At 64.9% G+C, this 57,131-nt stretch carries 51 protein-coding genes and 1 pseudogene (1 of these 52 running past the window's edge); 31 read left to right on the forward strand and 21 right to left on the reverse strand.

The window, feature by feature from the left end; genetic code table 11:
- Window positions 1-241 (reverse strand): annotated as a pseudogene (locus Q358_RS16910) (IS481 family transposase); the annotation flags it as partial.
- A 178-nt stretch (window positions 242-419) separates the two neighbouring features.
- Here Q358_RS16910 and Q358_RS17940 point away from each other — a divergent pair.
- The 5 genes from Q358_RS17940 to Q358_RS16920 are packed head-to-tail and all read left to right on the forward strand — an operon-like array spanning window position 420 to window position 4,145.
- Window positions 420-1,037 carry an IS110 family transposase gene (locus tag Q358_RS17940; protein WP_051530263.1) on the forward strand — a complete coding sequence of 206 codons (618 nt, stop codon included), beginning with the start codon at window positions 420-422 and terminating at the stop codon, window positions 1,035-1,037.
- 27 nt (window positions 1,038-1,064) lie between these two features.
- Window positions 1,065-1,334, forward strand: a complete 270-nt coding sequence (locus Q358_RS18545) for a transposase (protein WP_156940874.1) — start codon at window positions 1,065-1,067, stop codon at window positions 1,332-1,334.
- A 42-nt stretch (window positions 1,335-1,376) separates the two neighbouring features.
- The gene (locus Q358_RS0108535) at window positions 1,377-2,426 is read left to right on the forward strand and encodes an ISL3 family transposase (RefSeq protein WP_027961665.1); all 1,050 of its coding nucleotides are present in this window, start codon (window positions 1,377-1,379) and stop codon (window positions 2,424-2,426) included.
- Between the two features lie 45 nt (window positions 2,427-2,471).
- Window positions 2,472-3,488, forward strand: coding sequence for a low-specificity L-threonine aldolase (gene ltaE / locus Q358_RS0108540; RefSeq protein ID WP_027961666.1), 1,017 nt, complete (start codon window positions 2,472-2,474; stop codon window positions 3,486-3,488).
- Between the two features lie 48 nt (window positions 3,489-3,536).
- Window positions 3,537-4,145 carry a GNAT family N-acetyltransferase gene (locus Q358_RS16920; protein WP_051530264.1) on the forward strand — a complete coding sequence of 203 codons (609 nt, stop codon included), beginning with the start codon at window positions 3,537-3,539 and terminating at the stop codon, window positions 4,143-4,145.
- 61 nt (window positions 4,146-4,206) lie between these two features.
- Here Q358_RS16920 and Q358_RS0108550 read toward each other — a convergent pair whose 3' ends face one another.
- On the reverse strand, window positions 4,207-5,076 hold the full coding sequence (locus tag Q358_RS0108550; RefSeq protein ID WP_027961667.1) for a LysR substrate-binding domain-containing protein: 870 nt from the start codon (window positions 5,074-5,076) through the stop codon (window positions 4,207-4,209).
- 109 nt (window positions 5,077-5,185) lie between these two features.
- On the opposite strand from Q358_RS0108550, the gene Q358_RS0108555 reads away from it, so the two are divergent.
- The 3 genes from Q358_RS0108555 to Q358_RS0108565 all read left to right on the forward strand — a co-directional run bounded on the left by Q358_RS0108555 (window position 5,186) and on the right by Q358_RS0108565 (window position 8,102).
- Window positions 5,186-6,352 (forward strand): TauD/TfdA family dioxygenase, encoded by a 1,167-nt coding sequence (locus Q358_RS0108555; RefSeq protein WP_043487931.1) that lies wholly within the window; start codon window positions 5,186-5,188, stop codon window positions 6,350-6,352.
- Window positions 6,353-6,429: 77 nt separating this feature from the next.
- Window positions 6,430-7,347: an ABC transporter substrate-binding protein gene (locus Q358_RS0108560; protein WP_027961669.1), complete on the forward strand. Its 918-nt coding sequence runs from the start codon at window positions 6,430-6,432 to the stop codon at window positions 7,345-7,347.
- An 83-nt stretch (window positions 7,348-7,430) separates the two neighbouring features.
- On the forward strand, window positions 7,431-8,102 hold the full coding sequence (locus Q358_RS0108565; protein ID WP_027961670.1) for a TVP38/TMEM64 family protein: 672 nt from the start codon (window positions 7,431-7,433) through the stop codon (window positions 8,100-8,102).
- Window positions 8,103-8,109: 7 nt separating this feature from the next.
- On the opposite strand, the gene Q358_RS0108570 is transcribed toward Q358_RS0108565, so the two are convergent.
- Complete coding sequence (locus tag Q358_RS0108570; RefSeq protein WP_027961671.1) at window positions 8,110-9,414, reverse strand: glycosyltransferase; 1,305 nt, start codon at window positions 9,412-9,414, stop codon at window positions 8,110-8,112.
- 83 nt (window positions 9,415-9,497) lie between these two features.
- Between Q358_RS0108570 and Q358_RS0108575 the strand changes: the two genes are divergently transcribed.
- Together Q358_RS0108575 and Q358_RS0108580 are read left to right on the forward strand one after the other, a co-directional pair.
- Complete coding sequence (locus tag Q358_RS0108575) at window positions 9,498-10,574, forward strand: tartrate dehydrogenase (protein WP_027961672.1); 1,077 nt, start codon at window positions 9,498-9,500, stop codon at window positions 10,572-10,574.
- Between the two features lie 98 nt (window positions 10,575-10,672).
- A complete protein-coding gene (locus Q358_RS0108580; protein WP_156940875.1) occupies window positions 10,673-12,058 on the forward strand; it encodes an SH3 domain-containing protein in 1,386 nt (461 codons plus the stop codon).
- A 49-nt stretch (window positions 12,059-12,107) separates the two neighbouring features.
- On the opposite strand, the gene Q358_RS16925 is transcribed toward Q358_RS0108580, so the two are convergent.
- Complete coding sequence (locus Q358_RS16925; RefSeq protein WP_043487933.1) at window positions 12,108-12,968, reverse strand: class I SAM-dependent methyltransferase; 861 nt, start codon at window positions 12,966-12,968, stop codon at window positions 12,108-12,110.
- Window positions 12,969-13,088: 120 nt separating this feature from the next.
- On the opposite strand from Q358_RS16925, the gene Q358_RS0108590 reads away from it, so the two are divergent.
- The 7 genes from Q358_RS0108590 to Q358_RS0108620 all read left to right on the forward strand — a co-directional run bounded on the left by Q358_RS0108590 (window position 13,089) and on the right by Q358_RS0108620 (window position 18,957).
- Window positions 13,089-13,640 (forward strand): lipocalin family protein, encoded by a 552-nt coding sequence (locus Q358_RS0108590; RefSeq protein ID WP_043487935.1) that lies wholly within the window; start codon window positions 13,089-13,091, stop codon window positions 13,638-13,640.
- Window positions 13,641-13,644: 4 nt separating this feature from the next.
- Window positions 13,645-14,631, forward strand: coding sequence for a succinylglutamate desuccinylase (locus Q358_RS0108595; RefSeq protein ID WP_027961675.1), 987 nt, complete (start codon window positions 13,645-13,647; stop codon window positions 14,629-14,631).
- A 166-nt stretch (window positions 14,632-14,797) separates the two neighbouring features.
- Window positions 14,798-15,568, forward strand: a complete 771-nt coding sequence (locus Q358_RS0108600; protein WP_027961676.1) for an ABC transporter ATP-binding protein — start codon at window positions 14,798-14,800, stop codon at window positions 15,566-15,568.
- Between the two features lie 22 nt (window positions 15,569-15,590).
- Window positions 15,591-16,295 carry an ABC transporter permease gene (locus tag Q358_RS0108605; RefSeq protein ID WP_027961677.1) on the forward strand — a complete coding sequence of 235 codons (705 nt, stop codon included), beginning with the start codon at window positions 15,591-15,593 and terminating at the stop codon, window positions 16,293-16,295.
- A complete protein-coding gene (locus Q358_RS0108610) occupies window positions 16,295-17,026 on the forward strand; it encodes an ABC transporter permease (protein WP_027961678.1) in 732 nt (243 codons plus the stop codon). Before Q358_RS0108605 ends, Q358_RS0108610 begins: the two co-directional genes overlap by 1 nt.
- A 134-nt stretch (window positions 17,027-17,160) precedes the next feature.
- On the forward strand, window positions 17,161-17,928 hold the full coding sequence (locus Q358_RS0108615) for a transporter substrate-binding domain-containing protein (protein WP_425402545.1): 768 nt from the start codon (window positions 17,161-17,163) through the stop codon (window positions 17,926-17,928).
- Window positions 17,929-18,174: 246 nt separating this feature from the next.
- Entirely contained in the window at window positions 18,175-18,957 is a 783-nt protein-coding gene (locus tag Q358_RS0108620) for a transporter substrate-binding domain-containing protein (RefSeq protein WP_027961680.1), read from the forward strand.
- Window positions 18,958-18,990: 33 nt separating this feature from the next.
- On the opposite strand, the gene Q358_RS0108625 is transcribed toward Q358_RS0108620, so the two are convergent.
- Window positions 18,991-19,890 (reverse strand): LysR substrate-binding domain-containing protein, encoded by a 900-nt coding sequence (locus Q358_RS0108625; RefSeq protein WP_027961681.1) that lies wholly within the window; start codon window positions 19,888-19,890, stop codon window positions 18,991-18,993.
- Between the two features lie 100 nt (window positions 19,891-19,990).
- Between Q358_RS0108625 and Q358_RS0108630 the strand changes: the two genes are divergently transcribed.
- Window positions 19,991-20,986, forward strand: a complete 996-nt coding sequence (locus tag Q358_RS0108630; protein ID WP_027961682.1) for a YeiH family protein — start codon at window positions 19,991-19,993, stop codon at window positions 20,984-20,986.
- 4 nt (window positions 20,987-20,990) lie between these two features.
- On the opposite strand, the gene Q358_RS0108635 is transcribed toward Q358_RS0108630, so the two are convergent.
- From Q358_RS0108635 to purE, 3 genes are all read right to left on the reverse strand, one after another.
- Window positions 20,991-21,893, reverse strand: coding sequence for a prenyltransferase (locus Q358_RS0108635; protein WP_245598296.1), 903 nt, complete (start codon window positions 21,891-21,893; stop codon window positions 20,991-20,993).
- Between the two features lie 6 nt (window positions 21,894-21,899).
- Entirely contained in the window at window positions 21,900-23,012 is a 1,113-nt protein-coding gene (locus Q358_RS0108640; RefSeq protein ID WP_027961684.1) for a 5-(carboxyamino)imidazole ribonucleotide synthase, read from the reverse strand.
- Between the two features lie 68 nt (window positions 23,013-23,080).
- Entirely contained in the window at window positions 23,081-23,623 is a 543-nt protein-coding gene (purE, locus tag Q358_RS0108645; RefSeq protein WP_245598297.1) for a 5-(carboxyamino)imidazole ribonucleotide mutase, read from the reverse strand.
- A 202-nt stretch (window positions 23,624-23,825) separates the two neighbouring features.
- Here purE and Q358_RS17945 point away from each other — a divergent pair, with 202 nt between their 5' ends.
- A complete protein-coding gene (locus tag Q358_RS17945) occupies window positions 23,826-24,590 on the forward strand; it encodes a hypothetical protein (RefSeq protein ID WP_051530265.1) in 765 nt (254 codons plus the stop codon).
- Between the two features lie 96 nt (window positions 24,591-24,686).
- Here Q358_RS17945 and Q358_RS0108655 read toward each other — a convergent pair whose 3' ends face one another.
- The 7 genes from Q358_RS0108655 to Q358_RS0108685 all read right to left on the reverse strand — a co-directional run bounded on the left by Q358_RS0108655 (window position 24,687) and on the right by Q358_RS0108685 (window position 33,614).
- Window positions 24,687-26,678 carry a TRAP transporter permease gene (locus Q358_RS0108655; RefSeq protein ID WP_027961686.1) on the reverse strand — a complete coding sequence of 664 codons (1,992 nt, stop codon included), beginning with the start codon at window positions 26,676-26,678 and terminating at the stop codon, window positions 24,687-24,689.
- Between the two features lie 41 nt (window positions 26,679-26,719).
- Entirely contained in the window at window positions 26,720-27,214 is a 495-nt protein-coding gene (locus tag Q358_RS16935) for a DUF1850 domain-containing protein (protein ID WP_051530266.1), read from the reverse strand.
- Window positions 27,215-27,218: 4 nt separating this feature from the next.
- A complete protein-coding gene (locus Q358_RS0108665; RefSeq protein WP_051530267.1) occupies window positions 27,219-28,190 on the reverse strand; it encodes a TAXI family TRAP transporter solute-binding subunit in 972 nt (323 codons plus the stop codon).
- Between the two features lie 154 nt (window positions 28,191-28,344).
- Window positions 28,345-29,541: an L-2-hydroxyglutarate oxidase gene (gene lhgO / locus Q358_RS0108670; RefSeq protein ID WP_027961688.1), complete on the reverse strand. Its 1,197-nt coding sequence runs from the start codon at window positions 29,539-29,541 to the stop codon at window positions 28,345-28,347.
- A gap of 84 nt (window positions 29,542-29,625) precedes the next feature.
- Window positions 29,626-30,606, reverse strand: a complete 981-nt coding sequence (gene glaH, locus Q358_RS0108675) for a glutarate dioxygenase GlaH (protein ID WP_027961689.1) — start codon at window positions 30,604-30,606, stop codon at window positions 29,626-29,628.
- Between the two features lie 210 nt (window positions 30,607-30,816).
- Window positions 30,817-32,103: a 4-aminobutyrate--2-oxoglutarate transaminase gene (gene gabT, locus Q358_RS0108680; protein WP_043487939.1), complete on the reverse strand. Its 1,287-nt coding sequence runs from the start codon at window positions 32,101-32,103 to the stop codon at window positions 30,817-30,819.
- A gap of 56 nt (window positions 32,104-32,159) precedes the next feature.
- Window positions 32,160-33,614 (reverse strand): NAD-dependent succinate-semialdehyde dehydrogenase, encoded by a 1,455-nt coding sequence (locus tag Q358_RS0108685; protein ID WP_027961691.1) that lies wholly within the window; start codon window positions 33,612-33,614, stop codon window positions 32,160-32,162.
- Between the two features lie 144 nt (window positions 33,615-33,758).
- Between Q358_RS0108685 and Q358_RS0108690 the strand changes: the two genes are divergently transcribed.
- From Q358_RS0108690 to Q358_RS0108745, 12 genes are all read left to right on the forward strand, one after another.
- Window positions 33,759-35,195 (forward strand): aminotransferase-like domain-containing protein, encoded by a 1,437-nt coding sequence (locus Q358_RS0108690; protein ID WP_027961692.1) that lies wholly within the window; start codon window positions 33,759-33,761, stop codon window positions 35,193-35,195.
- 313 nt (window positions 35,196-35,508) lie between these two features.
- The gene (gene dctP / locus Q358_RS0108695; protein ID WP_027961693.1) at window positions 35,509-36,528 is read left to right on the forward strand and encodes a TRAP transporter substrate-binding protein DctP; all 1,020 of its coding nucleotides are present in this window, start codon (window positions 35,509-35,511) and stop codon (window positions 36,526-36,528) included.
- A complete protein-coding gene (locus Q358_RS0108700; protein ID WP_027961694.1) occupies window positions 36,521-37,066 on the forward strand; it encodes a TRAP transporter small permease subunit in 546 nt (181 codons plus the stop codon). Before dctP ends, Q358_RS0108700 begins: the two co-directional genes overlap by 8 nt.
- A gap of 67 nt (window positions 37,067-37,133) precedes the next feature.
- Window positions 37,134-38,453, forward strand: coding sequence for a TRAP transporter large permease (locus Q358_RS0108705; protein ID WP_027961695.1), 1,320 nt, complete (start codon window positions 37,134-37,136; stop codon window positions 38,451-38,453).
- 147 nt (window positions 38,454-38,600) lie between these two features.
- On the forward strand, window positions 38,601-38,879 hold the full coding sequence (locus Q358_RS0108710; protein WP_027961696.1) for an XRE family transcriptional regulator: 279 nt from the start codon (window positions 38,601-38,603) through the stop codon (window positions 38,877-38,879).
- Window positions 38,880-39,145: 266 nt separating this feature from the next.
- Window positions 39,146-39,922 carry a sulfate reduction electron transfer complex DsrMKJOP subunit DsrO gene (gene dsrO / locus Q358_RS0108715; RefSeq protein ID WP_027961697.1) on the forward strand — a complete coding sequence of 259 codons (777 nt, stop codon included), beginning with the start codon at window positions 39,146-39,148 and terminating at the stop codon, window positions 39,920-39,922.
- Window positions 39,906-41,087, forward strand: a complete 1,182-nt coding sequence (nrfD, locus tag Q358_RS16940; RefSeq protein ID WP_051530268.1) for an NrfD/PsrC family molybdoenzyme membrane anchor subunit — start codon at window positions 39,906-39,908, stop codon at window positions 41,085-41,087. The genes dsrO and nrfD overlap by 17 nt, the downstream gene beginning before the upstream one ends.
- On the forward strand, window positions 41,080-44,172 hold the full coding sequence (locus Q358_RS0108725; protein ID WP_027961698.1) for a molybdopterin dinucleotide binding domain-containing protein: 3,093 nt from the start codon (window positions 41,080-41,082) through the stop codon (window positions 44,170-44,172). The genes nrfD and Q358_RS0108725 overlap by 8 nt, the downstream gene beginning before the upstream one ends.
- A gap of 107 nt (window positions 44,173-44,279) precedes the next feature.
- Window positions 44,280-46,571 carry a selenide, water dikinase SelD gene (selD, locus tag Q358_RS0108730; RefSeq protein WP_027961699.1) on the forward strand — a complete coding sequence of 764 codons (2,292 nt, stop codon included), beginning with the start codon at window positions 44,280-44,282 and terminating at the stop codon, window positions 46,569-46,571.
- A gap of 123 nt (window positions 46,572-46,694) precedes the next feature.
- Window positions 46,695-47,561, forward strand: coding sequence for a putative selenate ABC transporter substrate-binding protein (locus Q358_RS0108735; protein ID WP_027961700.1), 867 nt, complete (start codon window positions 46,695-46,697; stop codon window positions 47,559-47,561).
- Window positions 47,561-48,214, forward strand: a complete 654-nt coding sequence (locus Q358_RS0108740; protein WP_027961701.1) for an ATP-binding cassette domain-containing protein — start codon at window positions 47,561-47,563, stop codon at window positions 48,212-48,214. Before Q358_RS0108735 ends, Q358_RS0108740 begins: the two co-directional genes overlap by 1 nt.
- A gap of 2 nt (window positions 48,215-48,216) precedes the next feature.
- Window positions 48,217-49,704, forward strand: a complete 1,488-nt coding sequence (locus tag Q358_RS0108745) for a PhnE/PtxC family ABC transporter permease (protein WP_027961702.1) — start codon at window positions 48,217-48,219, stop codon at window positions 49,702-49,704.
- A gap of 10 nt (window positions 49,705-49,714) precedes the next feature.
- Here the strand turns inward: Q358_RS0108745 and ilvD are convergent, their stop codons facing one another.
- From ilvD to Q358_RS0108775, 6 genes are all read right to left on the reverse strand, one after another.
- Window positions 49,715-51,403, reverse strand: a complete 1,689-nt coding sequence (ilvD, locus tag Q358_RS0108750; protein ID WP_027961703.1) for a dihydroxy-acid dehydratase — start codon at window positions 51,401-51,403, stop codon at window positions 49,715-49,717.
- A gap of 245 nt (window positions 51,404-51,648) precedes the next feature.
- Window positions 51,649-52,308, reverse strand: coding sequence for a DsbA family oxidoreductase (locus tag Q358_RS0108755; RefSeq protein WP_027961704.1), 660 nt, complete (start codon window positions 52,306-52,308; stop codon window positions 51,649-51,651).
- Window positions 52,305-52,703 carry an OsmC family protein gene (locus Q358_RS0108760; RefSeq protein ID WP_211248320.1) on the reverse strand — a complete coding sequence of 133 codons (399 nt, stop codon included), beginning with the start codon at window positions 52,701-52,703 and terminating at the stop codon, window positions 52,305-52,307. The genes Q358_RS0108755 and Q358_RS0108760 overlap by 4 nt, the downstream gene beginning before the upstream one ends.
- A 199-nt stretch (window positions 52,704-52,902) precedes the next feature.
- On the reverse strand, window positions 52,903-53,490 hold the full coding sequence (locus Q358_RS0108765; protein ID WP_027961706.1) for a peroxidase-related enzyme: 588 nt from the start codon (window positions 53,488-53,490) through the stop codon (window positions 52,903-52,905).
- A 110-nt stretch (window positions 53,491-53,600) separates the two neighbouring features.
- Window positions 53,601-56,717: a DEAD/DEAH box helicase gene (locus Q358_RS0108770; protein WP_027961707.1), complete on the reverse strand. Its 3,117-nt coding sequence runs from the start codon at window positions 56,715-56,717 to the stop codon at window positions 53,601-53,603.
- A 179-nt stretch (window positions 56,718-56,896) separates the two neighbouring features.
- Window positions 56,897-57,131: the 3' end of a CoA-acylating methylmalonate-semialdehyde dehydrogenase gene (locus tag Q358_RS0108775; RefSeq protein WP_027961708.1), read on the reverse strand. Its footprint extends 1,265 nt past the window's final position; the window shows 235 of its 1,500 coding nt (coding positions 1,266-1,500); its start codon lies beyond the right edge, outside the window; the stop codon is at window positions 56,897-56,899.

Consider the following 57,131-nt stretch of genomic DNA (forward strand, 5'->3'; position numbering starts at 1 on the left):
GCAGGAACTCACGAGCCGTGATCAGCACTTCCTCCTGCTCGGACGTGAGCGTCGCCAGGAGGTTGTGTCGCGTGTGAGATCGATCATAGACATTATCACGGTAACGCCAGCGCCGGATGGTCGCGGTGGCGACGCCATACTGACGGGCCAGCTCGCTATCCGTGATACTGGAGGGTGCTGCCTGAATCTCGGCACGGATCTTCGGTGTCGTCGTCGCTTGTTTATGCAGTTTGATGTCCATGAACCTGCTCCCGGATGAATTGCTGAAGAAGCTCCCTCGCGGCTAGCAGAGGATAACTCCTATAGGCGATTTGATCATCCGGTACCCCACACCTAATAGGAGCCTTGTTCTGCACCGTGAGTGTCCTGTCCTTCGGCATGTTTGGCAGCACATATTGGCTGAGCATGAGGAAGTGGCAATGGCACAGGTAGAAGAGCTGATCGAGGTGGTATTGGGGGTCGACACGCACCTGGACGTTCATGTCGGTGTCGTCATCGATCCAGTGGGGCGTGTGCTCGGCACCCGCTCAATTAAAACCTGTACCGACGGCTATCAGAAACTCCTTGAATGGGCATGTTCATTCGGCTCCCTCGTGCGTGCCGGGGTTGAAGGCACCGGAACATATGGCGCGGGACTTGCCCGTTATCTCCAAGAGGCAGGCATTGAAGTGCTCGAAGTCAATCGGCCGGATCGCTCTCGCCGCCGCCGCAAAGATAAAAATGATCCCACCGACGCCGAGAACGCTGCCCGTGCTGTGCTCTCTGGCGAGGCCTGTGCACTTCCGAAGGCCCAGTCCGGCGCCGTCGAGGCAATGCGCACCATAAATGTCGCCCGCCGCAGTGCGGTGAAGGCGAGAACGCAAGCGCTCAACCAACTGCGCAGTCTGCTGGTGAGCGCTCCGCAGGCACTGCACGAGCAACTGCTTAAGCCAAAAGCAGCGGCGTGTGTAGCCGCCTGCCTGGAGCTGGAGACAGAAGATGACTCGATACTGCTCCAGACTTTGAAATCGACCCTGCAGCTACTCGCCCGGCGCTAGCGGGCGCTGACCGAGGAGCTTCGCGAGATGGATATCGCATTGGAGCGGCTCACTCGTCAAGCCGCCCCGAGCCTGATCGCTCGCTTCGGTGTCGGTGCACAGACAGCGGCGACACTACTGGTGACGGCAGGAGACAATCCCACACGTCTTCGCAACGATGCAGCCCTTGCCGCACTCTGTGGTGTGAGCCCGCTTGAAGCTTCGTCAGGCAAGGTCATCCGGCACCGGCTCAACCGCGGCGGTGATCGCCAGGCAAATAATGGCTCTTCGACGCTGGGTGTGGAATTCGCCCCCTGAGCTGGGTCAGGATATGACCTCCACGACGACAGGAGGTATGGCATGGATGGCACCCAGATTCTGACCCTCGGCCTGGGCCTGGAAGCGCCCTGGGTTCTCAAGGATCAGCACCTGGATACCTCCGTATCGCCCCACCGGCTGGATCTCTACGTGGAGGCCGAGCGCGGCAGCCTCTACCCCTGTCCTGAGTGCAGTGAAGCTTGTCCGGCTCATGACTTTGCCGCCAAGACGTGGCGGCATCTGAATTTCTTCCAGCATCACTGCTACCTGCATGCTCGCGTGCCACGTACCAAGTGCCCGGAACATGGCGTCAAGTGTATCGAGGTACCTTGGGCGCGACCGGGCAGCGACTTCACCCTGTTGTTCGAGCAAGTCGCCATGTCACTGGTCAAGGAGATGCCGGTGTTGGCCGTCTCCCGGCAGCTGGAAATCTCCGATAAACGGCTGTGGCGCATCGTGCACCATTACGTCGGTCGGTTGCTGGGGGAGCTGGATCTAAGCAGCGTGACTACCGTCGGTGTTAATGAAACCGCCTCTCGACGCGGCCAGCGCTATGTGACGGTGTTCCTCGATATGCACCGCAAGCAGGAGCCGGTGATCTTCGCCGTTCCCGGCCACGGAGAGAACGCCATCGAGGCCTTCAGCGCCTTCCTGACGGCCCATGGTGGTGATTCGGACAACGTGGTCGAGGTCGTCTGCGACATGTCACAAGCCTTCCTCAGCGGCGTTGCCGAGCACCTTCCCAAGGCCGAGATCACGGTCGACTGGTTCCATATCTTGCAGGCCTTCACCAAGCGGCTAGACGAGGTACGCAAGAAGAAGCGCCGCGAGCAGGGACACCCCAAGTCGCTGCGCTGGGCACTGCTGAAGCCGATGGGAAAAGCCCTGGCGACATTGGAGCGCCACGCCGATGCGGTGGTCAAGCGCTGGATTTCGGGACTGACGAACGCGCGACTGGAAGGCATGAATGGTCTGTTTCAGGCGGCTCGGTCACGCGCACGGGGTTACCGGAACGAGGCCAACTTCATCGCCATGATCTACCTGATTGGCAGCCCGATAGGCCGCCTGTTCGATCAGGTCAAATCCACATGAAATGACGAAGAACCCTATCCATTACTCTACTCTGGAGAGGCACCGATGATCGACCTGCGCAGCGATACCGTGACCCGCCCCGGCGCCGCCATGCGCGATGCCATGCACGCCGCGCCGGTAGGCGATGATGTCTGGGGCGATGATCCCAGCGTGGCACGCTTCGAGGCCGCCGTGGCCGAACGCACCGGCAAGGCCGCCGCCCTGCTCTTCCCCAGCGGCACCCAGAGCAACCTGGCCGCCCTGCTCGCCCACTGCCAGCGGGGCGACGAGTATATCGCCGGCCAGCAGGCGCATGCCTACAAGTATGAAGGCGGCGGCGCCGCGGCTCTCGGCGGCATCCAGCCTCAGCCGGTGGAACACGCCGATGACGGCTCACTGCCGCTTGCACGCCTCCGGGCCGCCATCAAGCCCGACGATTTTCACTTCGCCCGCACCCGCCTGCTCGCACTGGAGAACACCATCGGCGGGCGCGTGATCGACGCCGACTATATGCAGCGGGCCACCGACCTGGCCCGGGAGCATGGCCTGGCCACCCACCTGGACGGCGCGCGGCTGTTCAATGCCGCGGTGGCCACCGACACCCCGTTGACCACGCTGTGTGAGCCTTTCGACACGGTCTCCCTGTGCTTTTCCAAGGGGCTGGGTGCCCCGATGGGTTCGGCCCTTGCGGGCTCCCAGGCGCTGATCGCTGCGGCACGCCGCTGGCGCAAGGTGCTGGGCGGCGGCATGCGCCAGTCCGGGATCATCGCCGCCGCCTGCCACTATGCGCTGGATCACCAGGTGGCGGACCTCGCCGACGACCATCGCCGCGCCGAGCATCTGGCCGCGGGCCTGCGCTCCCTGCCGGAGATCGAGGTGTCCTCCCAGGCCACCAACATGGTGTTCCTGCGGGTGCCGGAGCCGCACATTGCCCCACTGCGAGCCTGGCTGGCCGAACGCGACATCCTGATCGACGTGCTGTATGACACGCGCCTGGTGGTGCATCGCGACCTGGATGACGCCGACATCGATGCGACCCTGGCGGCATTCGAGGACTATCTGGCCAATAGCCCCGGTGCTTGACCCGCAGTGGCCCGAATGGTGTCGAGCACGGTGACCCGAGGATGATGCATGGCAACAGTGGAGATTCGCCCCCTGACCACGGCCGAAGCCCAGTCCGCCGCCGGGCTGCTGGGCCGAGGCATGCGCGACAACCCCACCCACATCAAGGCATTCGGGACGGATCCGGGACGACGTGAGCGCACCCTGAGACGAATCTTCACGCCCTTCCTGGAGCGTCAGCTAAGCGACGGCCGGGTCCTCGGCGCCTTCGCCGACCAGCGCCTGGTCGGCGTGGCGGCACTCGCCGCCCCGGGTGGCTGCCAGCCGACCCTCACCGACAAGCGCCGTGCGCTACCCGCCCTGCTCGCCAACGGTCCGACGAGCGCCCTGCGCCTGTTGGCCTGGACTCGCGTGTGGGCCAGGCGGGATGCCGGCGTGCCGTCTCACTGGCACCTGGGTCCGCTGGCGGTCGCCCCAGCGTGGCAGGGCCAGGGCATCGGCAGCCGGCTGCTGGGCCGGCTGTGCGATCACCTCGACCGGCAGCGGGGCCTGGGTTATCTGGAGACCGACCTTCCCGAGAACGTCAGGCTCTATCGACGCTTCGGCTTCGAGACCCTGGCCAGCGAGCCCGTGATCGGGGTGACCCACTGGTTCATGCAACGCGAGACTGGCGGCTAGTATTCGAAGGGCCGCCAGCCGTTTCAATGAAGTGATGAGTGAATTGACAGCTGACCAGAAGCTACAGCACGACCTGGCCCTTTAACCATTCCCAGAGTATCGCCGCCTCTGGTCGTGCCCGTGGGCGCATCGGACGCACCAGCCAGAATGCCTCATCGCTATTGACCGGCCAGTCGAGCGCCGCCACCAGGTCATCTCGATTCTCCACCAGGCGCCGATGCGTCAAGGCGATACCCTCACCCAGCGCCGCGAGCGACAGCGTCATCGTTTGCGTATCACAGGTCAGTGGCACACAACGCGACGTCAACTCCGGCATCCCCACGGCTTCCAGCCAGGCCGGCCAGCCCACCTCGAACCCCACGGCGTGCAACAGGGTGTGCTCCGCCAGGTCCGCGGGCTCGGTGATACGCTCGGCCAATGCCGGGGCGCATACGGGCAGCATCGTATCGCTGCCCAGCGAGACGGCCTCCATGCCCGACCACCTGCCCTGCCCGTAACGGATCTCGATATCGGCGCCCTCGGGCCCGAAATCATCCGGCCAAATGGCACTGATGATCCGCAGCGCCACGTCGGGATACTCGCGGCGAAAGGCGCACAGGCGCGGTGCCAGCCAGTTCTGTTGCACGACCGGCGTGGTGCGCAGGGTGACCGGTGTCTCACCGGTCTCGCCGAAGACTTCCCGGGTGCCCTCGGCCAAGCGGGTAAAACCGTCCTGCAGGCTGGGCAACCACGACTGTCCCGCCGGGGTCAGGCTCAGGCTGCGCGGGTGTCGCACGAAGAGCTTCTGCCCCAGGCGGTCTTCTAGCAGGCGGACACGTTGGCTGATGGCCGCCTGGGTCACCCCCAGCTCCTGCCCGGCAGCGGTGAAGCTCAGGGTGCGGGCGGCGACCTCGAACGCCTGGAGCCAGGCCAAGGGAGGCAAATCGTTCATGAACAAAGTAGCCATAAATTATTTGGGGTCATAGGCGCCACATTAATCGTTTGTGAACGCCGCGGGCAATCCCCATCCTTGGCGCCAGCCATCACCAAGGAGAATTGACATGCCCCTGACCGTCGAACAACGCTCGCCCCTGCCCATGGGTGAGCTGAGCGACCACACCCGGGCCCCTGGCCTCTCTCGAGTCGAGGCGCACGGCAGTCGCCTGCTGCTGACCTGGGATGACGACTCCCAGGCCCCGTTCCCGCTGATCTGGCTGCGCGACCACTGCGCCTGCCCCGAATGCCGCCATCCACAGACACGCGAGCGTCTCTACCTGCCTCAGGAAGCCCCTGACGAAGCGGTGGAAGTGGAGGTGGAGAACGGCAACCTGACGGTACACTGGGCCAACGGCCATCTCAGCCACTTCGATGGGGGCTGGCTGCATCAACGTCGCCCGGGGAGCCTGCCGTCGGATGCCGTGCCCAAGCGCCAGCCCTGGGAAGAAGGCTTCAGCCCTGTGCGAGTGGACCATGGCGACTTCACCGCCGGTGTCGCAGGCGAGCGCGACTGGCTGACCGCCCTGTTGCGCGACGGCCTGGTACTGCTCGAAAAGGGGCCCCTGGCCGACGAGGAGGTCAGCCGCCTGGCCGAACGCATCGGCCCCCTGCGTCCCACCAATTTCGGTGCGCGCTTCGACGTGCGCTCCAAGCCCAACCCCAACAATGCCGCCTATACGGCGATCGCCCTGGCACTGCATACCGACCTGCCCAACTGGCGCCAGCCGCCGGATATTCAGCTGCTCTACTGCCTGGAGAACGGCGCCGAAGGCGGGGAATCGATCTTCGCCGACGGCTTTGCCGCCGCCGAGTGCCTGCGGCAATCGTCCCCCGAGGCCTTCCGGCTCCTCAGCGAGACGCCTATCGATTTCCGCTTCCAGGATGAGAATCACGACCTTGCCTGGCGGGCACCGGTGATCGCCCTCGACGAGGCAGGCAACGTCATCGAGGTGCGCCTCAACAACTGGATCCGCGATAGCCTGCGCCTGCCGGTCGAGACTATCGACGCCTGGTACGCCGCCTATCGTCACTTCTGGCAGCGAGTTCACGCCCCACAGCATCGGCTGGAGTTCACCCTGGCCCCGGGCGAGATGGTCGCCTTCGATAATCGGCGGGTGCTGCATGGCCGCAATGCCTTCGATCCCAACAGCGGTCGTCGCCATCTCCAGGGCACCTACCTGGACCTCGATATGTGCGAATCTCGTCTGCGTGTACTGGCCCGGCAGGCCTGATACATTCATCCTCAAACCGCCACCCGGTGAGTCACCTCAACCCGGTGGCGGCTTGACGCCCCTGACAAGGAGATACCATGCGCTTCCCCCTGACGCCGGCCCTGCTGTCCTTGAGCCTGGCCACCCCGGCACTCGCCGATGATACCGTGCTGGATTTCGGTGTCCCCGCCTGGCCTGGCATCACCGTCAAGACCGAAATCGCCCAGCAGCTGCTCGCGCCCCTGGGCTATGAGACCCGCAGCCATGAGCTGGGGCTGCAAGTCATCTACCAGGGGCTGGAGACCGATGACATCGATGTCTTTCTCGGCGCCTGGATGCCGGCCCAGACCAGCATGTACACGCCACGCGAGGCCAGCGGCACCATCACCAGGGTCACCAATAACGTCATCGGTGCCCAGATGACGCTGGCAGTCCCCGACTACCTCTATGCGCAAGGGATCCAGAGCATCGCCGACCTGGACGCTCATCGTGAGCGTTTCGACGGCAAGATCCACGGCTTCGGTGCCGGCTCGGCGGCCAGCGAAGTCCTTCACGCCGCGATCGACGAGGATACCTGGGGACTCGGCGACTGGCAGGTGATGGATACCAGCGTGGTAGGCATGCTGGGCGCCGCCCGCAGCGCCATTGACCGCGAGGTGCCCATCGTCTGGGTCGGCTGGACGCCCCACTGGATGAACATCGAACTGCCGCTGCGCTACCTCGATGACTCCAAGAACCTGTTCGGCGAGAACAACGGCGAGACCGATGTGCTGACCGTGTTACGCAGCGATTATGCCGACGCCCATCCCAACCTGGTCGATTTCTTCGAACAATTCACGTTCGACGCCGAAGAACAGAGCTGGATGATCCAGGAGTTTAGCCAAAAGGAGCGCGACCCGGAGACAATCGCCAGCCAGTGGCTGCAGGAACATCCCGAGCGCGTCGAGACCATGCTCGAGGGCGTGACCACCCTGGATGGCAAGCCTGCCTGGCCGGCGGTCGAGGCCAGCCTGTAAACCCGGCACCCCGGCGGCGGCTTTGGCCGCCGGGCCTGCTGCCGTATGCTGTGGCGTGACGCTCACCAGGAACCTTCACGCCCATGAGTCGCCCCCTCGGAATCCTCGCCCTGCTGCTCAGCCTGCTCGTCGCCCTGGGTCTGTTGTGGCAGTGGCTGGCCATGCAGGAACTGCTTACCGTCGACGCCATGCTGGCGCTGGCCCAGGGCTCGATCGCCTGGCGCGAGGCCCCCTGGGCCATACTGGTGGTCGTGGCGGTCTACGCCCTCGGCTCGCTGGTGATGTTTCCGCTCAGCCTGCTGGTAGGCGCCACCGGGCTGCTCTTCGGTCCCTGGTGGGGGTTCGGCTACGCCCTGGCGGGCACCCTGACGGCCTCGTTGCTGACCTGGTGGGTCGGCCGGCGCATCGGCCGCGACGCGCTGCTGCGCCATGGCGGCCGACGCCTCAGGGGGGCGTCGCGTTACCTCTCCGGCCGCGGCATCCGCACCATGACCCTGGTCAACCTGCTGCCGCTGGCCCCCTTCACCCTGACCAACATGATGGCGGGGGCCTTCCACCTGCGCCTGCGCGATTACATGCTGGGTTCCGCACTGGGCATCGCGCCGGGCCTCGCCGGAGTCACCCTGCTGGGTAGCCAGCTCGGCGAACTGGCCACCGCCGAGAGCCGTGGCGAGCTTGCCTGGGGCGCCGGCGGCCTGCTGCTGGCGGTGCTGTTGCTGGTCGCCCTCAAGCACTGGGCCGGTCGCCGCCGCTGAGCCCAACCTATTTTTCAGGCCCGCCGGGCCACCAGTCGGGGCGCTCCTCCTCCCAGGTGGCATGCACCAGCTTGCCCAGTACGCGGCCGCGATGCCTCAACATCTGCCACTCGGCCCCCAGCCGATGGCGTACCAGCTCCCAGCCCCCCTCGTCGGCATGAGTAAAGGGGCCACCCGAGGCGACGGCCCGGCGGTAGACCTCCAGGCATCGCTCGGCACAGCTCGCCTCGTCGAAGGCCGCGGCCGTCGCTTCCGCCCCTGCCGCCAGGGGCGCACGCAGCGCCGGGTCGACGAGCTCGCCAAGCACCGCCGCCATGACGTCGACGTCGTCGCCCTGGAGCAGTCGCCCGTTGTCGCCGTCGTGTACCACCTCGCGAACGCCGGGGGCATCCACCGCCACCACGGGTAGCCTTGCGGCCATGGCCTCGGCCACCACCATGCCCTGGGTCTCGCTGTGGGACGCGAAGGCGAACACATCCATGGCGTGGTAGGCGTCGATCAGCTCCTGGCCCTGCAGGCGGCCGGTAAAATGCACACGCGACAGTACCCCGGCCTCATCGAAGCGTATGTTCATTGCCGCCCGCGCCTCCCCTTCGCCGACCACCAGGCAGTGAAGGCGCGCGTCTCGAGCCAGCGCCAGGCCCACGGCCCGGGCCAGGAAGTCGAGGTTCTTCTCATGGGCCAGTCGCCCCAGGTGGCCGATCACGCAGGCGTCAGCGGGGATCCCCAGCCGCTCACGCCAGGCGCGACCGTCACCCGCCAGGAAGCGTCGGGTATTCACCCCGCTGGGCACCACGCTGATCACCGGCTCGACGTCGCGCTCGACCAGCAATCGGCGAATGCTCTCGCTGGGTGCGATCACCTCGTCGCATAGCCGGGTATATTCGGTGGACAGCGCCACCGCGAACCGACGCATGCGCGGCGAGTCGCCGGGCACATAATGGGTGTAATGCTCGTAGAGGGTATGGTGGGTAAACACCAGCGGCAGGCCATATGTCTCGGCGGTGCGGGCGGCGGTGTCGCCGAGCAGGAAGGGATGATGGGAGTGCACGATATCGGGATCGAAGGCCTCCAGGGCCTCATGGAGCTGCCCCGGAATCGGCACCGGCAGCGAAAAGTCGCTGCCGTTGAAGTGCTGCATGGCGACCACCCGCACCACGTCCGTCTCGTCATCGCGCTGGCCGTCGAGGCGTGGCGCCACCACCAGCACACCATGTCCCCGTTCGCGCAGGCGCGCGGCCAGGCGCTGCACCGACTCGCTGACCCCACCCACGATGGGCAGATAGGTGTTGGTAAACATCAGTATGTTCACAATGAGCGCTCCACGAACCGGAGTGATAGTGTAACTATCTGACCCATGGGTTCACACATCCCCCCTCTTGCAAGGAGTCCTGCATGACCCACCGCATCGCGGTCATTCCCGGCGACGGCATCGGCAAGGAGGTGATGCCCGAGGGCGTACGCGCCCTGAAGGCCGCCGCCGAGCGTTTCGACATCGCGCTCGAGCTCGAGGCCTTCGACTTCGCCAGTTGCGACTACTACGCCGAGCACGGCCAGATGCTGCCCGACGACTGGTTCGAGCGGCTGAAGACGTTCGACGCGCTCTTCTACGGTGCCGTGGGCTGGCCCGAAACCGTGCCGGACCATGTGTCGCTGTGGGGCTCGCTGCTGCAGTTCCGCCGCCGCTTCGATCAGTACGTGAACCTGCGGCCCTGCCGCCTGCTGCCGGGCATCAAGAGTCCGCTTGCGGGCCGCCAGCCGGGTGACATCGACTTCTATGTGGTACGCGAGAACACCGAAGGCGAGTACTCCAGCGTCGGCGGCAGGATGTTCGAGGGCACCGAGCGCGAGGTGGTGATCCAGGAAACGGTGATGACCCGCCATGGCACCGATAGAGTGCTGAAGTTCGCCTATGAGCTGGCCCGATCACGGCCGCGCCAGACGCTCACCTCGGCCACCAAGTCCAACGGCATCGCCATCACCATGCCCTGGTGGGACGAGCGCGTGGCCGAGATGAGCAGGCACTACCCCGACGTCACCGTCGACCAGTTCCACATCGATATCCTCACCGCCAACTTCGTGATGCATCCGGACTGGTTCGACGTGGTGGTAGCCAGCAACCTGTTCGGCGACATCCTCTCGGACCTGGGCCCGGCCTGCACCGGCACCATCGGCGTGGCGCCCTCGGCCAATATCAATCCCGAGGGTACCTTCCCCAGCCTGTTCGAACCGGTCCACGGCAGCGCCCCGGATATCGCCGGACGCGGCATCGCCAACCCCATCGGCCAGATCTGGTCCGCGGCAATGATGCTCGAGCACCTCGGCTACCAGGAGGCCAGCGAGGCCATCGTCGCCGCCTTCGAGGCGGTGCTGGCCGAAGGCGACGAGGCGGTGCTAACGCCTGACGTGGGAGGCCACGGGACGACCGAGGGCCTGGGCACCGCCATCGCCGAGCGCATCACCGGCGCTTGAGACCAGCTGCCCTCTTCAAACGAAGGGGGCAAGACCAGCGAATGTTCTGCAAGAATCGCGGACAGGATGCTTGGCGGATGGTTTCGGGTGGCCCCTCAATGCAGAAAATACGGCTTTTCGCAGCAGGTATCGCGCTTATCAGCGCCACCGTCTGGGCCGACATTGACGGCCATGGCCCCGACGCCTGGCGCGTGACCGGCGTTGCCGGCGATGACGTGCTCAATGCGCGCATGGGGCCGGGAACCGACTACGACGTTATTGCCACATTCGGCCCCGAGGAACGCGGCCTGCAGCAGGTCACCTGTGTACCGCTGGTGACGCAGAGCGCCTGGTTCAACATGACGGCAGACCAGCGCCAGGCACTGCCGCAGCGCTGGTGCCTGATGCGTAGCCAGGATGCCAGCCATGCCGGCTGGGTTGCCCAGCGCTATCTCGAAGAAGATTCGGCGGCAACCGATACGCCACCGTCGGCGCTGGAAGAGCCCGCGCCCGCGAATTCAGCAACCTGCTCCCGGACTTACACTGCCGCTCTCGGCTCAATCCGTGCTCAAAAGGCTCCCATGGACGTGGCACACCGGAACGCGGAGCAGTTCCTGGAGGGCGACGGCTTTACGCCCATTGACCAACAGCCTGACTCCCCATCTGCTCCCGGAGACGACTTTTTCTCTGCAGCGCGCTTTCCCGATATCGGCGAATCGGTACTCATGCCCGACGTCCGCCTCGCCGCCGTGACTCGCGCCATGCTGGAGTTTGACGCGGCAGAAGGGAGCATTCCACATCCACGCTACCGGATTACCTATCATGTTCATCGCACACCACCCGGCGAGGAGTGCGATGTCATCGAGTCTGCCTATATAGAAATCACCCGCTTCAACCTGGGGCCACAGCGTTACAGGGAGGCGATTCAGTCCGTCGACGAAAAGCACTGGCCGCCCAGGGAGCTGTTCGGTACACAGCCACATGTCAGCCGGCGCCTGGTCTCCATTCCCGCAAGGTATCGAGGCTACGCGACCTGGAAAGAGAGTCGACGCCTCCTGAGCGATGAGCAGGCCCGTGCCGCCGACTGTCTCGGTCGGTCCTGCCTGTCTCTTGAAGAGTCCGCCGGCCCGACGCCGGACAGGAATACTGCACCGGCAGAAGCGTGGCAGCCGCACCCGCCCGGAGACCGGGAGCCGGCCAATTACCGTGAGCCGGACTATTCCTGGGACCCCGGCCCGGCGCGCGTTGCCGACCTGATGTACCTCGAGGCGACGGGGTCGTACCACAACCTGGACCCCAGTGAGGACTCATCGCTTGAGCGCCCCGAAATCACCATGGTGATTTCTCGCGATGTACTGGGGCAGGACAGCAGCACAACCGGCCTGCTGCGTCGGCGTGGCCTGATGGACCATGTGATAGCCGAGGAATGGTTGCGCCTGCGGGCCATGCCGGACTCCGGCGCTGACTGGGAGAGGCGGAACGTGCACTGGCGACCACCCAACTGATGCAAGAGGTGTCGCTGCAGATTACGAATATGGCTTGCTCTGGGCGGCCTCATCTCAGCCGCCAGCACCCGGCCAGGATACGCACCTTGTCCGCGGCCAGGTTGTCGCGCAGGTTGCGCCCCATGGTCGGGAAGCGCTCGCCGAAGATCATTTCCGGCCCGGGCAGTGCCGGCCCGGGGGGCGGCTCGTCCGCCTCCCGGCGGCTGTGTTTCTGCCGCCAGGCCAGGGCTTGGCGGGTGACATCCTCCCATGCCACAAGCTCGAATCCCGCTTCGTCCAGACGCCTCTCCAGGTCCGCCCGGGTCTGCAGATGGCTCTCCGCCGGCGTGCCGGCCCAGGGCACCGGCAGCGCCAGGGGCTCAGGATTGTCACCGGCTACCACCTCATGGAGTAACACCCGCCCGTCGGGCACCAGCAGCCGGCGCCACTCCCCCAGTACCTGTGCCACGTCGGGCATGTTCATCAGCGCATGCTGGCACCACACCGTCTCGAAGGAAGCATCGGGCAGCGGCGTGCGGGCGGCATCCGCACACAGGAAACGCGACTTCTCGCCGAACCCGGTGGCATCGCTCAGCCAGGCGGCCACCTCGACAAAGGACGCGGTAATATCCACGCCGAACGCCTGACAACCGAACTCATCGGCCAGCAGGCGGCTGGCCCCTCCGGTGCCGCAGCCCACATCCAGCACCCGCACCCCCGGTCGTAACGCGCCGAATGTCGCCAGGGTGCGGCTGGCCGCGCGCCCTCCCAGGTGCAGCTGGTCGATGCCGGCGACTTCATCCAGGGTGAGCCGGTCCGGATCACGGCCGGCCGCTCGATAGGCATCACAAAGGCGTAACGTCAGGCTTCCCTCTCCACGGTCGGCAAGGGCATCATAGTGGGCATTGAGTCGACGGCTGCGTTCCTTCATGACGCTTCTCCTGGCAATCGGTGGCCTGGCAATCGGCAGTGGGCCAGTCTAGATTGCCGCCGAGCCCCCGCCCATGCGGCGAAGGTCACAGCCGCCGTCACTATCACCAAAGGAGTCTCCATGCCCCACCCTGGCTTGCCGATCATTCTCGGTGCTGTCCTGCTGCTGGCCGGTTGTACCGGCCTGCCCAAGGGCACCGAGCCGGTCACCGACTTCGAGCTCGACCGCTACCTGGGCAAATGGCACGAAATTGCTCGCCTCGACCACTCCTTCGAGCGAGGCATGGAGTGCGTCACCGCCGACTACTCACTGCGCGATGACGGCGGTGTCCGCGTGCTCAATCGTGGCGTCAAGCTCGACGATGACGAGGTCGAAGAGGCCGAGGGCCGCGCCTACTTCATCGGTGACGAGGACGTGGGCCGCCTCAAGGTCAGCTTCTTCGGCCCCTTCTATGGTGGCTACAACGTGATCGCCCTCGATGATGACTACCGCTGGTCACTGGTCGCCGGGCCCGACCGGGACTATCTCTGGATCCTGGCTCGCACCCCCCACCTGGATGAAGCCGTTCGCCGAGATCTGGTCGCCCAGGCGCGGGGGCTGGACTTCCCGGTGGACGAGCTGATCTGGGTCGACCAGGGCCAGGCCTGCGATGCCTGGCGACAGGAGGGATAGCAACATGCTCGAGACATGGCTGACACACAGCATCGACGGGGTCGAGTTCCCGGCACAGGGCCCACTGCCCGGGGGCCGGTTTCGCCGCCGGGGTGATGGCCTGCTGGAACTGCTGCCCGACCAGCCCGGCCCCGCCGCCCACGCCTGCGTGATCTCGGTCGGGATTCATGGCAACGAGACGGCGCCCATGGAGCTTCTGGATGCGCTGTTGAAGCAGTTGGCGGCGGGGAGGCTGAGACTCGGTGCGCCCCTGCTGGTGATCCTGGGCAGCCCGCCGGCCACCCGCCAGGGCACTCGCTTTATCAACACCAATCTCAACCGGCTCTTTCGCCGTGGCATGGACGATCCCGGCATGGAGCCGGAGCGTGCCCGTGAGCTGATGGCGGCGGTCGATGCCTTCTTTATCCGTCACCCCGACCTGCCCCGCCTGCATTATGATCTGCATACCGCCATCCGGAAGAGTCGCTTCCCACGCTTCGTGGTCAGCCCCTGGAGCGAAACCACAGCCGTTGAGACCAACCAGTGGCGGTGGCTGGCCGGGGCGGCCATTCAGGCGGTGCTGCACCAGCACTGTCACAGCTGGACCTTCTCCCACTACAGCAAGCACTATCATGATGCCCAGGCCTTTACCCTGGAACTGGGTCGTGCCCTGCCCTTCGGCCACAATGACCTGGCGCCCCTGGCCCCCATGGAGCGACTGCTGCAGGCCCTGCTGGAGGGTCGTGAGCCCGTCGCGGAGCCCCCCGATCGAATGGTGTTCTTTCGCGTCGAGCAGGAGCTGCTACGCCATGGCGAGGACTTCCGGCTGACCTTCGCCGATGACACCCCCAACTTCAGCGAATTTGCACCGGGCACCCTGCTCGCCGAGGATGGCCAGCAGGGTGAAACCCGCGTCGGCGACGCGCCTCTATCGGTGATCTTTCCCAATGCCGCGGTGGAGATCGGTGCTCGCGCCGCCCTGCTCGCCAGGCCGTCACCCCCACCCGAATGATGTGGCTCCCTTCGCCGGGTCACCGGATGGCCGGAAAGCCTTATAACAACGACAAACTGGAGGTAGAATCTTGCCCCTTTGCCAACACACCACCGCCCCGTGCCAAGGTCGGCAGAGTATGTCCTGCCGATACACCGTGCGACACGCCTGACCCGGAGCCCGACCCATGGCCGAAACCCCGATTCCACTGGAAGTGCGCGACATCACCAAGCGCTTCGGCGATACCGACGTCCTCAAGGGGCTGTCGCTCGAGGCCCGCAAGGGCGACGTCATCACCCTGATAGGGGCCTCCGGCTCCGGCAAGAGCACCTTCCTGCGCTGCATGAACCTGCTCGAGCAGCCCGACGCGGGCGAACTGTTCGTCCACGGCGAGGCGATTCGCTTCAAGGAGACCAAGCACGGCCGTGAGCCGGCCGACTGGCAGCAGGTCGTGCGCATGCGCGCTCGCCTTTCCATGGTCTTCCAGAACTTCAATCTCTGGGCCCACATGACCCTGCTGGAGAACATCATCGAGGCACCGGTGCACGTACTCGGCAAGCCCAGAAAAGAGGCCATCGAGCATGCCCACTCGCTGCTCGAGCGAGTCGGCCTGACCGAGCGCGCCAACGCCTACCCGGCCCAGATGTCCGGCGGCCAGCAGCAGCGCGGTGCCATCGCCCGGGCGCTGGCCATGGACCCCGACGTCATGCTGTTCGACGAGCCCACCTCGGCCCTGGACCCCGAACTGGTGGGGGATGTGCTCAGGGTCATGCGCGGCCTCGCCGATGAGGGCCGCACCATGATCCTGGTGACCCACGAAATGGCCTTCGCCCGGGACGTTTCCAGCGAAGTGATCTATCTGCATCAGGGAGTGATCGAGGAATCCGGCCCACCCAAGGCCGTGTTCGACAATCCGCGCTCGGAGCGCCTGAAGCAGTTCCTGACTCCCAAGCACTGAGCCGGCCCACGAGGTAAGCCCCATGATCAACCTTCACGGCTATGGCCCCCGACTGCTTGAGGGTGCGCTGATCACCGTCGAACTGGCGGTGTTGTCGCTGGCCCTGGCCATCGTTCTGGGCCTGATTACCGCCAGCGCCAAGATGTCGCGCAGTCGTACCGCCCATGCCATCGGTACCCTCTACACCACCATCATCCGCGGCGTGCCCGACCTGGTGCTGATGATGCTGCTGTTCTTCGGCGGCCAGATCGGCATCAACGCCATCACCGATCAGTTCTATGCGCATTTCGGCTGGGACATCTTCATCAACGTCAACGAGTTTGTGGCGGGAGTGGCCACCATCGGCCTGATCTTCGGCGCCTACATGGGCGAGACCTTCCGTGGCGCCTTCCTGGCGGTGGAAAACGGACAGATCGAGGCCGGCCGCGCCTACGGCATGGGCCCCTGGCTGGTGTTCCGGCGCATCCGCTTTCCGCAGATGATGCGCCACGCCATTCCCGGGCTCTCCAACAACTGGATGGTCCTGCTCAAGACCACCGCCCTGGTCTCGGTGATCGGGCTCTCCGACATGGTGCGCGTCGCCGCCGAGGCCTCCAAGGCGACCCGCGAGCCCTTCACCTTCATGCTTATCGTCGCGGCGGTCTACCTGCTGATCGCCAGCGTCTCCGAGTGGGCCTTCGCCCGCCTGCAGAAGCGCTATGACGTCGGCTTCGAGGAGGTCAAGTGATGGAAGCACTGACAAGTCAGCTCGAGGCCCTGCTGGCCGACAACAGCATCTTCACCCTGCAGACCCTCGGCTACTACGGCGAGGGCCTGGTCACCACCGTACAGCTGGTGTTCCTGTCGCTGGTCATCGGTCTGGTAATGGCCATTCCACTGGCCATCGGCCGGGGCTCACGGCATCGCTGGATCAACCTGCCGATCTTTCTCTACTGCTATGTCTTTCGCGGCACGCCGCTGCTGGTGCAGCTCTACCTGATCTACTACGGAGTCGTGTTCATCGAGGGCATCCAGGATACCTGGCTATGGGCCATCCTCGAGAAGCCCTTCGTGCCGGCACTGATCGCCTTCACCCTCAATACCGCGGCCTACACCACCGAAATCTTCCGCGGCGCCATCAAGGCCACGCCCCGGGGGGAAATCGAGGCGGCGCGTGCCTACGGCATGTCCCATCGCCTCATGCTGCGCCGGATCGTGCTCCCCAGCGCCTTTCGCCGCGCCCTGCCCGCCTACGGCAACGAGGTAATCTTCATGCTCCATGCCAGTGCCATCGCCAGCGTGGTCACCATCATGGATCTCACCGGGGCGGCGCGCTTCGTCTACGCACGCTTCTACGCCCCCTTCGACGCCTTCCTGTTCGTGGCGGCCATCTATCTCTGCCTGACCTTCACCGTCCTGTTTCTTTTCCGCTACCTGGAGCGTCGGCTGCTGGCCCACCTCAAGCCGGCGGGAGGCTGAAGCAGCGTCAAACAACCGTTGGGAACCCGCGTTTAACGGCGCGCCGGTTCCCCCTTCCGACCCACCCGGTGATCCGTTATGGTTGGTCTGTCATCACCCACAAGGTGACTCTACCAACAACACGGGGAAGACCCATGAAGCTGCACAAGATCCTGAGCCTCGGCGCCATCGGTGCCACCCTGGTGGCCGGCACCGCCAGCGCCGAAGTCGACGATATCCGCATCGGCGTCGATGTGCCCTACGAGCCCATGGAGTACCGCACGCCGGCCGGTGAGCTCACCGGCTTCGACATCGATCTGGGCAACGCCCTGTGTGCCGAGATCGGCATCGACTGCGAGTGGGTCGTCCAGGGCTGGGATGGGATCATCCCGGGCCTGATGGCGCGCAAGTACGACGCCATCATGTCCTCGATGACCATCAACGAGCAGCGTCGCGAGCAGGTCCTGTTCTCCGAGCCCTATATCACGCCGCCGTCGGCCTGGTTCGCCCCCGCCGACGTCGAGCTCGGCACGCTCTCGGAGGAGACGCTCGAGGGCATGACCATCGGCGTGCAGCGCGGGACCCTGCAGGACAACTACGCGACCGACATGTATGGCGACGTGGCCGACGTGAATCGCTACGCGACCGCCGACGACATGGTGCTGGACATGGATTCCGGCCGCCTGGATGCGGTATTCCTCGACTTCCCGATCGGCAAGTCCACCCTGCTCGACAGCGACGCGGGAGACTACAAGGTGGTCGGCGAGATGATCACCGAGCCCAAGGAATACTTCGGCGAAGGCTTCGGCATGGCCTTCCGTCAGCGTGACCAGGAGCTCGCCGAGGCCTTCAACGAGGCGCTGGCCGAGCTGAAGGAGAACGGTACCTACGACGAGATCCACGCCGAGTACTTCGGTAACTGATCGTCGGCCGCCCCGGGGTCACTCGGGGCGGTCTTCCTGCCTATCGAGCATCGGCCGACGGCCGGTCTTCTGTTACCCCCGGCCATCGGACAACCTCCGGTCGCCACTCGCCATGACCCGCTTCGACAGCCTGTCTCGTTCTGGCGGTTTCCACTGAAAATATCGCGGCATCTCGATATAATAAAGGCATCAAACCTCTGCTCCTGGAGGTTGTTTCTGATTCCTTATTCTCCTGCGAGACTTTTCATGCATCGATCGAAGCTCCTGCTGGCCGCTGCCCTGTGTGCCGGCCTTGCCACCTCATCCGCCCAGGCGGAAAGCGACGCCCCACTTCGCCTGGCCACCGACGTGCCCTACCAGCCCTTCGAATACGCCCTGCCCGACGGCACCCTGGCCGGCTTCGACATCGAGCTGGGCAATGCGGTCTGCGCCTATCTGGAGCGGGAATGCGAATGGGTCGTGCAAGGCTGGGACGGCTTGATTCCGGGGCTCCAGGCGCGCAAGTACGACGCCATCATGTCCGCCATGACCATCTCCGAGGTGCGTCGTCGTCAGGTCCTGTTCTCCGACACCTACTTCCAGATGCCCAGCGTCTGGGTCGCCCATCAGGGTAGCGACATCGATATCACCGACCCCGAAAGCCTCGAGGGCAAGGTGGTTGGGGTGCAAACCGCCACCCTCCAGGACAACTACGTCACCGACCTGCATGGCGACACCGTCGAGGTACGCCGCTACGCCAGCTGGGCCGATGTGGTGACCGACATGCGCACCCAGCGCCTGGACCTGGCCTTCATGGAATATCCCACCGCGCAGTCCTTCGTGAACATCGACGAAGCGTCCAGCGACTTCCAGCGCCTCGGCGACCTGGTTCGCGAACCGGCCCGCTACTTCAGCCAGGGCGTGGGCGTCGCCTTTCGCAAGCGCGACCGTGAACTGGCCGAGGACTTTAACGAGGCCTTCACGGCCCTGAAGGAAGATGGCACCTACGCTGCCATCGCCGATAAATACTTCGATTCGCCCGCACCGTAAGGCGCCCGGGCCAGCCGGCCGACGCCCCGCGGGTCAGTCGGCCGGCGTGGATTCCCGGAGAAACACCTTGAAGGCCTGCCACAGCGGGCTGCGGTAGCGCTCGGGGTGCCATACCAGCGAGAAGGTGCGGCGCAGGCTCAGTGCACTGTCCAGGGCGATGAGCTCACCCCGGGCGAGCTCGTCGGCCACGCTGAGTCGCGACAGGCATCCCAGCCCCAGGCCGGCGCGAACCGCCTGCTTGATAGCCTCGTGTTGCCCGAGTTCCATGCGAACCCTGGGCAACATGTCGCGATCGAGCATCGCCTGCTCGAAGACGGCCCGGGTCCCGGAGCCCGGCTCGCGCAGGATCCATGCCGCCTCGCCGAGCCCGGCGTCATCCAGCCGCCCACACCGTGACAGCGGGTGAGAGGGCGAGCAGACGACGACCAGCCGATCCTCTCGCCAGGGTTCACTCGCCAGCCGTGGCTCCCGGCACTCTCCTTCGATCAACCCCAGATCCGCCTCCAGGCGCAGCACGTCGGTCATCACCTCCAGGGTATTGCGCAGCCGCAGGCGCAGATCCGCTCGCGGGTGGGCCTCGCTGAAGCCCCCCACCAGCCCGGGCAGCAGATAGGTGCCTACCGTGGCGCTGGCCGCCACATCAAGCGCCCCATGCAGCTCGCCCTCGGGCTCGGTGGCCGCCGCCACGAAGGCCTCGACGCCGTCGAGCAGCTGTTCGGCACGCGGCATCAGGTGGCGCCCCAGGCCATTGAGATAGAGGCGTCGGCCGTGTCGTTCGAACAGCACCACCCCCAGGTGGCGCTCCAGCTCCGAGAGGGCCTGGCTGGTCGCCGACTGCGACAGGCTCAGCTCGAGGGCGGCGGCGCTGACCGTGCCGAGACGGGCCACCGTGGCGAATACCTGCAGCTGGCGGAAGCTTACCGTGGGCGTCATATCGGTTTTTCCGAAAAGGCAGTTCGTTATTACCTGATAACCTGAAGCGTTATTAGGGCATAACATATGCCGTGTGAACAGTTCCCGGGAGAATAACGATATGTGGCAAGGCTTGCTGGTCTGCTTCATTCTGACTGTAGTCGGCTTCGGCCTGGCGCGGCTTCCCCTGCTGGCCGACGCCGGCATCAGCCCGCTGGTGGTGGCACTGCTGCTGGGCATCGTCGCCGGCAACCTGCCCCTGGCCCGGCGCCTCACCGCCACCGCCCCGGGGTTGAAGTTCGCCACCCGCTGGCTGCTGCGCGGCGGCATCGTGCTGTTCGGGCTGTCGTTGACCCTGCAGCAGATCCTGGCGCTTGGCCCCCGGGTGCTGCTCCTCGACGTGCTGGTGATCGTCTGTGTACTCACCGCGGGCTATGTGATCGGCACCCGGGTGCTGGGCATGGATCGTGAGACCACCCTGCTGACCAGCGCCGGCAGCGCCATCTGCGGCGCCGCGGCCGTGCTGGCCACCGAGTCCACCATCCGCTCACGCCCCGCCGCCACCTCCATGGCCGTGGCCACGGTGGTACTGTTCGGCTCCCTGGCCATGCTGATCTATCCGCTGATCTACCCGTTGCTGGGCCTGGACGAGGGGCTGTTCGGCGTCTATATCGGCGCCACCGTGCACGAAGTCGCCCAGGTGGTGGCCGCCGGCGAAGCGGTGGGACCCGACGCCCTGGCCAATGCGGTGATCGTCAAGCTGGTGCGGGTGATGCTGCTGGTGCCCTTCCTGCTGATCGTCGGCCAGTGGTGGCTGCGCCGCCAGCCGGATGCCGCCGTGGGCGCGGACAGGGCCAAGCTGGTGATTCCGTGGTTCGCCTTCGGCTTTCTGGCCATGGTGGGATTCAACAGCGTCGTCGCCCTGCCCGCCGTGCTGCACGACGGGCTGGTCCTGGCCGGTCAGCTGGCACTGACCATGGCCATGGCGGCACTGGGCTACGAGACACAGATGGAGAAGCTCAAGGCGCTGGGCATCAAGCCCTTCATCCTGGCCCTGATGCTCTTCATGCTGCTGATCGGCGGCGGCCTGCTGGCCAGCACCCTGTTGATGGGCTGAGCCTTCAGCCCAGCCAGAGCCCCGCTGCCAGTAGCGCCAGGCTGGACAGCAGGACGACGACGTTGACCCCCATCACGCCAAGCAGCGCCTGATGCTCTTCCAGGGCGCCCGGGAGCTTCCAGGCCACCCAGAGAGCCGCGGGCAACGGTAACCAGGCAAGCCAGACCGACGCCGGCAAGAGCCCGCCGAGCTGGCCCAGTGCGATGAGCATGTAGGCACCCAGCAGCAACGCTATTACCAGCCAGGATACACGCCTCAGGCCAAGTACTATGGGCAGGTGACGACGCCCATTGCGACGATCGGCCTCGAGATCGGGAAATTGATTCAGCAGCAGCAGTTCGCTGACCAACAGCAGCGAGGCCGTCGCAACCACCAGGGCGGCGGCATCGACTCGCCCTCCCAGGGCCACCAGGGTACCCAGCACCATCACCGGTCCGAACCCCAACCCGGGCGCCAGCAGACAGTACCATGGCCGGCGCGTAATCCAGCGGGTATAGGCCACTACCAGGTACACGCCCAGCAAGCCGACTACCAGCATCGGCCAACCCCGCAGCCACAGAAAGTAGCCGCCGATTGCCACTACGCCGGCCAGCGACAGAATGCCTGATACCAGCACGGCTGGCGCGGCATCGGGTGACTCGGGTAGAGCCCCGCTCCCCCCGGAAAAGGGGGTACGGCGGGTTAGATGATCGAGCCCCGAGCAGAAGTCATCGTGCTCGTTGAAAAGATTGACCGCCGCATGTGCCAGCACTCCACCCGCCAGAGCCAGTGCTATCTCGAGCCTATCCAGCTCGATCATCTGACGAGCCGCCAGCAACACGCCCAACAGCACACTCAATGGTGCCAGCACCAGGAAGCTGGGACGCGTTGCCCGGAGCACGGCACCTATCGACAAACGTCGCTGCACCACGGCCTACTCGAAGCTGAAGCGCGGCTCGGGCGCCTCGGGCAACACTGCCGCACAGGCACGCACTCTCTTCAGCAACGCCTCGTGGTTCGGCGCCAGCAGGTTGACATGGGCCAGCTTGCGGCCGGCCCGCTCGCTCTTGTCATAGCGATGCAGGTGAGCATCCTCCAGCGCCAGGATGGCGGACGGGTCGCCTTCAAGGCCGATCACGTTGATCATGCAGGTCGGCATGCGCGCGGCGGTATCGCCCAGCGGCAGCCCTTGAATGGCACGCAGGTGGTTCTCGAACTGACTGGTCACCGCCCCGTCGATCGACCAGTGGCCGGAATTGTGAACCCGGGGGGCCATCTCGTTGGCCAGCAGGCTGCCATCGGTGCACTGGAACAGCTCCAGGGTCAGTACGCCCACGTAATCGAGCTCGTCGAGCAGTGCCCGGATATAGCCGTCGGCGGTCTGTTGCACGCTGTCGGCCAGGTCCGGCACGGGGGCGATGGAGTAGCGCAGGATGCCATCCACGTGCTGGTTCTCGGCCATGGGATAGAAGACCACCTCGCCATCGCGGCCACGCACGGCGATGATCGACACTTCCCGCACGAAGTCGACGAAGGCCTCGACGATCAGCCGCGGATGCCCGATGGCACGCCACGCCTCCGCCGCCTCGGACGGGTCGCGCAGCACGGCCTGCCCCTTGCCGTCATAGCCCTCGGTGACCGACTTGGCCACCACCGGCGTCCCCAGTTCGCGAGCCGCCGCCTCGAGCTCCTCGGCGCTTTCCACCAGGCGGTAGGCCGGGGTGGGGATATTCAGGCGGTCGAACAGCGCCTTCTCCTCGGCACGGTTCTGGCAGACGCGAATCGCCTCGCTGGAGGGATAGACCGGCTTCACCTCCTCGATCGCCTGGACCAGCGACACCGGCAGGTGCTCGAACTCGTAGGTGACCAGGTCCACCTTCTCCAGGAAGTCATCGAGATGCCGGCGATCGGTATCCACCATGACATCGCCGATACCGGCACTCGGGTGCCCGGTGGTATCGAGGAAGGTAAAGCGATTGGCCAGGGGGTAGCCGGCCAGGGCCAGCATGCGGCCGAGCTGGCCGGCACCCAGGACACCGATATTCATGATTGTCTCCTCACTCGTCTCTTTATCAGGCTGAGGCCATCAGGGCTGAGGCTATCAGGGCTGGAGCTTCAGGACTGGGGCCGGGGGTCGGGATTGTCGAGCACCGTCCGGGTCTGCTCGGCGCGAAACGCCTCCACGGCGACACGCACCCCGTCATCCTGCAGGCCGACGATCTGTGCCGCCATCAGGCCCGCATTGGTGGCTCCTGCCTTGCCGATGGCCAGCGTCCCCACGGCGATGCCGCCGGGCATCTGGACGATGGAGAGCAGTGAGTCCAGCCCCTTGAGCGCCTTGGACTCCACCGGTACACCCAGCACGGGGAGCGCGGTCTGAGAGGCGACCATGCCCGGCAGGTGGGCGGCACCGCCGGCGCCGGCGATAATCACCGACAGGCCCCGCTCGGCCGCGCCCTTGGCGTAGTCGAACAACAGGTCAGGGGTGCGATGAGCGGAGACTACCCGGGTCTCGCAGGGGACCCCCAGCCTTTCCAGCATCACCACGGCATGTTCCATCACCGGCCAGTCGGACTTCGACCCCATGATCACGCCGACCTTCGGCGCCTGTGTATCGGACTGCATGGCCTGCTCCTCGATGACTATCTCGGTACGCATGAAGAGTGCGTGAAGGAAAACCGGGTATTCTATCGGCGCAGGCCCGCAGCGTCACCTTGACCGGTCGGACAGCCATGCCCCACGCTACCTTGTCGCCTGCAGGCGACAACGATTGCATGCTAGATGCGTCTTTGCCTGCTAAGGTCGTGTGGAGATGGGCAGCAAGGACAAGCCCATCTGGAAACCAACAAGGAGACCGACCATGAAGCGTTCCCTGATTTTCACCGCGGCTCTCGCCGGCTCGCTGCTACTCGTCGGCTGTGACTCCGACGACGACCCGTCCACGCAACATGAAGAGGCCGCCGAGCAGGAGGCGCAACAGGCGGCCGAATCGGCCGAGCAGACCGTCGAGGAATCGGCCGATGCCACCGCAGAGGCGGCAGAGGCCACGGAAGCCGAACTCGAGGAGGCCGCCGACGGGGCCGGTGAGGCCATGGACGAAGCCGCCGCCGAGACCGAACAGGCCCTGGACGAGGCCGCCGCCGAGACCGAGCAGGCCGTCGAGGAAGCGGGTGAAAACCTGGAGGCGGCAGGCGACGAAGCCGCCCAGCAAGCCGATGAGGCCGCCGACGCCGCCGAGGCCACAGGCGAAGAAGCCGCCGCCGAGACCGAGCAGGCCGTCGAGGAAGCGGGTGAAAACCTGGACGCGGCAGGTGACGAGGCCGCCCAGCAAGCCGACGAGGCCGCCGACGCCGCCGAGGCCGCAGGCGAGGAAGCCGCCGACGAGACAGGCAACGCCCTGGATAACGCGCGTGATGCCACCGCCGATGCCGTCGACTCCGCCCGCGAGGCCACCGCCGACGCCGTCGATGCGGCCCGCGAGAAGACCGGTGAGCTGGTGGAAGGCGCCAAGGAAATGGCCCTCGGCGCCTCGGAAGAGACAGCCGAGACCACCAAGGAAGCCGCAAACGCCACGGCCGATGCCGCTGCAGAGGCCGAAACCGAAGCCGAAGCAGCCGCTCAGTAACGGCGACTCGGCAACGGCCATACGGCAGGATCGGAGCCCCGCCCGGAAATACCGGGCGGGGCTCCGTCATTCCATGGCCCCGGTGCTAGCCGGCCGTCAGGTACGCCGGCTGACCCGCCAGTTGCCGACGATCACGGCCAGCATGGTCGCGGCACCGGCGGCTTCCACCATCAGGCTCGGATAGAACACCGCCACGATGGCAGGCAGCAGCAATGCTCGCAGGGGCCAGCCGATACGGGTAAACAGATATCCCTCCAGCGCCGCGGCGAAGGCCGCCAGGGCCAGCAGGCCCGTTACCGCGGTCCATATCAGCAGCGGCCAGGGGCCCCCCATGATGATCTCGGGGTTATAGACCATGAACAGCGGAATCAGGTAGAGCCCCTTGGCGAACTTCCAGGCCTGAAAGCCCGTTTCCATGGGTTTGGCCCCGGCGATGGCCGCGCCGGCGAAGCCGGCCAGCGCGATGGGCGGGGTGACGTTGGAATCCTGGGAGTACCAGAACACCACCAGGTGGGCGATCAGCAGCGGCACGCCAAATTCCGCGGTCAGCGCCGGCCCCACCAGCACGATCAGCACGATATAGCTGGCCGTGACCGGCAGACCCATGCCCAGCACCAGGCTGGCCAGCAACACCATGACCAGCGCCAACAGCAGGTTGCCCCCCGAGAAGGCCAGCATCATGGAGGAGAACTTCAGCCCGAGGCCGGTCAAGCCCACCACCCCGACGATGACACCGGCCACCGCACAGGCCATGGAGACAGCCACGGCATTGCGCGCGCCCAGCTCGAGTCCCTCCACCAGTTTCATCATGGCATTGCGAGTGGCGATGGCCAGCCGCTCGCCGGTCACCGGCTGACCCTGCCGGGGCGCCACGAAGAGCATCCACACCAGAAAACGCATCACCGCCACGGCGAGCATGGTGAGGATGGCGAAATAGCCTACCCGCATCGGCGACATGTTCATCACCAGCAGCCATACCAGTACCGCCAGTGGCAGCAGGAAGTGCCAGCCCTGCCCCATCACATCGCGCATCTGGGGCAATTCATCCTTTGTCATTCCCTGCATGCCCTGCTTGAGCGCGATGATGTGCACGAAGAGATAGACGGTGCCGAAATACATGACCGCCGGCAGGATGCTGACCTTGACCACCTCCAGATAGGGCATCCTCGTGTACTCGGCGATCAAGAAGGCGCCGGCCCCCATCAGCGGCGGCATGATCTGTCCACCGGTAGAGGCCGCCGCCTCGATGCCTCCCGCCTGGTGAGGCCTGTATCCCAGGCGTTTCATCAGCGGAATGGTGAAGGCGCCGGTGGTCACCACGTTGGCGATGGCGCTACCGGAAATGGACCCCATGCCGGCGGAGGCGATCACCGCCGCCTTGGCCGGTCCGCCGCGCTGGCGACCGGTGGCGGCATAGGCCAGGTCGATGAAGAACTTGCCGGCGCCGGTGATCTCGAGGAAGGCGCCGAACAGCACGAAGATGAAGATGTAGGTGGCCGCCACCCCCATGGGCAGGCCGAAGATCCCCTCCTGCCCCAGGTAGAGCTGGCCCACCAGGCGGTCCAGGCTGTAGCCACGATGCTCGAGAATGCCGGGCAGCCACTCCCCCAGCCAGGGAAGGTCACCCCGGGGGCCGGCGAAGGCATACAGCAAGGCGATCACGCCGATCACCGTCATGCCCAGGCCTACCGCGCGGCGCGCCGCCTCCAGTACCGTCACGGTGGCGATACAACCGACCACGATATCGGTCTGGCTCCAGAATCCCGCCCGATTGATGATCTCGTCGAGATAGACCACCAGATAGCCTCCGGTGACCAGGGCCCCGGCGAAGAAGGTGGCATCGAGCAGCCAGCCGACGAGGCCACGTGGTCGCCGAGGACCGAATACCGGGAACATCAGAAAGGCCAGCATCATGATCAGCATCAGGTGGATACTGCGCTGATAGAAGAGCCCCAGCGGCTGGATACCGGCGGAGTAGAGCTGAAACAGCGACAGTCCTACCGCCACCAGGGTGATCAGCCATAGCACCGGCCGCGCGTGATGCGCCTGGCTACCGGGGACGATGGGGGAATTGCCTGATTCGCTCATGTCGGTCTCCTGGGGGTCGTGGTTGGCGGGGCCAGGGGCATTCAGGGCGCATCGAGGCGCACGGTAACGGGCCGGTGGGCGGCCAGGCGACTCAAGCTGATGCGTTTCTCGTCGACCACCAGACGATGGTCCACGGCGAGGCTGCCTACCCGGAGGCGATAGGCATTGCCCGGCACCGGCTCGTCGAGATCCTCGATCCAGTAGCCGCCCTCGCCGTCCGAGACCTGACGGCCACGGCCGGGAACATGATCGAGCCCGGCGGCGAAATCCGGCAGATGGCTGCGTTCGAGCAGCATGCGCCCTTCGCGATGCCGGTAGCAGTCAAGCACCGCAAACCCCTCCACCGAGTGGTTCCACTCCAGGCACCAGCCTTCTCCCTCGGGCATGGGCAACGACACCAGGATCGTTCCCTGATCATCGATAACCTCGAGGCGTGTCTCGTCCTGGCCCGCCGCCGGAAAGGCCAGGACGAGACACGCACACAGCAGCAGGGCGGGCAGCCTGGCCCGCCCTGCCAACGAGCGTGAATCACGCATCGCTTCAGGGACGCTGATGGTCGGCGATGTCGGCGCCGACTTCCTCGTAATAGCGCAGAGCGCCCGGATGGAAGGCGATCGGTGTGGAATTGACGCTGAACTCTACGGTGGTGTCGTTGGCCGCCGGATGCACCTCGATCAGCTCATCGGTCCGCTCGAAGAGCATCCTGGTGATCTGATAGGCCAGCTCTTCATCCATCTCGCTGCTCACCGCCAGCACGTTGGGGATGCCGATGGTCTGCACGCCCTCTTCCATGCCTTCATAGAGGCCGGCGCGCAGCTCGTAGGGGGCGAACACCGAGACGTTCTCGCGGGCATTGGCCACCTCCTCGTCGGAGAGGCCGACCAGGCGGATATCGCGGGTGGTGGCCAGGTTCATGATCGAACTGGTGGGCGGCCCCACGCTCCAGAAGCCGGCGGCGATATCGCCGTCACGGATGGCGTCGGCGGTCTCGTTGAAGTTGAGGCGACGCGGGTCGAAGTCATCGTAGCTGATGCCATTGGCCTCGAGCAGCGCCCTGGCGTTGAGCTCGGTGCCGCTGCCCGGCGCCCCCACCGAGATTGTCTGCCCTTCCAGGTCATCAAGACTTTCGATGCCGGAGTCGGCGAGGGTCACGAGCTGTACGGCGTTGGGATAGACCGACGCCAGCGCCCGGATGTTCTCCAGCTGACGCCCCTCGAAGTCCCCCGTGCCGCTATAGGCCTGATGGACGGTATCGGCCAGGGCCAGGGCGAGGTCAGAGTCGCCACGCCACACCAGCCCCATGTTCTCCACCGAAGCCCCGGTCACCTCGGCAACGGCATCATGGCCATCGATATGCTCGCCGATCATCTCGGCCAGGCCACCCCCCAGCGGATAATAGGTGCCGCCCGTACCGCCGGTGGCGACGGAGAGCTGCTGCTGGGCCGCCGCCAGCGGAGCCGTCGCGATCAGCGAGGCGGTGACGGCGGTCTTCATGACGTTCGTGGCTTTCATGGCATTCCTCCGGTCCTGGAACCAGGTTGTCGTGTTGTCGTTGTAGACGCCGCAACGGCGTGCCACCTCACGCTAGCATGTGCCGGGCGTGAGAGCCTATCTCCCTGTTTTCTACGTTTCCGGAAAAATTCGGCAATGCCGCCAGGACCGGGATTCAGCCATCCACCATCGTCTTCACCTGGTCGACGATATGGGCGCCGATGGGGATCGCCGAGGTGGCGGCAGGCGATGGAGCATTGCCCACATTGAGGGTGCGCCGGGTGTTCACGAACAGGAAGTCATCCACCAGCTTGCCATCCCGGGATACCGCCTGGGCACGTACTCCTGCCGGGTAGGGCTCGAGATCCTCGAGCGTCAAACCCGGACAGTACTTGCGCACCAGTTCGAGATAGCCACGCTTGTGCAGGGAGTTCTTCATCTCGGCAAGCCCCGGGCGCAGGTTCCTGCCCAGCACCCTGAGGATCCCCGGGTCGGTGAACATCTTGGCCAGATCACGGGGCGAGACATCCCGACGGCGGTAGCCCTCGCGCTTTAACGCCAGCACCGCATTGGGCCCCACCGTCACGCTGCCATCGATCATGCGCGTCAGGTGCACCCCGAGAAACGGCATGGAGGGATCGGGGATCGGATAGATCAGGTGATTGACGATGTGGTTGTGCGTCTCCGGCAGCCGATAGTACTCGCCACGGAAGGGGCAGATGGTGAAGCCCGGGTCCTGGCCCAGCATGCGCACCACCCGGTCGGCCATCAGCCCCGAACAGGTAACCAGATAACGGCCGCTGAATTCACCGGCGGCGCTGGACACCACCACCTCCCGGGCCCGCTCCTCCAGGCCGGTGACTTCGGCGTTGTAGCGGATCTCGCCGCCCATTCGCGCGAATTCGGCGGCCATGGCGCGGGTCACCTCGGCATAGTCGACGATGCCGCTGGAGGGCACGAAGATCCCGCCCAGCCCGGTGATATGGGGTTCGCGCTCGGCCAGCGCCGCGGCGGAGAGCCATTCGCGCTCCAGGCCATTGGCGGCGGTTCGCTCCCACAGCGCCTCCATGCGCTGCATCTCGAGCTCGCTGGTCGCCACCAGCACCTTGCCGCAGGTGTCGTAGGCGATGCCGTGTTCATCACAGAACGCCTGGGTGGCACGATTGCCTTCGAGGCAGAAGCGCGCCTTGAGGCTACCCGGGGTGTAATAGACCCCGGCATGAATCACCCCGCTGTTGTGACCGGTCTGATGATGTGCCGACCCCGCTTCCTTCTCGAGCAGCAGCATCCTGCTGTCGGGATAGGTCTGCTTGAGTTGCATGGCGGTGGACATGCCCAGAATGCCGCCGCCGATGATGATGAAGTCGTACATGCCGCTCTCGCTCCTGCAATGGAATAGCCACGCCGTTCCCACGGCGTGGCTTGATCAGGGTAACTCGTTGATCCTGGGCACGTCCTACACCTGACGCGGGTCGCGCAGGGTCCTGGCGTGGGTGAAGTAGCCGCGCTGGCGCATCAGCTCGCGACGCAGATCCGGATGCGACGTGAAGCGGTCGCGGCCATGCAGCCAGAAGTGGTTGTTGATCAGCAGGAAGCTGCCCACCGGATTGGGCACAGAGAGAGTGCCCGAGCTGTTCTCGAGCGACTCGGAGAGATCGGTGAGCCAGTTGCCCTCCTCGAAGTCCCTGGGCTGTACGAACTGGTCGATGTAGGACATGACCGGGCGTCCTTCGCGGTCGACATCGAACACCGGGTGAAAGATATCTCGGGCCACGTTCTTGCTGGGCGGTGCGGTCCAGCGCATGGGGCGATGCGCCAGCGGGTGCGTATAGAAGCGCTCGAGGTCTTTCCAGTCGTCCAGGTGCAGCAGCAGCGAATTGCCCCCTTCCATGTTCTGCTCGTCGATCTTCATCATCAACACGTAGTCGGTGTCCTGCTCGACGAAGGTACCGTCATTGTGCAGCTCCATCACGCGATGCGGCTGACGTAGATAACTGTCGGAGTCGTCGACGTTCTTGACCACGAAGCGTGCATAGTACTGCCCGCTCATGGCATCGAAGTTGGAGCGCCCCATCAGATGTGCCACGGCAGTGGCCAGCTTGACCATGTCGTCGGCCCGTTCGACGTCATCCAGCCCTTCCGGTACCACCTGGAAACCACCGGTGGCACGATCCACGAGCGTATTGACCAGCACCGGCTGCAGGGTGTTTCCGCACAGGTCATCGAGAATGCTGGCGACCCGGAAGCGCAGCATCGACTTGTACTCGAGCGCCTGCACCGGCCACTCGCTGACGGCCGAAAGAAAGGCCTCGACCACCTCACGGGATATCGTCAGCTGCAGCAGGCGTGGCGACTGAGAAGACGGTGTCAGGGTGAAGCCCTGAATATTGGCGGGTAGAGGCATGGCGGTTTCGGGTAGCTGGGTCAGCACGGTCATCTCAGGGGCTCCGGAGTGTCATGGATTGTCTTGTAAAAATATCTACATTTTTATATTTAGTCAATATTTTTGACCCGATGGATTGTCTTCCCGCCACTCGGCTCATCTATCTCCGGCAAAATGTAAAAACCCCCTCGCCGAGGCTTCTGTAAAGCCCCCGCGAAGGGGTCATGCTGGAACGGTCGAGTGGTTCAGGCCATGCCTACATCATCAGCCTGCCAACGCCTCCAGTGAGCGTTCGATGATGCCTAGCCCTTCTTCCAATACCTCATCGGATACGGTGATCGGCACCAGAACCCGCACGGTATTGTTGTAGAAGCCACAGGAGAGCAGGATCAAACCTTCCTCTCGGGCCTTCGCGCACAGTGCCTGCGCCTTTTCCGGATCGGGCCTACCCTCGACATCAAGCAGTTCGAAGGCGGCCATGGCACCAAGGTTGCGCCCGTGGCCGACCCCCGCAAAGCGTTCTTCCCAGGCATTGAAGCGCTTGGCCAGCAGGTCACCCATCCGGGCACTGCGCGCCAGGATATCCTCCTCCTCGATGGTATCCATCACCGCCAGAGCCGCGGCGCAGGAGAGCGGATTACCGCTGTAGGTGCCGCCCAGGGAGCCGGCCCCGGAGGAATCCATCAGCTCTGCGGTTCCCACTACCGCCGAGAGGGGCATGCCGTTGGCCAGCGACTTGGCAGTGGTCAGCATGTCGGCCTCGATGCCGGCATGCTCGAGGGCAAACATCTTGCCGGTACGCGCAAAGCCTGACTGCACCTCATCGATGATCAGCAGGATGCCGTGCCGATCGCAGAGTTCACGCAGGGCCTTGAGGTAGTCGGCCGAGGCAATATAGAAGCCGCCCTCACCCTGTACCGGCTCGATGACAATCGCGGCGACGCGGTGGGCCGGGATATCCGTCTTGAACAGCTTCTCCAGCGCCGCCAGGGCTGCCTCATCGCTGATGCCGTGCAGCGGGTTGGGATAAGGAGCGCGGTAGACATCCCCCGGCATCGGACCAAAATCATTCTTGTAGGGCAGCACCTTGCCGGTCATGGCCAGGGTCATCATGGTACGGCCGTGGAAGGCGCCGTCGAAGGTAATGACGCCGCTGCGACCGGTAGCCGCTCGTGCGATCTTGACCGCGTTTTCCAGTGCCTCGGCCCCGGTATTGACCAGCATGGCCTTGCGTTCCGGGCCTTTTACCGGTGCTATCTCGCATAACCGCTGGCAAAGCTGAACATAGGGGGCATAGGAAATGACCGCCGAACAGGTGTGCATGACGCGTTCGAGCTGCTCCTGCACCGCCTTGACGATTCGGGGGTGGCGATGCCCCAGGTTAAGCACGCCGATACCACCGGCGAAGTCGATCCAGCGACGACCGTCCTCATCCCATAGCTCGGCATTCTCGGCACGCGCCACGAACTGCTCGGTGGGAGTAGCGGCACCCTTGGCGACAAAGCGCTTCTTGAGCTCATTCAAGTCGGCATTGGTGAACGTGTTGGTCATGATGAAATCCTTGTTGATACTCGGAATGAATGATGACTCGCTGGGCGGGGACAGGGTCAGAGCCCGCCTACGCAGACGTACTTGAGCTCGGTGAACTCCTCGAGGCCGTGATGCGACCCCTCACGACCCAGGCCGGACTCCTTGACACCACCGAAGGGGGCAAGCTCGGTAGAGATCAATCCTTCGTTGACCCCGACCATGCCGTATTCCAGTCCCTCCATGACCCGCCAGATACGGCGGTAGTCACGCGTGTAGAAGTAAGCCGCCAGGCCGAAGGGGGTATCATTGGCCATGGCAATCGCCTCCCGGTCATCGTGGAAGCGGAACACCGGCGCCAGGGGACCAAAGGTTTCCTCGGTCGCGACACGCATCTCGGGCGTGACATCGGCAATCACCGTCGGCGCGTAGAAGCTGTGTCCGAGGGAGTGAGGCTGACCGCCGCACAGCAGGCGCCCTCCCCTGGCCACGGCGTCATCCACATGACGCTGCACCTTGTCGACGGCCGCCTGGTTGATCAGCGGACCGACCACGGTGTCCTGCTCCCGTCCATCCCCCACCGGCAGTGCCGCGACACGCTCCGCCAACGCCTCGACAAAGGCCTCGTAGATGCCATCCTGAACCAGAAAACGGTTGGTACAGACACAGGTCTGGCCGGCGTTTCGATACTTGGAGGCAATCGCTCCCGTCATGGCAGCATCGAGATCGGCGTCATCGAAGACGATAAAGGGCGCGTTGCCCCCCAGCTCCATGGAAGCCTTCTTGACGGTATCGGCACACTGGGCCAGCAACTTCTTGCCGACGGGCGTGGATCCGGTAAAGGAAATCTTGCGCACCCTGGGGTCGGTGGTCAGCACCTCCCCGACGGCGGCCGGCGATGCGGCGGTCACCACGTTGATCACCCCTTCGGGCATTCCCGACTGGCGGGCCAGCCTGGCGAGTGCCAGGGCCGTCAAGGGCGTCGCCTCGGCCGGCTTGATGACAACCGTGCAGCCCGCGGCAATGGCTGGTGCGCACTTGCGCGTGATCATGGCCATGGGGAAGTTCCAGGGCGTGATGGCGGCCACGACGCCTATGGGCTCGCGCAGCACCAATAGACGCTTGTCGGCGGCATGGGAAGGAAGCGTTTCCCCTGCCATCCGCTTGGCTTCTTCGGCGAAGAACTCGACAAAACTGGCGCCGTAAGTCACCTCGCCACGCGACTCGCTCAACGGCTTGCCCTGTTCCAGGGTCATCAGCTCGGCAAGCGCCTCGGCATGCTCATTAATACGCTCGAACCAGGCTCGCAGAATGGCCGAGCGCTGCTTGACGGGGGTTGCTTTCCAGCCAGCACTCGCCGCATCGGCGGCAGCCACCGCGGCACGAGTCTCCTCGGCACCCAGGTCGGCCACCCGGGCCATCGTCTCTCCTGTTGCCGGGTTGGTCACGTCAAAGTGGCTCGAGCCGGTGCACCAGCTCTCTCCGACCAGAGCGGCGGCAGTGCCGTCGGTCAGCAGCGAGTCGATCAGCGTCATGGGTATGTCCTTGTCTTCATTATCCAGGGGCAAGCTATCAGCTCTCGGTGCTGCAACCTATGGACCAATCAGCATGCAGAATGGACCAATCTGGCAGGCCCGAGGCATAATCCGGCCAATCCCCCTCATGGAAGCTGCTGCGACATGTCCAGTGCCGTCTCACTCGCCACCTTGATCGAGCATTACAAGCTGCAGCCGGAACGGCTTGGCAAGAGCGTGCGGGTCGAACAGGCAATGCGCCTGGCCATTCTTCATGACTGGCCCGAAGGGAGTCGGCTGCCGCCGCATCGCATACTTTGCCGCCGCCTGGGCGTGGCACGCGATACCCTGGCACAGGCAATGCGTCGCCTGCTCGAAGAGGGATATATCATCACCGGACAGGGCCAGGGCACCTGGACCCGACACCCGCCAACCTTGTACCAGCTCCCCCGGCCGGGCACGGCACCTCTTTCCTCTCGCGCCGCCGAGATACTTCGAACGCCCAGCGCCAGCAGCATACAGAGCGGCGCCTTCATGCCCGGCATCCCCGATATCACTCAGTTCCCCATGGCCAAGTGGCGTGAGCTGTATGCAAGCGTCACCGTACCGCGCAATGCGCTGCTGCTATCCTATTCCGGGGGCGGTTACGGACCACTGAAGCGGGCCATCCGCGACTTCCTCTGGCGCTGGCGGCGGCTGGTCTGCGATACCGAACAGATCATCATTACCGACGGCACCCATAACGGCATCGAGCTATGTGCCCTGGGCCTGACCGATGTCGGGGATCGCGTATTGATGGAGTCTCCCTGCTACTGGGGAGCCCGTAATGTCTTCACGGCCACGGGAGCAACGGTGGAGCGGCTGGCCTGGACTCCCGAAACGGGACACGCACAGCGACAGTCATCCGCACCCGTGCAGCTGGCCTACTTTACCGGGTCCCATCATTATCCCTTGAGTGTCGCGACCTCCCGCCCGCACCGCCAGGCGCTGTGCGATGCCGTACAGCCCCGCTATATCCTGGAGGATGACTACGAGTTCAGCGGAGAAGACGGTACCGGTCTGATGTTCAATGGCCGTTCGGGCCATCATCTGCTGGTAGGGTCCTTTTCCAAACTGATGTTTCCCGGCCTCAGGCTCGGCTATCTGGTCGTTCCACACGGCATGGTTGATTCGCTCAACCGACTGCGTAGCGAAGTATTTCGCGAGGGCAGACTGCTGGACCAGGCCGCGCTTGCACAGTTTCTCGCCGAGGGGGAACTGGACACCTGGTACCGTCGCATACAACGTGACTACCTCGCTCGCCAGCAGGTCATGCACGATCAACTGGCACGGGTACCCGGCATCATCGATATCTCCCCTCCCAGCCGCTCGATCAGCCTTTGCGTACAGTTTTCACCAAGGGTCGACGACCGGCGCATCGCTCGCAAGCTGCTGCAGTCCCATCTTGTTACCCGTCCCCTGAGTCCTGTCTGCGCGGAAGATGACCCACGCAGTGGACTGATTCTGGGTATCGGCATGCTTTCAGGCCGTACGCTGGTCGCAGAAGCCGAGCGCCTGCGGCATATTCTGACCCGCCTGCTCGAAGTCGCTGCCACTTCCTGAGGACCTCCTGCGCAACGGGGTCAGATTAACGACCACACTGGCCCCCTCCCCTCATACCCGGACATTCAAGACTGTCCGACAGCGACAGTGTTGAGGACTGATTCAACGCCAATATCGGGCTGTCATTCCAGGAAAGTCGACCCAATAAATAATTAGCAAGATAAAAATATCCACCACCAAAGTATCACCGGAATATAGAAATTTTTATGGAATGGATATTTTCCATGTGCTTAACTCACCCTTGAGTTATCGCCTTGGCATCACGCCAGAGGCCTACCAATTACAAACTCCAACTGCATCGCAGAGAGGCTCCATGAAACGTTCAACTTTCGTCAAAGGCACTCTGATCACTTCGGTTGCTGCTTCCTTGCTGGTCAGCCAGCTGACCTACTCCGACACCGTACGACTGAGAATGCACACCTTCTACGGCACGGAAATGGATGAAATAGCTGCCGATCTCCGCGAGCGTGTCAAGGAGTCCAGCGATGGCTCACTGCGCATTCAATTCTTCCGCGGCGGCGAGCTGGTTGACAGCAGCCAGTTCGTCAATGCGGTCTCACGTGGCACCATTGATATCGCACATGGCGTGGGTAGCTACTGGCCCGGACAGGTCAGTATCGGCACCATTGAGGCCGGTCTTCCCGGTGCCTGGGTGAGCACGGATGAGGCGCGCGATGTGTTCACCGATCAGGGACTCGATGAGCTGATTGCCGAGGCCTATGAAGAGCAGGGCGTCAAGCTGATTGGCCGCGGTTACGGCAGCGATTATGGCTTGCTGACCAGTGAGCCGGTCAGCAGCCTGGAAGACCTGAAGAGCATGCGCATTCGCGCAACCAGCTCGATCGCCACCGTGCTGGAAAAGTTTGATATCCCCACCACCTTCCTGCCCGCAGAAGAACTTTATGTTGGCCTTTCCACGGGCGTGATCGATGGCGCTGTCTACGGCGGCCCCGTCGAATATGAACAACTCAAGCTGAACGAGGTTGCGAAATACTACACCGATATCAATCTGCTGAATCCGGGCTGGATCGAGACAGCCCTGATCAATCCCAGCACCTGGGAGAAAATGTCTGAAGAACAACAGCAGATAATCACGACCGAGATTGACCGCTATCTCGAAGACATTCACCAGTGGCTCGAGGAAGGCAACCAGAAAATCATCGATGAAGGCGCACTCTTCGAGTTTGCCACCCTGCCCGCGGAAGACTCCCGCAAGCTCGCGGAGGCGGCTCTTCCCATCTGGGAAGAAGAAGCCGAGAAGTCGGAGCGTAACGCCCAGGCTGTCGAGATCCTGATCAACAACGCCACCCAACAAGGACGTCTGAGTGAGTAAGTTCACCCGTTACCTGAGGGTGCAGGATGGCCTTTCCGACTGGGTCGGAAGGGCCGTTTCCTGGCTGACGCTGGGTATCATCGGGGTGCTTCTCTACGAAGTCGTGGCACGTTATGTGCTCAATTCCCCCACTATCTGGGGGCATGAGCTTTCGACCATGTTCTTCGGAGCACTGAGTATCCTGGCGGGAAGCTACACCCTTCGCCATCAAGGCCACGTCCGCAGCGATGTCATCTACCGCCTGCTACCCGGGCGAGCCCAGGCATTCTGCGACCTGGTCGTCTACATCCTCGCACTGGTGGTTCTAGCCATAGTGCTGCGCATGGCGATCGACTTCGCCTACGAGTCATGGCGCATGGATGAATACTCCAACCGCAGCGTGTGGCAGCCAGTTCTATGGCCCATCAAGGCCACCATCCCTGTGGCCGTCCTGTTCATGATGCTGCAGTGCCTGGCGGAATTGGTACGTGCAGCATTGAGGCTGGCCGGCGTCGACCACGATGATCCGCGTGAGGATCGTGATGACGCCGATCAATAGAAGGCTCATCCAGTGGCATTTCACATCTCAATGACGCCTCCGCGCGCATCACAACAAGGGCTTTCTCATGGCTGAACTCGAGCCCCTGACAATTACTGCCATCATGTTCCTTTCCATGCTGGTGCTGATGGCAATGGGAGCCCCTCTGGCTCTGGCGCTGATGATTTCCGGCATGGGCAGCGCCTACATGATGTTTGGCCCCGGCGGGCTGGACCTGCTGCTGGCTTCTGCCTACAGCGCCATGGACAACTTCCTGCTTGTCTCCCTGCCCCTGTTCATCTTCATGGGGCTGGTGCTGGAACGCTCAGGCATCACGGATGACCTCTTCGGCATGATCCACAAGCTGATGGGGGGCACTCCCGGCGGCCTCGGCGTCGGCACGATACTGATCTGTGCGTTGATTGCCGCCATGGCGGGGGTTTCCGGTGCCGCCACCGTGAGTCTTGGCATCATTGCACTCCCGGCCATGCTCAAGCGCGGTTATCACAAGCGTCTCGTCACCGGCACCATCATGGCGGGGGGGGCGCTGGGCTTCCTGATACCCCCGAGCGTATTGATGATCGTGTATGCCTTCCTGGCACGCGAGTCGGTAGGCAAGCTGTTCGCGGCCGGCCTGATGCCGGGCCTGATGCTGGCGGGCATCTACATGGTCTATACCCTGATTCGCTGCCGCTTCAACCCGGAGCTGGGCCCGGCCACTCCTCCGGAAGAACGCTATACGGCCAAGGAAAAGCTCCAGTCACTACGTCATATCATCGCACCGGGCCTGCTGGTGGTCACGGTACTCGGCTGCATCATCGGCGGCATCACCTCTCCCTCTGAGGCTTCGGCCGTAGGCGCCGCCGGTGCCCTGCTGCTCGCCGCCCTGCGCGGCAAGCTCAGCTGGGGGCTGATGCGCTACGTGATGCTCAGCACGACCAAGATCACCGGCATGCTGCTCTGGATCGCCATTGCGGCGGTCTTCTTCAGCCGTATTTACATGGGGCTGGGTGCCGGCATGATGATCAGCGACTTGATCAGCGACTTTTCCCTTGGCCCCTATACCGTGCTCATCTTCATGCTGCTCAGTTTCTTTCTGCTCGGCATGTTCCTGGATGACTTCGCCATCCTGTTCATCACGGTACCGTTGTATATACCCATCGTGCGTGACCTGGGGTTCGATACCACCTGGTTCGCCATTCTTTTCATTCTCAGCATGCAGTCCGCCTATCTGACCCCTCCCTTCGGGTACAACCTCTTCTACATGCGCTCGGTGGCACCGAAGTCCATCACGATAGTGGACATCTATCGCTCGGCACTGCCCTTCGTGGGACTGCAGATTCTAGGCCTGGCCCTGATCGTCGCCTTCCCGGGCATCGCCCTGTGGCTACCCGGCCTTCTCTTCTGACCTGGCCAGCCCTGGGGGCCACCCGGCCCCCAGGGCGCTCTTCCGGCCACCTTCGCGCGTTACCACCAAAGCAGCATGCATACGACACTGGAAAAAGCGTTATCGAGCCGCCATAGTGTGTGTGTCGCAACCGCCCAATGGAGCATCATGAGCACGGCACGTCAGTCCCGATCCGCGGAAACCCTGGACCCTCCGCGAAGCAGCCCTGACCTCGACGTCAGGGACCTGGAACACCGTACACGCCTCATGCGCATCGTGACCCGGCTGATCGCCGTGTCGGATCTCGGAAGCCGCGAGATCGCCCGCCGCGCGGGACTGCCGATGCAGAAGATCAGCGACCTCCTGGCGGGGAAGCTGGAGCACCTCTCCATCGATGAACTGCGTCTCGTCTATCGCACCATCGATCAGCAGGAGAGCACTCACTAGGCCGCCCGGCCATCATGTGAGGCCGACGTCCTGCCAGACAGCGAACGCCCTGCCCCAGGCAGGGCGTTTTTTTATGCTTGTTCGTTGGAAACAAAGTCTCGCCAAATCATCAGCTTACTCAATGATTAAGGGAAGATTAAGAGCATGCTAACAAAGTCTTGATCGACATCAAGCCGGCCTGCCTGGGTCGAAGGTAACCTCCCGGTATCAGTTCTACCTCTTCAATGTGCGGAAGATCCCGCCCTACCCAGGCCACCGGAGGCGCCATGGACCCTATTCGCCGCTCCCTTCTCGGCCAGCTGGCCCGCTTGAGCGCAGGTGCCGCCCTGATACCGCTCTCCAGCGTCGCCAGCGCCGGCATCAACGATCAGCCGCCGCGCCGCGAAGGCGACCCCGACAAGCGCTACGGCATGCTGATCGACCTGCGCCAGTGCATCGGCTGCCAGGCTTGCACCGTCTCGTGCCATATCGAGAACGACGCCCCGCTGGGCAACTTCCGAACCGTGGTGTCGCAGTTTGAAGTCGAGGAACAGCACAGCGGTGACGTCGCGACCTTCATGCTGCCGCGGCTGTGCAACCACTGCGAGAACCCGCCCTGCGTGCCGGTCTGCCCGGTGCAGGCCACCTACCAGCGCCAGGACGGCATCGTGGTGGTCGACAGCGACCGCTGCGTGGGCTGCGCCTACTGCGTCAACGCCTGCCCCTACGATGCCCGCTTCATCAACGAGAAGACCCAGACCGCCGACAAGTGCACCTTCTGCGCCCACCGCCTGGAGGCCGGCCTGCTGCCGGCCTGCGTGGAATCCTGCGTGGGCGGCGCACGCATCATCGGCGACATGCGCGACCCGGACAGCGAGATCAGCCGCCTGATCGACAAGCATCGCGACGAGCTGATGGTACTGCAGCCGGAAAAGAACACCCTGCCCCAGGTCTTCTACCTGGGCATGGACGAGCGCTTCACCACTCGCCCCCAGGCCGAGGCGGGCATCTGGGACGTGCTGGGCATGGAAGGCAAGGAGGTGGGTTATGAGTTTGGTCACTGAGGTCGTCGTGCCACGCTACGGCATCGCCTGGTACCCCTGGGCGGTGCAGTACTTCTTCCTGATCGCCCTGTCCTATTCGACCCTGTGGCTGGCGGCACCGGGGCTGGTCCTGGGCAAGCCGGCCTGGATGACCACCGCCCGCATCGCCCTGCTGGCCTGCGTTTCCACCACCCTGGTGGCCCCCGTTGCCCTGCTGGCCGACCTGCACCAGCCGCTGCGCTTCTGGCATTTCTACGCCCACCCGACCCCCTGGTCGTGGATGTCGCTGGGCAGCTTCCTGCTGCCGCTCTATCTGGGCGCCGTGGTGCTGCTGGCCTGGCTGGCCTGGCGGCCGGCGCTCAAGGCGCGCAGCCGCCAGGACGATGGCGTGTTCTCCCGCGTGGCCGGCTGGATCGCCTGGGGCGACTGGCAGGCGCCGCGCGCGGTACTGGCGCTGATCGGCGCCGGTGCGCTCGCCCTCTCGCTGGGCATCATGGTCTACACCGGCTTCGAAGTGGCCATCGTCAAGGGGCGCCCGCTGTGGAATACCAACTGGCTGCCGCCGATGTTCGTCGCTACCGGCGTGATCGGTGCCTGCGGCCTGGTGCTGGTGCTCAACCGCATTTCCACCCTGCGCAGCGCCGACACCAACCGCCAGATGCTGGCGGTACTGGTCGGCGCCTGCGTGGTCACCGGCTTCATCGCCCTGACCTGGTTCCTCGACGGCATCAACGCCGTCTCGGGCTCGGTGGCGGCCGCACTGGATTCGGTCAGCCAGAGCGCCGCCTGGCGCGGCACCGCCATCGAAGGCGGCATCGCCGGCATACTGCTGGCCGTGCTGGCCTTCGTCATGCGCCGCTCGGCGGCGCGCCGCAAGACCATGGGCTGGGTTCTCGGCCTGCTCGCCCTGCACGTCGCCTGGATGTTCCGCTGGGTGGTGCTGATGAACGTCCAGACCGTGGCCCGCAACAGTGCCGGCTTCCACGACTATCACGTCGCCTTCGGGTCCTACGGCCTGCTCGGCATCATCGGCATCTTCGGCCTGTGGCTGACCGCCGTGCTGCTGATCGACCTCTTCGTACCCTGGCGCGAGGCCTCCAGCGATCCCCACGCGGAGCCCGTCATCGCCGCCCCCGACGCCTCCTCAACTTCCGCCTCATCCGAAGGAGCCCCCAGCCATGGATAAGTCACGCCGTCGTCTGCTCAAGGGTGCCGCCGCCGCCGGCGGTGCCGCCACCTTCGCGGCGGGCTACTCCGGCCCGCTGGTCAAGATGGCCAAGGGTGTCTCCGGCAGCGCCGGGGAAAAGCCCGGCCATCGCACCTACGGCAACGCCCTGGCGCCTGAGTACCGGGTCGATCTGAACAGCGGCGAGCTGACGCCAAACCCCGATCAGCGCACCGCCTTTACCGTCTGCTACGGCTGCACCACCAAGTGCGGCGTGCGGGTGCGCGTCGACAACGAGAGCGACGAAGTACTGCGCACCATCGGTAACCCCTATCATCCGCTCTCCTCCGACCCGCATCTGCCGATGCGCACCCCGGTGGTCGAGGCGCTGAAAAGCGTCAGCGCCTATCAGGAACAGGGCCTGGCCGGGCGCTCCACCGCCTGCGCCCGGGGCAACGCCATGATCGCCCAGATCACCAGTCCCCACCGCGTCACCGACTGCCTCAAGCGCGTCGGCGGCCGTGGCGAGCGGCGCTGGGAGCGTATCTCCTTCGAACGCCTGATCGAGGAAGTCTGCGAGGGCGGTGACCTGTTCGGCGAGGGCCAGGTCGACGGCCTGCGCGCCATCCACAACCACGACGAGCCGGTCGATCCGGACAACCCCGAGTACGGCCCCAGGGCCAACCAGCTGCTGATGATGGAGGCCACCGATTACGGCCGCTCGGCGCTGCTCAAGCGCTTCGGCTTCAACGCCTTCGGCACCCGCAACTACGGCCACCACGGCTCCTACTGCGGCCTGGCGTTCCGCATGGGCTCCGGCGCGGTCATGGACGACATGGCCGGCTACGCCCACGTCAAGCCGGACTACACCAACGCCAGGTTCGCGCTGTTCATCGGCACCGCGCCGAGCCAGGCGGGCAACCCCTTCAAGCGCCAGGGCCGGCTGCTGGCCGAGGCACGCTCCACCGGCAGCCTGGACTACATCGTCGTCGATCCAGGCCTCAACGCCGCGGCCTCCCACGCCGCCGGCGAGCGCAGCCGCTGGGTGCCGATTCGCCCGGCCAGCGATACCGCCTTCGCCATGGCCATGATCCAGTGGCTGATCGCGCACGAGGCCTACGCCGCCGACTACCTGGCCATTCCCAGCCCTCGGGCCGCCGAGGCCGCCGACGAGAACGGCCACACCAACGCCACCCACCTGGTGATCGAGAACGCGGACCATCCGCGCCGCGGCCACTTCCTGCGCCTGTCCGACCTGGGCCGGGCCGAGGCGGACAGCGACGCCGACGACCTGCTGGTGGTGGACACCGACGGCGAGCTCAAACCCAGCGCCGAGGTCGCCAAGGCGACGCTGTTCGTCGAGCGTGACATCGAAGGCCCGGTGGGCAGCCTTCGGGTCAAGAGCAGCCTGACCAAGCTGCGCGACTCCGCCAACGAGTACAGCCTGGAGGAGTACGCCGAGCAGTGTGGCATCGAGGCTCGCCTCATTCGGCGCATCGCCGAGCGTTTCGCCGCCTATGGCCGCGAGGCCGTGGTCGACACCCACGGCGGCATGATGTCGGCCACCGGCTTCTACGGCGCCTATGGCCTGCTGATGCTCAACCTGCTGGCGGGCAGCTTCAACCGCCAGGGCGGCGCCGCCCTGGGCGGCGGCAAGTTCAACGGCACCGGCAGCGGCCCGCGCTACGACCTGTCGGGCTTCCCCGGCAAGCGCGGCCCCCAGGGCGTGTTCGTGTCGCGCACGCGCTTCGCCTACGAGGATACCTCGGAGTACCGCCGCAAGGTGGATGCCGGCGAGAACCCCTACCCGGCCAAGGCACCCTGGCGCTCCCTGGCACCCCCCATCCTTACCGAGCAGCTGTCCTCGGCGCTGGACGGCTACCCCTACCCGATCAAGGCGGTGATCGGCTGCATGGCCAACCCCCTCTACGGCCAGGCCGGACTTGAAACCACCATCGGCGAAAAGCTCAAGGATCCCGGCAACCTGGGGCTTTACGTGGCCATCGACGGCTTCATCAACGAGACCAACCGCTATGCCGACTACATCGTGCCGGACTCGGTGATGTACGAGGTATGGGGCTTTACCGGCGCCTGGAGCGGTACCCTGACGAAGATGACCACCGCCTGCTGGCCCATCGTCGAGCCCCGCCAGCAGAAGACCGCCGAGGGCGAACCGGTGAGCATGGAGGCCTTCTTCATCGCCGCCGCCAAGCGGCTGGGGCTGCCCGGCTTCGGCGACGAGGCCATTCCCGGCGCCGACGGCAGGCTCCATCCGCTCAACCGCGCCGAGGACTTCTTCCTGCGCGCGGCGGCCAATATCGCCCACCAGGGCGAACCGCTGCCCGCGGCGAGCGACAGCGATATTCGGCACGGCGGCATCGAGCCGCTGCTCGGCAAGCTCGAGCGTACCCTGCCGGAGAGCGAGCGCGGCCCGGTGGCCTATCTCTATGCCCGGGGCGGGCGCTTCGAGGAACACGACGCCGCCTACGCCGCGGACAAGAAGCTCGGCCATGCCTGGTCGCGGCCACTGTGTGTCTACAACCCCCGGGTCGGCACCGCCTTCGACAGCCAGACCGGCGAGCGCCTGGCCGGCACGCCCCGCCTGCAGCAGGCCCGGATGTCCGATGGGCGCCTCATGCGTGAGGTCTACCCCGAGGACGAATGGCCACTGCTGGCGTTCTCCTACAAGTCCAACGTCATGAACTCCTACGCCATCGGCCTGGAGCGGCTGCGCATGATCAAGCCCTACAACCCGGTGCTGCTGCATACCCAGGACGCGGCTCGTCATGGCATCCAGCATGGCGACACCGTGCGCATCGAAAGCCCCGGCAACACGGTCACCGCCCTGGCGCTGGTCAGCGACGGCGTGATGCAGGGGGCCCTGGGCATCGAGCACAGCTTCGGTCACACCGAGCTGGGCGCCAGCCAGCACATCGTCGACGGCGAGGCCTTCTCCGGCAATGACTGGGTCGGGGCCGGCATCAACATCAACGACCTGGGGTTCGCCGACCCCACTCGCGAGGTCGCCGGCACCTGGCTTGAGGGCGTCAGCGGCGCCTCCGTGCGTCAGGGCCTGCCGATTCGCATCTCCCGCGTCGACGCCTGACCGACACGTCGCCACTGCACCAGACAACGCGTGTCGGGAAACCGGCACGCGTTTTTGCTTTAAACTGTGCCCGCGCCAATACCCACCAACCCAGAGCGACCCTGACCATGCAGCCACCGCAGCAACCGGTCCTGCGCGATATTGTCCTCGTCGGCGGCGGGCACACCCATGTCGGTGTGCTGAAGCGCTTCGCCATGAATCCCGAGCCGGGCGTCAGGCTGACCCTGATCTGCCGAGACACCCATACCCCCTACTCGGGCATGCTGCCGGGCTACATCGCCGGACACTATTCCTACGACGAGGTGCATATCGACCTGCGCCGGCTGGCGGAGCATGCCGGGGCACGCTTCTTTCGCGACGAGGCCGTGGGCATCGACCACGAGGCCCGCCGCGTGCTCTGTCGCTCGCGCCCCTCGGTGCCCTATGACTGGATGTCGATCAATATCGGCTCGACCCCCCATGTGGAGGCGGTCAGCGGCGCCGGCGAGCATGCCATCCCGGTCAAGCCGATTCACCGCTTCAACGATCGCTGGCAATCCCTGCTCCACCGCCTCGAGGCACACCCGGGACGGACCCGCGTCGCGGTGGTGGGCGGCGGTGCCGGCGGCGTCGAGCTGCTGCTGGCCATGCAGTACCGGTTAAGCAGGGAGCTGACCGCCCGGGGACGCGACCCGGACGAGCTCTCCTTCTCGCTTTTCACCCGTGGCGAGAAGCTCCTGGCGACCCACAACCCCCGGGTACGCGCCCGCTTCCAGCGGATCCTGGCCCGGCGAGGCGTCGAGGTTCATACCGCCATCGAGGTCGTGGACGTCGAGGCGCAGCGCCTGCAGACCGCGGACGGCACCTGGCACCCCGCCGACGAGATCGTCTGGGTCACCAACGCCGGCGGCGCCCCCTGGCTGCGCGATACGCGGCTGAGCCTCGACGACGCCGGCTTTATCGAAGTCGGCGATACCCTGCAGACACCATCGGACCCGCGGATCTTCGCCGCTGGCGATATCGCTCATCAGCTCGGCTTCCCCCGCGAGAAGGCCGGCGTCTTCGCCGTGCGTCAGGGGCGACCGCTGGCCGACAACCTGCGTGCCGCCGTGACCGGGCGCCCCCTGACGCCCTACCGCCCCCAGGCCAAGTGGCTGGCGCTGATCACCACCGGCGGCCCCCATGCCGTGGCCTCCCGGGGCTGGCTCTGCCTGGCCGGCGACTGGGTATGGCGCTGGAAGGACTGGATCGATCGGGGCTTCATGGCGAAGTTCAACGACTTGCCGGCCATGGAAGAACCCTCGGGCGGGGCTGCGAAGAGCAGTCGGGTGGTGCTGAATGAAGAGGAAAACACCCAGGCGGCCTCGGCGCTTGCCATGCGCTGCGGGGGCTGTGGGGCCAAGGTGGGTGCATCGGTGCTTTCCAGGGCCCTGGCGACTCTCGACCCGGTGGCCCGCGAGGAGGTGAAGGTCGGCCTGCATGCCCCGGACGACGCCGCCGTGGTACGCGTCCCGCCGGGCAAGGACATGGTGCACAGCATCGATTTCTTCCGCGCCTTCATCGATGACCCCTATGTCTTCGGCAAGATCGCCGCCAACCACGCCCTGGGCGATATCTTCGCCATGGGTGCCGAGGCCCAGACCGCCACCGCCGTGGCCACGGTGCCCCAGGGGCTCGAGGCCAAGGTGGAGGATACCGTTCACCAGATGATGTGCGGCGCCGTGGAGGTCCTCGACGCGGCGGGCTGCGCCCTGGTCGGCGGGCATACCGGCGAAGGCGGCGAGCTGGCCCTGGGGTTTGCCGTCAATGGGCTGATCGATGCCGACCCCGACAGCGACTCGGGGCCCCTCACCAAGGGTGGCCTGCGTCCCGGTCAGGCGTTGATCCTGACCAAGCCCATCGGTACCGGCACCCTGTTCGCCGCCCACGCCCGCCTCCAGGCCCGGGGTCGCTGGATCGATGCCGCCCTGGCGAGCATGTGCCAGTCCAGCCGCCAGGCGGCAGACTGCCTGCGCGAGCACGGCGCCACCGCCTGCACCGACCTCACCGGCTTCGGCCTGCTGGGGCACCTGGTCGAGATGACGCGCCCCGCGGGCGTGGATGCCGAGATCGACCTGGCGGCCCTGCCGCTGCTCGAGGGTGCCGAGGAGACCGTGGCGGCCGGCATCCTGAGCTCTCTGCAGCCGGCCAACGTGCGCCTGCGCCGGGCCATCCACGACCCGGCCCGATGGCACGGACACCCCCGTTATCCGCTGCTCTTCGATCCCCAGACCGCCGGCGGCCTGCTGGCCGGCGTGCCTGCCGAACGCGCCGAGGACTGCCTGGCGGCCCTGCAGGCCCTGGGCTACGCGCAAGCCGCCCTGGTCGGCCGGGTCATTGCCCCCGGCGAGGCGCTGGAGCCCATTCACCTCAAGGATTGATCTCGGCGGGGCTCGATGTCGCGCGGGGCGGGGCCGGGGCAGTCGTAATGTCCCCGGCTTTTTGACAAAATTGGCTCGGCTCACTCCTCTTCCTGCCTCGCCCATCACCGCAAGGAACACCTCATGCCGCAACGCCTCTCCTTCGTCTTGTCGGTGGCATTGCCGCTGCTGCTTGCCGCCCCGCTGGCCGCGGCGGACCCCTTCGTGTTTACCGCCATCCCCGACGAGGACGAGACACGCCTGCAGCAGCGCTTCCAGAAGGTCGCCGATTATCTCGCCGACGAACTGGAGGTCGAGGTGCGCTTCGTGCCGGTGAAATCCTATGCCGCGGCGGTCACCGCCTTTCGCAACGACCAGGTGCAGCTGGCCTGGTTCGGCGGCCTCTCCGGCGTTCAGGCCCGCGAGCGCGTGCCCGGCTCCAGGGCACTGGCCCAGGGCGTCGAGGACGCCGAGTTCCGGACCTACTTCATCGCCCACGAAAGCACCGGCCTGGATGAGGACACGGGGCTGGTCGACGCCATGCGCGACATGACCTTCACCTTCGGCTCCAAGGGCTCCACATCCGGCCGCCTGATGCCCGAGCACTACCTGCGCGAGGCCTTCGGCGAGGCACCCGAAGCGGTCTTCTCCCGCGTGGGCTTCAGCGGCAACCACAGCCGCACCGCCTCGCTGGTCGCCTCCGGGGCCTATCAGCTGGGGGCGCTCAACTACACCGTGTGGGAGAACGAGCTCGAGGCCGGCAATATCGACCTCGACGGCGTCGAAGTGGTCTGGAAGACCCCGACCTATCCGGACTACCAGTGGACGATCCGCGGCGGCATCGACGAGCGCTTCGGCGAAGGCTTCGCCGACCGCGTCCAGCAGGCGTTGCTCGATATGGACGACCCGGACCTGCTCGAGAGCTTCCCGCGCTCCGGCTTCATTCCGGTGGACAACGACGACTACGAGGTCATCCGCCAGGTCGGCCAGCAGCTCGACATCCTCGACTGATGACCTCGCTCGCCCTCACGGACCTGGTAGCCGATTACGGCGGAGAACGCGTGATCGGCCCGCTCGACCTGACGCTGGCCCACGGCGAACGCGTCTCCCTGGTCGGCAAAAGCGGCGCCGGAAAGTCCACGCTGCTGGGCGTCATGCAGCAGCGCTGGCGGCATCTCGGTGCCGCCCTGATGCCCCAGCAGCTGGGCCTGGTGCCCTCGCTGAGCGTATTCCACAACGTCTATATGGGCGGGCTCGCCAGGCATTCTACCTGGTACAACCTGGTCACCCTGGCGCGCCCCTTCCGCCGCGATATCGACGCCATCACGCCCCTGCTCGAACGCTTCGATATCGCCGACAAGTGCTGGGCCCCGGTCGGCGAGCTCTCCGGCGGCCAGAGCCAACGCGTCGCGGCGGCTCGTGCGATTCACCAGCGCGGCGGCTTTCTGCTTGCCGACGAGCCGATATCGGCCCTCGATGGCCCGCTGGCCGAGCGGGTGCTGACCGCGCTGGGCGAGGCCTATCCCACCTCAGTGCTGGCGATGCATGACGTGGAGCTGGCCCTGCGCTTCACCGACCGCGTCGTGGGCATCGCCGACGGCAGGATCGCCCTGGACGAGGCCACCCACAGGCTGAACGCCCGGGACCTTCTGGAACTGTACTGATCATGAGGCATTCGGCAACCGTACGCACCAGCCTGGGCTTCGTTGCGCTGGCCCTCGTCTGCCTCCTCATGGCCGACTTCCAGATCAGCGCCCACGACCCCTGGGCGGAGCTGGGGCGCCTCTTCCTGGGGGTGACACGGCCGAGCTTCTCGGCCATGGACTATCTCGGCGAGGCGGTCGTGCGCACCCTGGCCTTCGCCTTCGTCGGGGTGGGCCTGGGGGCCGCGGCAGGCCTGATGCTGGCCCTGGTGTTCCGGCATCGCGCGGTGCGTACCACCTGCGCCTTTATCCGCGCCATTCACGAGCTGTTCTGGGCGTTGATCTTCCTGCAGTTCTTCGGCCTGCATCCGCTGACCGGGGTGCTGGCCATCGCCATTCCCTATGCCGGCATCTTCGCCAAGGTCTATGCGGAGATCCTCGACGAGAGCGATCCACAGCCGTCGACGGTGGTCCCCCATGGCGCCGGCGTGGTCTCGGCGCTTGCCTACACCCGCTTCAGCCAGGCCTGGCCACACCTGGCCAGCTACACCGCCTATCGACTAGAGTGCGGCCTGCGCTCCAGCGCCGTACTGGGCTTCGTGGGGATGCCCACCCTGGGCTTCTACCTGGAGTCCTCGTTCGCCCAGGGCCAGTACGCCACGGTAGGGGCACTACTGCTGCTCTTCTACGCGCTGATCGCCACCCTCAAGCTCTGGGCCCGCCCGCGCCTGCTGCCGCTCTACCTGCTGGCCGCCCCCTTCCTGCTCGGCGACGGCCTGCCGATACGCTGGCAGAGCGTCTCGCGGTTCTTTACCGAGGATATCGTTCCCGAGCCACTGCGCCAGGGTGAGGGGGTCGCCGGCCTCGTCCCCTGGCTGGGCGATATACTGGCCAACGACGCCCTGCCGGGCCTCTGGAATACCCTGCTGCTGACCCAGATCGCCCTGGTGGCGACCGGCCTGCTGGCGCTCATGCTGTACCCGCTGGTCTCGCAGCACTTCACGGGGCGCCACGCCACCGGCCGACTGCGAGGCGCCCTCGGCCACGGCGTGCTGGTCATCCTGCGCTCGACCCCGGAATACCTGCTGGCCTTTATCCTGCTGCAGCTGTGGGGCCCCTCGATGCTGCCGGCGGTGGTGGCGCTGGCCATTCACAATGGCGGCATCATCGGTCACCTGGTAGGCCAGCGCAGCAACCAGATCACGCTGCGCCCGGATGCGCCGCGGGGCATCGAACGCTACGCCTTCGAGCTGACCCCACGGCTCTATGGCCCCTTCCTGGCCCTGCTGTTCTACCGCTGGGAAATCATCATGCGCGAGACCGCCATCCTCGGCATCCTCGGCATCGCTACCCTGGGTTTTTATGTCGACAGCGCCATTCAGGAGATCCGCTTCGATCGGGCGATGATCCTGATCCTGATCACCGCCCTGCTCAACATCGGCGTGGATGTCCTGGCTCGCCGCCTGCGCAACCGGCTGCGCCTGCGGCATACCGCCAGCTGCGAGCCCTGACGGCCCGGGGTTATTCCGGAAGGTCGGTCAACGCCCCGGTGCTCGCCGAGCTGACCAGCCGGGCGTACTTGGCGAGCACGCCCCGGGTGTAGCGCGGCTCAGGCCGGCGCCAGGCGGCCCGGCGGCTCTCCAGCTGTTCAACGGTGAGGGCGACGTCGATGGTGTCGGCCTCGGCATCGATGGTGATCCGGTCGCCATCCTCCACCAGCGCCAGGGGTCCGCCATCGAACGCCTCGGGGGTCACGTGGCCCACCACGAAGCCGTGGCTGCCGCCGGAGAAGCGCCCGTCGGTAATCAGGGCCACCTCGCTGCCGAGCCCCCGGCCCATGATCGCCGACGTGGGCGTCAGCATTTCACGCATGCCGGGCCCGCCCCGCGGCCCCTCGTAGCGGATCACCACCACGTCGCCGGCCACCACGATGCCATCATTGATGCCTGCTTGGGCCTCCTCCTCGGAGTTGAATACCCGCGCCGTGCCGGAGAAGCGCGTGCCCTCCTTGCCGGTGATCTTGGCCACCGCACCTTCCGGCGCCAGGTTGCCGTGGAGGATACGCAGGTGGCTCTCGGCCTTGATGGGCTGGTCCAGCGCCGCGATGATCCGCTGATCATCCGGATAGGGGGACACGCCGGCCAGGTTCTCTGCCAATGTCTTGCCGGTGACCGTCAGGCAGTCACCGTGCAGGAGCCCCGCCTCGAGCAGGATCTTCATCAGCGGCTGGATGCCGCCGATCGCCACCAGCTCGCTCATCATGTAGTGGCCGCTGGGGCGCAGGTCGGCAACGACCGGCACACGCTTGCCGATCTCGGTGAAGTCGGCAAGCGACAGCTCGACGCCGATGGTGCGCGCCATGGCGATCAGGTGCAGCACCGCGTTGGTGGAGCCGCCCAGGGCGATCACCACGCTGATGGCGTTCTCGAAGGCCTGGCGGGTCATGATGTCCGACGGCTTGATGCCCTGCTCGAGAAGCTCGAGCACCGCGGCGCCCGCCGCCTCGCAGTCATCACGCTTGTCGTTGGACACGGCATTCTGGGCCGAACTGCCCGGCAGGCTCATGCCCAGGGCCTCGATGGCCGAGGCCATGGTATTGGCGGTGTACATGCCGCCGCAGGAGCCGGGCCCGGGAATCGCCGTCTCCTCGATCTGCTTGAGTTCGATCAGGTCGATATCCCCGCGGCTATGGGCCCCCATGGCCTCGAATACCGAGACGATATCGGTGTGGCCCTTGCCCGGCAGAATGGTGCCGCCATAGACGAACACGCTGGGCCGGTCGAGGCGCGCCAGTCCCATCAGACAGCCCGGCATGTTCTTGTCGCAGCCACCGATGGCCACCAGGCCATCGAAGCCCTCGCAGCCGGCGACCGTCTCGATGGAATCGGCAATCACCTCCCTCGACACCAGCGAATACTTCATGCCCTCGGTGCCGTTGGCGATGCCATCGGAGATGGTGATGGTATTGAAGATCACTCCCTTGCCACCGGCGGCATCGGCGCCATCGCTGGCGTGGCGTGCCAGCTCGTCGATATGGCTGTTGCAGGGGGTGAGGTTGCTCCAGGTGGAGGCGATGCCCACCTGGGGCTTGACGAAGTCCTCGTCCTGGAAGCCCACCGCACGCAGCATGGCACGGCTCGCGGCCTTGCCGGGGCCATCCACCACCTGGGCGGAATGGCGGCGTCGGGTATCTTTCGGTGTATCGGACATGGCGGGTCTCCTCTGAAGATGGGGTGACCCCAGAGAGTGGACCTCAATCCCCATGGCTGTCCATATTGCCGGTCGAGAACACGGCTTCTGTGCCGTCCGCGCTGACGGCAAACGGCAAGCCCTCACGAAAGAGCCAAGCGTCCGGTCGCCACGACGCGATCACCGGACCGACCCGCGTCGAGGCAACCAGCGCCTTCAGAAACGATGCCCACGGGGGGCCATGACGGCCTATCGCCGGATCGACGCTACTGCGGCGCCTCTTCGGCCTCCGCGGCGATCTCCTGCAGCGCACTTACCAGTGTTTCGGGTTCCTGAGCCCCGGAAATCAGATACTTGTCGTTGATGATATATGCCGGCACGGACGAGACACCCGCCTGTTGGTAGCTGGCCTCATCCTGGCGCACGGCATCGGCGTACTGCCCGGACGCCAGCACCTCTCTGGCGCCGCCTGAATCGAGCCCCACGGCTTCAACGCAGCGGAGAAGAACCTCATGCTCCGAGACGTTTTCCGCCCTGCCGAAATAGGCCTCGAACAGCGCCTTTTTCATGGCGGTAGCCTCGCCCTGCTCATCGGCCCACTTGACCAGCCGATGGGCATCGAAGGTGTTGCAGGAGCGTCGCTCCTGGATCTTGGCGAAGTTGATGCCGAGATCCTGTGCGATGGTCATCATCTGACTCTGGTTCGCGCGCATCTCGTCCTCGCTGCGCCCATACTTGCGGGCCAGCGCCGGCAGGATCGGCTCTCCCTCCCCGCTCTGCTCAGGGTTCAGCTCGAAGGCGTGCCAGCGGATCGTGAACGCAAACTCTGACGCCAGCCGCTGCATGGCCAGCTCCAGGCGGGCATAGCCGATGGCACACCAGGGGCAGGCAATATCCGAAACGATATCGATGGCTATCTTTCTCATTTCCTCACCCAGCTCATATTGACCGGCACATTGGCATCCAGGAAAAGATTCATGACGGGGCATCGCCGCTCCACAGCTTCTCTCAGCTGCTGGAGGCGCTCCTCACTCTCATTGGTTGTCACCTGGACGTCAAAGTTCACCGAGTGAAAGTGGGGGGAGACCCCCTCTACGCCGCTCATTCCCTGCAGGTCGATGTCTCCACTGCTGGAAAATTCCGCGCCCTCATAGGCAAAGCCCTGCTCCTTCGCGATCAGCGAAATCATCACGGAGGTACAGCTGGTGAGTCCTGAGAGCACCAGTTCGACGGGATTTGGACCTTCGTCTGTGCCGCCCAGGTTTGCAGGCTCATCCACGATAAATGATTCGAATGAGCGGACGGACATCTCCGTCTTCATGCCACCTTTCCAAACGCCTTTTGACTCGACCTGAAGGATGGAGTTAGCCGCCATATCAGTTGTTTCCCGGTTGTGTTAGAGGCTTTTGCAAGCTTGTGCGAGCAATATATCAAACGCCCTCCTGCCACACACGACCTCGGGATAGTGCAAATTCTCACTTGGTTATAATGAAGACTGCCACGCGCCTGGGGTGCGGAGCCTACTTCTCCCGCGGCACCCGTCCCATCAGATAGAACTCCTCGTTGGGTGGCGTGCCGGTCAGGGTGACCAGGCGGTTGGAGAGGCCGAAGAAGGCGGCAATGGCGCCGATGTCCCAGATATCGTCGCGGGTGAAGCCGGCCGACTCGAGGCACGCCTCCCACGCCTCGGTGAGCTCCCCCACCTCCAGGGCACAGTACATGGCGAAGTCGAGCATGGTGCGATGCCGCTCGCTGATCGGTGCGGTGCGATGGTTGATCGCCACCTGATCGGCCAGCAGCGGGTCCTTGCTGTAGATTCGCACCAGAGCGCCGTGGGCCACCACGCAGTAGAGACAGCGGTTACGGGCGCTGGTGGCCACCACGATCATCTCCTTCTCCGCCTTGGTCAGGGTATCGGACTCCCGCTCCATCAGGGCGTCGTGGTAGGCGAAGAAGGCGCGGAACTCCGCCGGGCGATGCGCCAGCATCAGGAAGACATTGGGTACGAAGCCGGCCTTCTCCTGCACCGCCAGGATGGCGTCGCGGATATCCTCGGGCAGGTCGTGGATCGACTCCGGGACGGGGAAACGGCTGATGGAAGTGGTCATGTTGGCTCCTGGGTTATGTTTGTTATCGCCGACCCAACATAACAGTTCGCGTCAACGTCAACACGTCTGCCAAGGTCGCATTCTCGGGCCACTCAGCCCCGACTCGCCCCCTATGCCGGCCGCGCCTCCTCGAAGAGTTCGGCCGGCATGGGATGGGCCAGCTCCCAGGTCATGGCGATGGGGCGATCCCCCTGATAGCCCCTGAGAGCCTTGGCTTGCCCCAGGAAGATAAATGGCGCTGTCTCGCCATCGATGCGCTTCGTCAGCCGAGCGAAGAAGAGGATGGTATAGCCCCTGTCCTCGAAGTGAAGGTAGTTCTGCCCCGTTGAACTGGCCTGACTGGTGTTCGACTGGCTCTCCCAATGCAGTAGCGTACGGCTGATCGGATAGTCGCGATAGCGCGTCGTGGGGGAAAAATCGCTATCGTCCTTCTGGAACGTCACCAGGTGAATATAGGCGCGGAGCTCTTTGGCATGAATCACCCCCACACCAGTCGCTCCCGACTTTTCCAAGCTTGATAAACCAAGTGACGCTTTGATCTCTGGCAAGCCATAGGCACCATGCAATAGCAGCTCACAGTCGAAAGGTAGCTCACTCAATCGCTGCAGCGGCACTTGCTGATGAACCCGCCGCCAGGCGGCGATCTCGGCGGCATCGGCCGCGATACTCGCGTTGGCGTGCCACTTTCGCAACGACTGCTCGAGGCTCTCTACGCCCACTAAGCCGCCCTTTCGACCCCATAGCAGATAGTGCAACGCCGTTTGTCGCGCGGTGTCATAGCGCCCCAGCGCTTCCTCGACGCCTTCGGGTTGACCAAGGGCCTCGATGGCCATGAGCAGCTCAGGATCGCTGCGCAGCGCGATACGCGGCAGCGCCTTACGCGCCTGATCGATATCCGGATCCTCGGGTTTCTCCCTTCGATCCGCCAACGCCTTCCACTCGGACCAGCTACGGCGCGATAGCACCTGAACCGGTGTCAATCCGGTCACCTCGAGAAAACGCCCGAAGGTGAGCGGCTGCCCTACCTCTTCCGACCAGGTACGCAGAGTCTCGGGAATAAACTGATTCAGATCGGCCAGCACCGAGCGGATTTTGCTAAGCACTCGGTCTCGTGCCACTCGCTCTAGTTGGATGTTGCAGCCGGGCGGCAGGCTGGGGAAGTCGGCTTCCACTTCTCGGTCCAGCCGCTGGCGCCGCCCCGAGAGCAGCGCCATGAACTTGGTGTCCAGGCGATAGCGACGATGGGTCTGTCCAACGAAGTCCAGAACGGTGAGGCATTCTTTACCCGGCGCATGGCGGAGCCCACGACCCAGCTGCTGCAGAAACACCGTCAGGCTATCGGTGGGACGCAGGAACATCACCAGGTTGATATCCGGAACATCGACCCCTTCGCTGAGCACATCCACAGTGAACAGAAAGGGCAGTGTGCCTTCACGGAACTCGTGCAGCCGCTCGGCGCGTATCTCGGCCGGCGTGCTACCCACAATCACGGCGGCTCGGTACGCTTCGCCCAGCCGGTTGAAGCACTCCGCCATATATTCGGCGTGGCGCACCCCGGCACAGAACCCCACTGCACGCACCCCCTGCAGGTCGGGCTGATAGCGCTCTAGAGCCTGCACAACGGTATCCACCCGCTGTTTGGCACGGAAATCATCGCCGGTCAGCAAATTCTCCAGCTGACGGGCATCATAGCGGCCGTTACGCCAGAGCGCGTCATCGCTGAGGTCGACGCTATCGCTGACCCCGAAGTAGTGAAAGGGACACAGCAGTTTCTCTTCCAGGGCCTCAGGGAGACGAATCTCCGCGGCGAAGCCGCCATCGAAATCGGGCAGGATGCTGCTGCCGTCCATTCGCTCAGGCGTCGCCGTCAGCCCCAACAGCACTCTAGGCTCAAGCGCCTCGAGGAGTCCCCGGTAGCTGCTGGCAGCCTCATGGTGGGCCTCGTCGATGACAACATAGTGGAAGTGGTCGACCCCCAGTGACCGCCACGGTCGCTGTCTATTCAGCATCTGCACCGAGGCAAATAAATGGCGATGTTCCGTCGGCACGTACCCGCCGACCCAGAGCTCACCGAAGTTCTGGTCGCGAAGTACGGTGCGATAGCAGGACTGGGCCTGTTCCAGTATCTCCTTGCGATGGGCAACAAATAGCAGAGGCACCTGGCGCCCCTCTCTCTCGCAGATCCGCCGATAATCCAGCGCCGATATCACCGTCTTGCCGGTGCCGGTGGCCGCGACCACCAGATTACGATACGAGCCGCGCTGGCGTGCGGCATCGAGTGCCTCAAGAATTCTGAGCTGAAAGGGCCGAGGGGTGATCTCGGCAAAGAATGCTGCCCCTCTTTGTGCACGCTCTTTATGCGCGGCGATCGCACGCCGGAACCGCGGAAAATCCGCCGGAGTATAGGGTTCGAACTCGTCGCTCTCCCAATAGGCGGCAAACTCCGCCTCGAAGCGCTCCAGAATGTGTGCCATATCCTGAGCGGTGACCTTAACGGTCCACTCAAGCCCCTGAGTCATCGCCGAGTGGGACATGTTCGCGGAACCGATATAGGCGGTGGAATACCCGCTCTCGCGGCGAAAATGGTAGGCCTTGGCGTGCAGTCGCGTGCCACCGGTATCGTAAGAGACGCGGACGGTGATATTGGACTGCTGGGCCAGCCACTCTAGCGCCGTTGGATCACTGGCCCCCATATAGCTGGTGGAGATCAGGCGAACCGGAATGTTGCGGTCGGCCAGGCGCTCGAAGGCGGGCATCAACAGCCTTAGCCCCGACCACTTGATAAACGACACCAGGATATCGACGCCATCGGCGGTGGCCATTTCGGCGCGAAGCTCATGCTCCAAGGGCGGATCATGACCCAGGCCCGTCAACAACGTGCTGGTCGCCAAGGGCGTAGCCGGCCGGGGCAGGCGCTGGGCTCCCTGCCCCAGCTCGCTAAGCACCGGCCTATCCGTCTCCAGCAATTTCTTTCGCGCCAAATAATCGAGGCCATCGGTTGCCGAAATCAGCTCGATAAGGCGATTGAGCAATGGAAGGCGATGGTCGTCATCGACGATTCGCAAGGCTTGATGGAGCAGCCGGCCGAGAAACTGGGCGTAGGCGTGGGGGGCCGTCTCGTCGTCGAGTTTTCGCAACACGGGCTTGAGATCAGGCTGCGCCTTTAGCTGCTCCTTGAGTTCTTCATCGAGAAGCCGTTCATAGAGCCCTTCCGATAGCCGTTCCATGGTGTTCCTTTCCCTGCCCTGTCGACGCCACCCAGGGTAGCAGCAACAGGCCGCGGCGGGGCATCACGGCAACCCTTTCAGCATGCCAAACCATGACGATGCTCGCGCCCAGCCCCGCCCTGAACGCAAGCGGCCCCGCCTCTTGCGAGACGGGGCCGCCATTCACAGCGCCGAAAGGATCAGCTCATGGAGATGGTGCTGTTGATGCCGCTGGAAATGTTCTCGGGCTCGAACCAGCGGGCGGTGACGGTCTTGGTCTGGGTCCAGAAGGCGATGGCCTGCTTGCCGTTGGGGCCCAGGTCACCCAGCTTGGAGGCACGCGAGCCGGTGAAGCTGAAGTAGGCGACCGGCACCGGGATCGGCACGTTGATGCCGATCTGGCCGACATCGATGTCGGTCTCGAAGCGGCGCGCT

This window comes from Halomonas halodenitrificans DSM 735 (assembly GCF_000620045.1).
GTDB classification, from domain to species: domain Bacteria; phylum Pseudomonadota; class Gammaproteobacteria; order Pseudomonadales; family Halomonadaceae; genus Halomonas; species Halomonas halodenitrificans.

Excerpts from the sequence above, each read along its gene's own strand:
- dsrO (WP_027961697.1), top strand. The coding sequence starts at position 39,146 with ATGGACCCTATTCGCCGCTCCCTTCTCGGCCAGCTGGCCCGCTTGAGC.
- Q358_RS0108550 (WP_027961667.1), bottom strand. The coding sequence starts at position 5,076 with ATGAACGATTTGCCTCCCTTGGCCTGGCTCCAGGCGTTCGAGGTCGCC.
- ltaE (WP_027961666.1), top strand. The coding sequence starts at position 2,472 with ATGATCGACCTGCGCAGCGATACCGTGACCCGCCCCGGCGCCGCCATG.
- Q358_RS0108630 (WP_027961682.1), top strand. The coding sequence starts at position 19,991 with ATGTGGCAAGGCTTGCTGGTCTGCTTCATTCTGACTGTAGTCGGCTTC.
- Q358_RS0108615 (WP_425402545.1), top strand. The coding sequence starts at position 17,161 with ATGAAGCTGCACAAGATCCTGAGCCTCGGCGCCATCGGTGCCACCCTG.
- Q358_RS0108560 (WP_027961669.1), top strand. The coding sequence starts at position 6,430 with ATGCGCTTCCCCCTGACGCCGGCCCTGCTGTCCTTGAGCCTGGCCACC.
- Q358_RS18545 (WP_156940874.1), top strand. The coding sequence starts at position 1,065 with ATGGATATCGCATTGGAGCGGCTCACTCGTCAAGCCGCCCCGAGCCTG.
- Q358_RS0108575 (WP_027961672.1), top strand. The coding sequence starts at position 9,498 with ATGACCCACCGCATCGCGGTCATTCCCGGCGACGGCATCGGCAAGGAG.
- Q358_RS16935 (WP_051530266.1), bottom strand. The coding sequence starts at position 27,214 with ATGCGTGATTCACGCTCGTTGGCAGGGCGGGCCAGGCTGCCCGCCCTG.
- Q358_RS0108590 (WP_043487935.1), top strand. The coding sequence starts at position 13,089 with ATGCCCCACCCTGGCTTGCCGATCATTCTCGGTGCTGTCCTGCTGCTG.
- Q358_RS0108770 (WP_027961707.1), bottom strand. The coding sequence starts at position 56,717 with ATGGAACGGCTATCGGAAGGGCTCTATGAACGGCTTCTCGATGAAGAA.
- Q358_RS0108745 (WP_027961702.1), top strand. The coding sequence starts at position 48,217 with ATGAGGCATTCGGCAACCGTACGCACCAGCCTGGGCTTCGTTGCGCTG.
- Q358_RS0108725 (WP_027961698.1), top strand. The coding sequence starts at position 41,080 with ATGGATAAGTCACGCCGTCGTCTGCTCAAGGGTGCCGCCGCCGCCGGC.
- Q358_RS0108760 (WP_211248320.1), bottom strand. The coding sequence starts at position 52,703 with ATGAAGACGGAGATGTCCGTCCGCTCATTCGAATCATTTATCGTGGAT.
- Q358_RS0108640 (WP_027961684.1), bottom strand. The coding sequence starts at position 23,012 with ATGAATATCGGTGTCCTGGGTGCCGGCCAGCTCGGCCGCATGCTGGCC.
- lhgO (WP_027961688.1), bottom strand. The coding sequence starts at position 29,541 with ATGTACGACTTCATCATCATCGGCGGCGGCATTCTGGGCATGTCCACC.
- Q358_RS17940 (WP_051530263.1), top strand. The coding sequence starts at position 420 with ATGGCACAGGTAGAAGAGCTGATCGAGGTGGTATTGGGGGTCGACACG.
- Q358_RS17945 (WP_051530265.1), top strand. The coding sequence starts at position 23,826 with ATGAAGCGTTCCCTGATTTTCACCGCGGCTCTCGCCGGCTCGCTGCTA.
- Q358_RS0108555 (WP_043487931.1), top strand. The coding sequence starts at position 5,186 with ATGCCCCTGACCGTCGAACAACGCTCGCCCCTGCCCATGGGTGAGCTG.
- purE (WP_245598297.1), bottom strand. The coding sequence starts at position 23,623 with ATGCGTACCGAGATAGTCATCGAGGAGCAGGCCATGCAGTCCGATACA.
- Q358_RS0108580 (WP_156940875.1), top strand. The coding sequence starts at position 10,673 with ATGCAGAAAATACGGCTTTTCGCAGCAGGTATCGCGCTTATCAGCGCC.
- Q358_RS0108665 (WP_051530267.1), bottom strand. The coding sequence starts at position 28,190 with ATGAAAGCCACGAACGTCATGAAGACCGCCGTCACCGCCTCGCTGATC.
- Q358_RS0108685 (WP_027961691.1), bottom strand. The coding sequence starts at position 33,614 with ATGACGCTGATCGACTCGCTGCTGACCGACGGCACTGCCGCCGCTCTG.
- Q358_RS0108705 (WP_027961695.1), top strand. The coding sequence starts at position 37,134 with ATGGCTGAACTCGAGCCCCTGACAATTACTGCCATCATGTTCCTTTCC.
- Q358_RS0108595 (WP_027961675.1), top strand. The coding sequence starts at position 13,645 with ATGCTCGAGACATGGCTGACACACAGCATCGACGGGGTCGAGTTCCCG.
- Q358_RS0108610 (WP_027961678.1), top strand. The coding sequence starts at position 16,295 with ATGGAAGCACTGACAAGTCAGCTCGAGGCCCTGCTGGCCGACAACAGC.
- Q358_RS0108600 (WP_027961676.1), top strand. The coding sequence starts at position 14,798 with ATGGCCGAAACCCCGATTCCACTGGAAGTGCGCGACATCACCAAGCGC.
- Q358_RS0108655 (WP_027961686.1), bottom strand. The coding sequence starts at position 26,678 with ATGAGCGAATCAGGCAATTCCCCCATCGTCCCCGGTAGCCAGGCGCAT.
- Q358_RS16925 (WP_043487933.1), bottom strand. The coding sequence starts at position 12,968 with ATGAAGGAACGCAGCCGTCGACTCAATGCCCACTATGATGCCCTTGCC.
- Q358_RS0108535 (WP_027961665.1), top strand. The coding sequence starts at position 1,377 with ATGGATGGCACCCAGATTCTGACCCTCGGCCTGGGCCTGGAAGCGCCC.
- Q358_RS0108765 (WP_027961706.1), bottom strand. The coding sequence starts at position 53,490 with ATGACCACTTCCATCAGCCGTTTCCCCGTCCCGGAGTCGATCCACGAC.
- Q358_RS0108620 (WP_027961680.1), top strand. The coding sequence starts at position 18,175 with ATGCATCGATCGAAGCTCCTGCTGGCCGCTGCCCTGTGTGCCGGCCTT.
- Q358_RS0108710 (WP_027961696.1), top strand. The coding sequence starts at position 38,601 with ATGAGCACGGCACGTCAGTCCCGATCCGCGGAAACCCTGGACCCTCCG.
- selD (WP_027961699.1), top strand. The coding sequence starts at position 44,280 with ATGCAGCCACCGCAGCAACCGGTCCTGCGCGATATTGTCCTCGTCGGC.
- Q358_RS0108735 (WP_027961700.1), top strand. The coding sequence starts at position 46,695 with ATGCCGCAACGCCTCTCCTTCGTCTTGTCGGTGGCATTGCCGCTGCTG.
- Q358_RS0108690 (WP_027961692.1), top strand. The coding sequence starts at position 33,759 with ATGTCCAGTGCCGTCTCACTCGCCACCTTGATCGAGCATTACAAGCTG.
- Q358_RS0108565 (WP_027961670.1), top strand. The coding sequence starts at position 7,431 with ATGAGTCGCCCCCTCGGAATCCTCGCCCTGCTGCTCAGCCTGCTCGTC.
- Q358_RS0108625 (WP_027961681.1), bottom strand. The coding sequence starts at position 19,890 with ATGACGCCCACGGTAAGCTTCCGCCAGCTGCAGGTATTCGCCACGGTG.
- nrfD (WP_051530268.1), top strand. The coding sequence starts at position 39,906 with ATGAGTTTGGTCACTGAGGTCGTCGTGCCACGCTACGGCATCGCCTGG.
- Q358_RS16920 (WP_051530264.1), top strand. The coding sequence starts at position 3,537 with ATGGCAACAGTGGAGATTCGCCCCCTGACCACGGCCGAAGCCCAGTCC.
- gabT (WP_043487939.1), bottom strand. The coding sequence starts at position 32,103 with ATGACCAACACGTTCACCAATGCCGACTTGAATGAGCTCAAGAAGCGC.
- Q358_RS0108605 (WP_027961677.1), top strand. The coding sequence starts at position 15,591 with ATGATCAACCTTCACGGCTATGGCCCCCGACTGCTTGAGGGTGCGCTG.
- Q358_RS0108755 (WP_027961704.1), bottom strand. The coding sequence starts at position 52,308 with ATGAGAAAGATAGCCATCGATATCGTTTCGGATATTGCCTGCCCCTGG.
- dctP (WP_027961693.1), top strand. The coding sequence starts at position 35,509 with ATGAAACGTTCAACTTTCGTCAAAGGCACTCTGATCACTTCGGTTGCT.
- Q358_RS0108740 (WP_027961701.1), top strand. The coding sequence starts at position 47,561 with ATGACCTCGCTCGCCCTCACGGACCTGGTAGCCGATTACGGCGGAGAA.
- ilvD (WP_027961703.1), bottom strand. The coding sequence starts at position 51,403 with ATGTCCGATACACCGAAAGATACCCGACGCCGCCATTCCGCCCAGGTG.
- glaH (WP_027961689.1), bottom strand. The coding sequence starts at position 30,606 with ATGACCGTGCTGACCCAGCTACCCGAAACCGCCATGCCTCTACCCGCC.